This window comes from Actinomadura sp. NPDC000929 (assembly GCF_040492065.1).
GTDB lineage: Bacteria > Actinomycetota > Actinomycetes > Streptosporangiales > Streptosporangiaceae > Spirillospora > Spirillospora verrucosospora.
In genome coordinates this window covers 1-55,334 of sequence record NZ_JBEUPA010000020.1, presented here as the reverse complement: position 1 = coordinate 55,334, position 55,334 = coordinate 1, and the positions used below count along the sequence as shown (strand labels likewise).

At 73.2% G+C, this 55,334-nt stretch carries 52 protein-coding genes; 26 read left to right on the top strand and 26 right to left on the bottom strand.

What is annotated here, in order from left to right; genetic code table 11:
• Positions 1 to 29: 29 nt before the first annotated feature.
• A complete protein-coding gene (locus ABWI04_RS10645; RefSeq protein WP_353832245.1) occupies positions 30 to 1,451 on the bottom strand; it encodes an AAA family ATPase in 1,422 nt (473 codons plus the stop codon).
• A gap of 113 nt (positions 1,452 to 1,564) precedes the next feature.
• On the opposite strand from ABWI04_RS10645, the gene ABWI04_RS10640 reads away from it, so the two are divergent.
• Complete coding sequence (locus ABWI04_RS10640; RefSeq protein WP_353832244.1) at positions 1,565 to 2,071, top strand: DUF4240 domain-containing protein; 507 nt, start codon at positions 1,565 to 1,567, stop codon at positions 2,069 to 2,071.
• Between the two features lie 9 nt (positions 2,072 to 2,080).
• On the opposite strand, the gene ABWI04_RS10635 is transcribed toward ABWI04_RS10640, so the two are convergent.
• A complete protein-coding gene (locus ABWI04_RS10635; protein ID WP_345179303.1) occupies positions 2,081 to 3,085 on the bottom strand; it encodes an SDR family NAD(P)-dependent oxidoreductase in 1,005 nt (334 codons plus the stop codon).
• 123 nt (positions 3,086 to 3,208) lie between these two features.
• Between ABWI04_RS10635 and ABWI04_RS10630 the strand changes: the two genes are divergently transcribed.
• Positions 3,209 to 3,952: a hypothetical protein gene (locus tag ABWI04_RS10630; RefSeq protein WP_353832243.1), complete on the top strand. Its 744-nt coding sequence runs from the start codon at positions 3,209 to 3,211 to the stop codon at positions 3,950 to 3,952.
• Positions 3,953 to 4,109: 157 nt separating this feature from the next.
• Here ABWI04_RS10630 and ABWI04_RS10625 read toward each other — a convergent pair whose 3' ends face one another.
• Together ABWI04_RS10625 and ABWI04_RS10620 are read right to left on the bottom strand one after the other, a co-directional pair.
• Positions 4,110 to 4,718, bottom strand: a complete 609-nt coding sequence (locus ABWI04_RS10625; protein ID WP_353832241.1) for a hypothetical protein — start codon at positions 4,716 to 4,718, stop codon at positions 4,110 to 4,112.
• A gap of 137 nt (positions 4,719 to 4,855) precedes the next feature.
• Positions 4,856 to 5,221 (bottom strand): Type 1 glutamine amidotransferase-like domain-containing protein, encoded by a 366-nt coding sequence (locus ABWI04_RS10620; RefSeq protein WP_353832267.1) that lies wholly within the window; start codon positions 5,219 to 5,221, stop codon positions 4,856 to 4,858.
• On the opposite strand from ABWI04_RS10620, the gene ABWI04_RS10615 reads away from it, so the two are divergent.
• From ABWI04_RS10615 to ABWI04_RS10605, 3 genes are read left to right on the top strand one after another with little or no spacing between them, the layout of a single operon-like run.
• Positions 5,180 to 5,362, top strand: coding sequence for a hypothetical protein (locus tag ABWI04_RS10615; protein ID WP_353832268.1), 183 nt, complete (start codon positions 5,180 to 5,182; stop codon positions 5,360 to 5,362). The genes ABWI04_RS10620 and ABWI04_RS10615 overlap by 42 nt on opposite strands.
• A gap of 34 nt (positions 5,363 to 5,396) precedes the next feature.
• A complete protein-coding gene (locus tag ABWI04_RS10610; RefSeq protein ID WP_353832240.1) occupies positions 5,397 to 6,005 on the top strand; it encodes a TetR/AcrR family transcriptional regulator in 609 nt (202 codons plus the stop codon).
• On the top strand, positions 6,002 to 6,595 hold the full coding sequence (locus tag ABWI04_RS10605) for a GNAT family N-acetyltransferase (RefSeq protein WP_353832238.1): 594 nt from the start codon (positions 6,002 to 6,004) through the stop codon (positions 6,593 to 6,595). The genes ABWI04_RS10610 and ABWI04_RS10605 overlap by 4 nt, the downstream gene beginning before the upstream one ends.
• 3 nt (positions 6,596 to 6,598) lie before the next feature.
• Here the strand turns inward: ABWI04_RS10605 and ABWI04_RS10600 are convergent, their stop codons facing one another.
• The 4 genes from ABWI04_RS10600 to ABWI04_RS10585 all read right to left on the bottom strand — a co-directional run bounded on the left by ABWI04_RS10600 (position 6,599) and on the right by ABWI04_RS10585 (position 12,222).
• Complete coding sequence (locus tag ABWI04_RS10600) at positions 6,599 to 7,210, bottom strand: PaaI family thioesterase (protein ID WP_353832236.1); 612 nt, start codon at positions 7,208 to 7,210, stop codon at positions 6,599 to 6,601.
• Positions 7,207 to 9,384, bottom strand: a complete 2,178-nt coding sequence (locus tag ABWI04_RS10595) for an acyl-CoA dehydrogenase family protein (RefSeq protein ID WP_353832235.1) — start codon at positions 9,382 to 9,384, stop codon at positions 7,207 to 7,209. The genes ABWI04_RS10600 and ABWI04_RS10595 overlap by 4 nt, the downstream gene beginning before the upstream one ends.
• 7 nt (positions 9,385 to 9,391) lie before the next feature.
• Positions 9,392 to 10,552 (bottom strand): steroid 3-ketoacyl-CoA thiolase, encoded by a 1,161-nt coding sequence (locus tag ABWI04_RS10590; RefSeq protein WP_353832233.1) that lies wholly within the window; start codon positions 10,550 to 10,552, stop codon positions 9,392 to 9,394.
• Between the two features lie 77 nt (positions 10,553 to 10,629).
• Positions 10,630 to 12,222, bottom strand: coding sequence for an acyl-CoA synthetase (locus ABWI04_RS10585; protein ID WP_353832232.1), 1,593 nt, complete (start codon positions 12,220 to 12,222; stop codon positions 10,630 to 10,632).
• Positions 12,223 to 12,392: 170 nt separating this feature from the next.
• Here ABWI04_RS10585 and ABWI04_RS10580 point away from each other — a divergent pair, with 170 nt between their 5' ends.
• Entirely contained in the window at positions 12,393 to 13,313 is a 921-nt protein-coding gene (locus tag ABWI04_RS10580) for a 3-oxoacyl-ACP reductase (protein ID WP_345179288.1), read from the top strand.
• Between the two features lie 51 nt (positions 13,314 to 13,364).
• Here ABWI04_RS10580 and ABWI04_RS10575 read toward each other — a convergent pair whose 3' ends face one another.
• The 3 genes from ABWI04_RS10575 to ABWI04_RS10565 are packed head-to-tail and all read right to left on the bottom strand — an operon-like array spanning position 13,365 to position 15,600.
• A complete protein-coding gene (locus ABWI04_RS10575; protein WP_353832231.1) occupies positions 13,365 to 14,141 on the bottom strand; it encodes an SDR family oxidoreductase in 777 nt (258 codons plus the stop codon).
• 11 nt (positions 14,142 to 14,152) lie between these two features.
• The gene (locus ABWI04_RS10570) at positions 14,153 to 14,902 is read right to left on the bottom strand and encodes an SDR family NAD(P)-dependent oxidoreductase (protein ID WP_353832230.1); all 750 of its coding nucleotides are present in this window, start codon (positions 14,900 to 14,902) and stop codon (positions 14,153 to 14,155) included.
• Positions 14,903 to 14,949: 47 nt separating this feature from the next.
• Entirely contained in the window at positions 14,950 to 15,600 is a 651-nt protein-coding gene (locus ABWI04_RS10565; RefSeq protein WP_353832229.1) for a TetR/AcrR family transcriptional regulator, read from the bottom strand.
• Positions 15,601 to 15,780: 180 nt separating this feature from the next.
• On the opposite strand from ABWI04_RS10565, the gene ABWI04_RS10560 reads away from it, so the two are divergent.
• The 4 genes from ABWI04_RS10560 (at position 15,781) to ABWI04_RS42800 (ending at position 20,494) form a co-directional block, all read left to right on the top strand.
• Positions 15,781 to 17,301 carry an FAD-dependent oxidoreductase gene (locus ABWI04_RS10560; protein ID WP_353832228.1) on the top strand — a complete coding sequence of 507 codons (1,521 nt, stop codon included), beginning with the start codon at positions 15,781 to 15,783 and terminating at the stop codon, positions 17,299 to 17,301.
• On the top strand, positions 17,298 to 18,458 hold the full coding sequence (locus ABWI04_RS10555) for an alpha/beta hydrolase family protein (RefSeq protein WP_353832227.1): 1,161 nt from the start codon (positions 17,298 to 17,300) through the stop codon (positions 18,456 to 18,458). Before ABWI04_RS10560 ends, ABWI04_RS10555 begins: the two co-directional genes overlap by 4 nt.
• 160 nt (positions 18,459 to 18,618) lie before the next feature.
• Positions 18,619 to 19,581: a ferritin family protein gene (locus tag ABWI04_RS10550; protein ID WP_353832226.1), complete on the top strand. Its 963-nt coding sequence runs from the start codon at positions 18,619 to 18,621 to the stop codon at positions 19,579 to 19,581.
• Positions 19,582 to 20,395: 814 nt separating this feature from the next.
• Entirely contained in the window at positions 20,396 to 20,494 is a 99-nt protein-coding gene (locus ABWI04_RS42800) for a TFIIB-type zinc ribbon-containing protein (protein ID WP_486303766.1), read from the top strand.
• A gap of 146 nt (positions 20,495 to 20,640) precedes the next feature.
• On the opposite strand, the gene hsaA is transcribed toward ABWI04_RS42800, so the two are convergent.
• A complete protein-coding gene (gene hsaA, locus ABWI04_RS10545; protein ID WP_345179275.1) occupies positions 20,641 to 21,807 on the bottom strand; it encodes a 3-hydroxy-9,10-secoandrosta-1,3,5(10)-triene-9,17-dione monooxygenase oxygenase subunit in 1,167 nt (388 codons plus the stop codon).
• A gap of 143 nt (positions 21,808 to 21,950) precedes the next feature.
• On the opposite strand from hsaA, the gene ABWI04_RS10540 reads away from it, so the two are divergent.
• The 4 genes from ABWI04_RS10540 to ABWI04_RS10525 are packed head-to-tail and all read left to right on the top strand — an operon-like array spanning position 21,951 to position 24,914.
• Positions 21,951 to 23,108 carry a 3-ketosteroid-9-alpha-monooxygenase, oxygenase component gene (locus ABWI04_RS10540; RefSeq protein WP_345179273.1) on the top strand — a complete coding sequence of 386 codons (1,158 nt, stop codon included), beginning with the start codon at positions 21,951 to 21,953 and terminating at the stop codon, positions 23,106 to 23,108.
• Positions 23,105 to 23,341, top strand: coding sequence for a ferredoxin (locus ABWI04_RS10535; protein ID WP_345179272.1), 237 nt, complete (start codon positions 23,105 to 23,107; stop codon positions 23,339 to 23,341). The genes ABWI04_RS10540 and ABWI04_RS10535 overlap by 4 nt, the downstream gene beginning before the upstream one ends.
• Positions 23,338 to 24,129 (top strand): SDR family NAD(P)-dependent oxidoreductase, encoded by a 792-nt coding sequence (locus ABWI04_RS10530; protein ID WP_345179269.1) that lies wholly within the window; start codon positions 23,338 to 23,340, stop codon positions 24,127 to 24,129. The genes ABWI04_RS10535 and ABWI04_RS10530 overlap by 4 nt, the downstream gene beginning before the upstream one ends.
• Entirely contained in the window at positions 24,126 to 24,914 is a 789-nt protein-coding gene (locus tag ABWI04_RS10525; protein WP_345179267.1) for an SDR family NAD(P)-dependent oxidoreductase, read from the top strand. Before ABWI04_RS10530 ends, ABWI04_RS10525 begins: the two co-directional genes overlap by 4 nt.
• Before the next feature lie 36 nt (positions 24,915 to 24,950).
• Here ABWI04_RS10525 and ABWI04_RS10520 read toward each other — a convergent pair whose 3' ends face one another.
• Genes ABWI04_RS10520 through ABWI04_RS10495 form a run of 6 tightly spaced genes read right to left on the bottom strand, consistent with a single transcriptional unit; the run spans position 24,951 to position 31,159 of the window.
• Entirely contained in the window at positions 24,951 to 26,573 is a 1,623-nt protein-coding gene (locus tag ABWI04_RS10520; protein ID WP_345179265.1) for an AMP-binding protein, read from the bottom strand.
• Positions 26,574 to 26,604: 31 nt separating this feature from the next.
• Complete coding sequence (locus tag ABWI04_RS10515) at positions 26,605 to 27,417, bottom strand: SDR family NAD(P)-dependent oxidoreductase (protein WP_345179263.1); 813 nt, start codon at positions 27,415 to 27,417, stop codon at positions 26,605 to 26,607.
• The gene (locus ABWI04_RS10510; RefSeq protein WP_345179261.1) at positions 27,410 to 27,874 is read right to left on the bottom strand and encodes a nuclear transport factor 2 family protein; all 465 of its coding nucleotides are present in this window, start codon (positions 27,872 to 27,874) and stop codon (positions 27,410 to 27,412) included. The genes ABWI04_RS10515 and ABWI04_RS10510 overlap by 8 nt, the downstream gene beginning before the upstream one ends.
• The gene (locus ABWI04_RS10505) at positions 27,871 to 28,758 is read right to left on the bottom strand and encodes an LLM class F420-dependent oxidoreductase (protein ID WP_345179260.1); all 888 of its coding nucleotides are present in this window, start codon (positions 28,756 to 28,758) and stop codon (positions 27,871 to 27,873) included. Before ABWI04_RS10505 ends, ABWI04_RS10510 begins: the two co-directional genes overlap by 4 nt.
• Before the next feature lie 11 nt (positions 28,759 to 28,769).
• The gene (locus ABWI04_RS10500; RefSeq protein ID WP_353832224.1) at positions 28,770 to 30,242 is read right to left on the bottom strand and encodes an FAD-dependent oxidoreductase; all 1,473 of its coding nucleotides are present in this window, start codon (positions 30,240 to 30,242) and stop codon (positions 28,770 to 28,772) included.
• Between the two features lie 5 nt (positions 30,243 to 30,247).
• A complete protein-coding gene (locus ABWI04_RS10495; RefSeq protein ID WP_345179257.1) occupies positions 30,248 to 31,159 on the bottom strand; it encodes a VOC family protein in 912 nt (303 codons plus the stop codon).
• A gap of 153 nt (positions 31,160 to 31,312) precedes the next feature.
• Between ABWI04_RS10495 and ABWI04_RS10490 the strand changes: the two genes are divergently transcribed.
• Complete coding sequence (locus ABWI04_RS10490; protein ID WP_353832222.1) at positions 31,313 to 32,152, top strand: SDR family NAD(P)-dependent oxidoreductase; 840 nt, start codon at positions 31,313 to 31,315, stop codon at positions 32,150 to 32,152.
• Between the two features lie 70 nt (positions 32,153 to 32,222).
• On the opposite strand, the gene ABWI04_RS10485 is transcribed toward ABWI04_RS10490, so the two are convergent.
• The 4 genes from ABWI04_RS10485 to ABWI04_RS10470 are packed head-to-tail and all read right to left on the bottom strand — an operon-like array spanning position 32,223 to position 37,013.
• Positions 32,223 to 33,407: an acyl-CoA dehydrogenase family protein gene (locus ABWI04_RS10485; RefSeq protein WP_353832221.1), complete on the bottom strand. Its 1,185-nt coding sequence runs from the start codon at positions 33,405 to 33,407 to the stop codon at positions 32,223 to 32,225.
• A 23-nt stretch (positions 33,408 to 33,430) separates the two neighbouring features.
• The gene (locus ABWI04_RS10480) at positions 33,431 to 34,456 is read right to left on the bottom strand and encodes a 2Fe-2S iron-sulfur cluster-binding protein (RefSeq protein WP_353832220.1); all 1,026 of its coding nucleotides are present in this window, start codon (positions 34,454 to 34,456) and stop codon (positions 33,431 to 33,433) included.
• On the bottom strand, positions 34,453 to 36,147 hold the full coding sequence (locus ABWI04_RS10475) for an FAD-binding protein (protein ID WP_353832219.1): 1,695 nt from the start codon (positions 36,145 to 36,147) through the stop codon (positions 34,453 to 34,455). Before ABWI04_RS10475 ends, ABWI04_RS10480 begins: the two co-directional genes overlap by 4 nt.
• A complete protein-coding gene (locus ABWI04_RS10470; protein WP_345179247.1) occupies positions 36,144 to 37,013 on the bottom strand; it encodes an alpha/beta fold hydrolase in 870 nt (289 codons plus the stop codon). Before ABWI04_RS10470 ends, ABWI04_RS10475 begins: the two co-directional genes overlap by 4 nt.
• Positions 37,014 to 37,297: 284 nt before the next feature.
• On the opposite strand from ABWI04_RS10470, the gene ABWI04_RS10465 reads away from it, so the two are divergent.
• Positions 37,298 to 37,888, top strand: coding sequence for a flavin reductase family protein (locus tag ABWI04_RS10465; protein ID WP_345179246.1), 591 nt, complete (start codon positions 37,298 to 37,300; stop codon positions 37,886 to 37,888).
• Positions 37,889 to 37,907: 19 nt separating this feature from the next.
• Here the strand turns inward: ABWI04_RS10465 and ABWI04_RS10460 are convergent, their stop codons facing one another.
• Positions 37,908 to 38,870, bottom strand: a complete 963-nt coding sequence (locus tag ABWI04_RS10460) for an IclR family transcriptional regulator (RefSeq protein WP_345179244.1) — start codon at positions 38,868 to 38,870, stop codon at positions 37,908 to 37,910.
• Between the two features lie 179 nt (positions 38,871 to 39,049).
• On the opposite strand from ABWI04_RS10460, the gene ABWI04_RS10455 reads away from it, so the two are divergent.
• Entirely contained in the window at positions 39,050 to 39,922 is an 873-nt protein-coding gene (locus ABWI04_RS10455; protein WP_345179243.1) for a TIGR03619 family F420-dependent LLM class oxidoreductase, read from the top strand.
• Positions 39,919 to 40,413 (top strand): nuclear transport factor 2 family protein, encoded by a 495-nt coding sequence (locus tag ABWI04_RS10450; RefSeq protein WP_345179241.1) that lies wholly within the window; start codon positions 39,919 to 39,921, stop codon positions 40,411 to 40,413. The genes ABWI04_RS10455 and ABWI04_RS10450 overlap by 4 nt, the downstream gene beginning before the upstream one ends.
• A 25-nt stretch (positions 40,414 to 40,438) precedes the next feature.
• Here ABWI04_RS10450 and ABWI04_RS10445 read toward each other — a convergent pair whose 3' ends face one another.
• Positions 40,439 to 41,239, bottom strand: coding sequence for a maleylpyruvate isomerase family mycothiol-dependent enzyme (locus ABWI04_RS10445; RefSeq protein WP_353832218.1), 801 nt, complete (start codon positions 41,237 to 41,239; stop codon positions 40,439 to 40,441).
• Positions 41,240 to 41,318: 79 nt separating this feature from the next.
• Positions 41,319 to 42,215 (bottom strand): SGNH/GDSL hydrolase family protein, encoded by an 897-nt coding sequence (locus tag ABWI04_RS10440; RefSeq protein WP_353832217.1) that lies wholly within the window; start codon positions 42,213 to 42,215, stop codon positions 41,319 to 41,321.
• Positions 42,216 to 42,313: 98 nt separating this feature from the next.
• On the opposite strand from ABWI04_RS10440, the gene ABWI04_RS10435 reads away from it, so the two are divergent.
• From ABWI04_RS10435 to ABWI04_RS10425, 3 genes are all read left to right on the top strand, one after another.
• Entirely contained in the window at positions 42,314 to 43,510 is a 1,197-nt protein-coding gene (locus tag ABWI04_RS10435; RefSeq protein WP_353832216.1) for a PucR family transcriptional regulator, read from the top strand.
• 86 nt (positions 43,511 to 43,596) lie between these two features.
• Positions 43,597 to 44,883, top strand: a complete 1,287-nt coding sequence (locus tag ABWI04_RS10430; RefSeq protein ID WP_353832215.1) for an FxsB family cyclophane-forming radical SAM/SPASM peptide maturase — start codon at positions 43,597 to 43,599, stop codon at positions 44,881 to 44,883.
• Positions 44,880 to 46,190: an HEXXH motif domain-containing protein gene (locus ABWI04_RS10425; protein WP_353832214.1), complete on the top strand. Its 1,311-nt coding sequence runs from the start codon at positions 44,880 to 44,882 to the stop codon at positions 46,188 to 46,190. Before ABWI04_RS10430 ends, ABWI04_RS10425 begins: the two co-directional genes overlap by 4 nt.
• Here the strand turns inward: ABWI04_RS10425 and fxsT are convergent.
• Positions 46,187 to 48,697: an FxSxx-COOH system tetratricopeptide repeat protein gene (gene fxsT / locus ABWI04_RS10420; RefSeq protein ID WP_345179229.1), complete on the bottom strand. Its 2,511-nt coding sequence runs from the start codon at positions 48,695 to 48,697 to the stop codon at positions 46,187 to 46,189. The two genes, ABWI04_RS10425 and fxsT, sit on opposite strands and share 4 nt — an antisense overlap.
• Before the next feature lie 329 nt (positions 48,698 to 49,026).
• Between fxsT and ABWI04_RS10415 the strand changes: the two genes are divergently transcribed.
• The 5 genes from ABWI04_RS10415 to ABWI04_RS10395 form a co-directional block, all read left to right on the top strand.
• Complete coding sequence (locus ABWI04_RS10415; RefSeq protein WP_345179226.1) at positions 49,027 to 49,197, top strand: FxSxx-COOH-like cyclophane-containing RiPP peptide; 171 nt, start codon at positions 49,027 to 49,029, stop codon at positions 49,195 to 49,197.
• 517 nt (positions 49,198 to 49,714) lie between these two features.
• Positions 49,715 to 51,109 (top strand): MFS transporter, encoded by a 1,395-nt coding sequence (locus ABWI04_RS10410; protein WP_353832213.1) that lies wholly within the window; start codon positions 49,715 to 49,717, stop codon positions 51,107 to 51,109.
• A gap of 61 nt (positions 51,110 to 51,170) precedes the next feature.
• Entirely contained in the window at positions 51,171 to 52,670 is a 1,500-nt protein-coding gene (locus ABWI04_RS10405) for a VMAP-C domain-containing protein (RefSeq protein ID WP_353832212.1), read from the top strand.
• Between the two features lie 18 nt (positions 52,671 to 52,688).
• Positions 52,689 to 53,726 carry an AAA family ATPase gene (locus tag ABWI04_RS10400; protein WP_353832211.1) on the top strand — a complete coding sequence of 346 codons (1,038 nt, stop codon included), beginning with the start codon at positions 52,689 to 52,691 and terminating at the stop codon, positions 53,724 to 53,726.
• A partial coding sequence (locus ABWI04_RS10395) for an SAV_2336 N-terminal domain-related protein (RefSeq protein ID WP_353832210.1) occupies positions 53,723 to 55,334 on the top strand: 1,612 nt, incomplete at its 3' end. The genes ABWI04_RS10400 and ABWI04_RS10395, both read left to right, overlap by 4 nt.

The following is a 55,334-nucleotide window of genomic DNA, read 5'->3' as shown; positions in this document are numbered from 1 at the left end:
GGCGCCGAAAACGTGACATCGGCGCTCGTCTACTGGCGCCAGGCGCCGACCACATCGTCGGGACCCCAGCTCAGGGCGACGTCTCCGGTGATGTCCGCGCCGGAGAGCGACACCACGACGAGCCCCGCGACCGGCGGGTCCAGGCCGGGGACCTCGTTCGCGGCTCGGCGGAGGTCCGCCAGGTCGCGGTCGTCGAACGGGCCGTTCAGCCATTTGATCGAGCCGGCGAAGTGGATCCGGTTCGCCACGGGAGCGCGGTCGGCGCCGACGAGGTCGACCTCCGGATCGAAGCGGCGGTTCCACCAGCCGCCGACGGCACCGAGGTCCGCCCAGGGCAGATCCGACAGCTCTAGGGCCTGCCGGACGAGCGGTTCCACGGCCCGGCCCCGCCAGGACGTCCAGCGGCGCTCGATCAGGCGGAAGCCCGCGTCCGGCCGTCCCCGGCGGGCCTGCTCGTGGGCCGACCGGAGGACCGCCAGGTAGAGGCGCATGTTGCTGTCGGCGATCCGGTACAGGGCGGGCCTGCCCGGCTTCGTGGAGAGGGGGTGCTCCTCGGCGAGGACGCGCTTCTCCCGGGTCAGCCGGCGCAGGAGGGGCGACAGGGTCCCGGACGGGAGCGCCTCGCCGCGCCCACCGGCCGCCGCGGCGATGTTGGCGTGCGTCCGGTCGCCCGAGCCGATGGCCTCCAGCACGCGCCGCGCCGTGTCGGGATTGGGGAACTCCGCCAGAAGGGACGCCTCCGGCACGCCGAACAGGGCCGCCGCCGGGTCGGCGCACTCGTCCCGCATGAAGTCCAGCGCGGGCGTGGCATGAGGCCAGGTCCGGACGATGCCCGGAAGCCCTCCGGAGACCAGGTGCGCGTCGATGGCGTCGGCGGCGCCGAGCCCGAGTGCCCGGCCCAGGTCGGCCGGGTTCAGCGGACCGAGCACCAGGTTGTCGGCCCGCCCGTAGAACGGCCGGTCGTACGCGGTGAGGCGCTCCATCATGTGCAGGTCGCTTCCCAGGAGCAGGAGCAGGACGGGCTTGGACGAAAGAAGCCGATCCCACGCGGTCTGCAACGCGCCGTCGAACACGGGGTCCTGCTCGGCGAGCCACGGCAGCTCGTCCAGCACGACGATGGACGGCGTGTCCGGAAGCGTCGCCGCCAGGACCCTGAACGCGTCGGGCCAGTTGCCGCCGTCCAACCGGGGGACGAGGTCGGGTTCGCTCGGCAGGGCCGATTCCCTGAGGTCGCGCGTGAACGCGGCCACCGCCTCGACGGGCGACGCCCCCTTCGTGGCGGCCGAGAACAGGTACGGCACACCGGCCCGGTCGCAGAACTCCTGGACGAGCCGCGACTTGCCCACCTGGCGACGACCGCGCAGGGCGACCGCCGTCCCGGCCCCGGTGGTCGCGACCCGCTCCAGCCGCTTCCCCAACAGCGCCAGCTCAGCCCTCCGACCGATGAACATCGGGCCCCCCAAGTATGTAGCACGAATCTACGTAGATTCAGTCTATGTAGATTGCGGCCACTGAACCAGTCCCACACCGGTGAACTGTCGGCGGCTCCTGGTTGGCTTCGGCCATGACCGACGAGCGTTTCTGGGACGTGATCGAGGCCGCGTGGGCGCCCCTGGGCGCCGAGGTCGCCGCCGCACGACGGGCCCTCACCACCCGCGACCTGTCCGCGGACGTCTGGGAGATGACCGAGATCTCCGTGGTCGACAAGGCCCTGGACGCGTTCCTCGGCAACCTCGCCGAAGCCGCCCGCGACCTGTCCGCGAGCGAGCTGACCGACCTCGACCGGGCGTGCGAGCGACTCCTCTACGACATCGACCGGGCCGACGTCCACGAGGTGACGGACGGCTCCGACGACGGCTTCCTCTACGCGCGCGGCTTCGTCGTGGCCATGGGCCGCGACTTCTACACGGCCGTCGCCGCGGACCCCCGCGTCGCCGTCCCGGACGCCGAATGCGAGTCGATGTGCTACTTCTTCGCCCACCGGCACAACGAACGCTTCGGGGACTTCCCGGACACCGGCTCGGGCATCTCCCGCGAGTCCTGCCGCAACTCCGACGGCTGGCCTGACTGAGGCCGGTCGTCAGCCGGCGGCGTGATACTGGCGGATGAGCCATGCGTCGTCGTGCTGCTCGGCGACGACGGACAGCCGCACGGAGCGGTCCTCACCGGTGGGGGCGGTGAAGGTCACTTCGGCGAACCCGCTCACCAGGCGTTCGCCGAGGCGGGTCTCGCCGAGCACGTCGACCCGGGCCGTCGTGCCTTCGGGGACGTCGGCGTAGTAGCCGAGGATCTCCTCCCTGCCCCGGCGCAGGGAGGGGGTGATGCCCTGGAAGAGCGCGTCCGGGCTGAAGAGCGAGGCCAGGTCGGCGGGCCGGCGCCGGTCGAAGGCGCGCCGCCAGGCGTCCAGCAGCCCCGGGAGGACGCCCGGCGCCGACCGCACGGTGTGCAGGACCTCGTGCTCCCACTGGTGCCGCGGCTGGCCGTGCAGGCGCCAGTAGTGCTCGGCGATGTCGTCGGGATCGAAGTCGGTGCCCGGCGCGACGGCTCCGTCGACGGTGACGCTGGCGGCGTGCACTCCGGCGTCCCCGTACCGCTGGTCGAGGACCCGGACCAGGGTCCGGACCCCTGCCTTGCCGAGGGAGAGGCTGGTGTACTGCCATTTCGGCTCGGGCATGCCTCCGGTGATGAGGATCGATCCGCTTCCGCGGCGCGCCATCTCCGGAGCCAGATGGGCGGCGGCGGTGTGCGCGCCGACGACGTTGACCGCCCAGGCCTCCAGGTGTGCGCGCGCCGACAGCTCCCCCGGCGCATCGGCCTGGACGATCGCGGCGTTGTAGACCACGACGTCGGGCAGGCCGTGTGCTGCGACGGCCCGGTCGAGGGCGGCCCGCAGGGCGTCCTCGTCGGCGCAGTCGGCCGCGAGGGTGACGACCGGCACCCCGCTGGGCTCGACGGCGCGAGCCGCGGCCCGCAGCGTCTCGTCTCCGCGAGCCACGAGGGCGATCAGATATCCCTCCCTGGCGAATCTGCGCGCGACCGCCTGCCCGATCCCCGGACCTGCTCCGATGACCACCGCTCCGGACACTCTCCGCCTCCTCGAAACCATCGGTCGGCAACACCTCGCACGCTAAAGCGTCACATCCATGTGAGGGTCAAGGCCGAAAGGGGGGAAGGACACGGATCAGTGCTCGTGTGGTTGGGTCGACCCGTGCGACCCACCATGATCGCGGCCCTCGCCGTCACCGCCCTCACCGCCGCCGGCTGCGCGGACGCCGCAGCCGAGCGGAACGCCGCGGGTGACGCGCGGGCCAGCGCCCGGACGGTCGGCAACGCCATGTACGGCACCCGGCTGGTCGAGGCGGACGACATCGGCCATCACATCGCGGACCTCAAGGGCGTCAGGGTCCTGAAGGTGACGGGTGCCCGAACCGGTGACCCCGGCGGCGTCCGTGTGATCATGCGGGTCTCCGGCAGGGCACAACGAAGCGAGGGCCTGTTCCGGGGCCCCGGACAGATCACCGTGGACCGCTGCTTCGAGCTGACCTTCGACGGCGGGCCCGGCGAGTGGAACCCCGCCCCGCCGCCCGCCCCCTGCCCGGACGGCGCTCCCCCGACGTTCGCCCCATGGCCCGAGACACCGCCGATCTCCGTCACGCGGATCGAGCGAGCCCTGCCCAAGGTGAACGCGCTTCCCTCGGGACGCGGCGTGGAGGAGAGGGACGTCCGCGCCGCGCTGGCGAAACTCGGCCTGCACCCCGCGATCAGAATCGAAACCGAGCCCCAGTCCGACTTCGCCGTGGGCGTGGCTCTGGTCTCCGGCGCCACGACGACGGGTAAGGGGCGCTGCGTCCTCGCCAGGGTCAGCCCAGGCAAGACGAAGGCATGGGCCCCGTCCCGAACCGAGGCCACGCGGGGCTGCAACCCCCACACCGCCCTGGGCACCGGCCGCTAGTGCAGTGACCCGTCCGAGGTACCTGTCGGGCGTCCGGTCGCGAACCAACGATGGGCGAACAGAAGGGCCCGGCTAGCGCCGGGCCCTTCTGGGGGGCTTCGGCTGGCGCCGAAGCCTTTGTGGCAGGTGACGGCCAGTGGCCGTTACCCGTGAAGGGTCAGATGCCCCTCCGATAGGTCACGCGCCCCCTGTCGCCGAAGATCTTCAGGGCTTCGTCGTCCCAGAGGCCGCGGAGATCGATGTCGCCTCCGATGGTGCTGATGCGGAGGCTCTGGGGGTGGTCCGCCACGATCTGCACGGATCCTCCCTTGGTCCACGCCGTGAGGTCACCGCTGGTCCTCCCGACCGTGATGGGCTGGCCGAAGCGGCGCGTGGTCCTCACCTGGAACGAGGAGTCCAAGGGAATCTCCTCGACCTCGATGCGCTTGGCGGAGTGCAGGTGTGCGACCCGGAGCGGGCCGGTCATGGTGATACGGCCCCACGTGTCCACGCGGATGTAGTCGGAGCCGCGCGGGACACGCACGATGACCGCCGTGAGGTACCCGCCCCTCTTCCACAGGCGCTCACACCTGATGATCACGTGCCTGTCGTCGACGGGCTCCAGGATGGCCCGCTCGGCGATCCTCTTGAGGTTGACGCCCTCCAGGACGACCTGGATGTCCTGACGGTCCTCGGCGACGACGGTCACCGGAGCCGAACCGCCCACGATCATGGGACGGCGGTCGGACGGCATGGTCAGAAGGCGCTGGCTGAGAAGACGACGCATGTCGTGCTCCTTGAGTGGTGTAGACGTTTCGGTTGCGTGACACACGCGCCTCGTGCGCGGGTGTCACCCACCACCGTCCATGGCGACAGCACCGCCGCAGCAGGAAGCCGTCAGCCGAACGCGCCTCCCTGCGCTCCCTACCGAGAATCCAGAACCTCGAAGATGTCGCCGACGACGCTGACGGCCTGGTCGTCGTTGATCGAGATCACGGGCCACGTCCGGGCGGGGTCGCCGGTCAGCCGGTCGTGCCGCGCGGCCCGCCCCCGGTTCCGGTGCGGCAGCACGACGAACGGGACCAGGCCGAGCCCGGCGGTGGAGTCGACGGCCCCAGGATCGTCCGCACCTTGGAGCGGCCGCAGATCCGGCCCGGCGAGAGCCGCCCCGGCCGAGATCCCCACGTAGGCCAGGGACCCGTCGGCGACGGCGGGCGCAGCAAGGCGATCGAACCCGCTACGACGAACATGCTCAAGCAGGAAAATGGGGTACCCGCCGGCGACGAACACGACCTGGGCTCCGTCCAGAACGCGCCCGACGTCGTCACCCGAGGCCCCTTCGAGATCGGGGCACTCGAAGCGGGGCACGACGCCGGGACGCGGGGGCGGGGCCTGCCGATCGTGCAGGCGGTGGTCGCCGCGTTGCCGTAGAGTGAACGAAAGTTCATTTTATTTCGGGGGTTCCATGCCGCGCACTGCCGAGCAGAACGCCGCGCTGCGCGCGGCAACGCTCGAGGTCATCCAGACGGCCGCCGTCCGGGTCTTCGCCCGCCGAGGGTTCGCGGCGTCGACCGTCCGCGACATCGCGCGAGAAGCGGACGTGAGCATCGGGTCGATCTACCGCCACTACGCCACGAAGGACGAGCTGTACCTGGCCCTGCTCGACCAGGCTGTCGCCGGCCTCGTCGCGCTCACGGCCGAGATTTCGGGAGAGGGGCGGCCGGTGGACCTGATCCGCGCGTTCACCGCCCGCTTTCTGGCCGACGTCACGGCCGACGACGGCGCCGCCGAGTTCGTCGTCGTCGTCAACCACGGGGTCACCACCGACACACCACCCGGCACGGTCGAGCGAATCGTCGGGGCGCAGCGCTCGATGTGGCACGCCTTCGCGGAGTGCGTGCGGCGCGGCCAGGCCGCCGGCGAGTTCGGCGGCGGCGATCCGGAACAGATCACGGCGTGCTACTTCGCCACCCTCGGCGGGCTGACGACCATGCGGCTCGCCCTCGGTGCCGAGCTCGCCGTCCCGGACGTCCACATCGTGCTGAGGGTACTCACGGAAGGAGCGTCCGGATGATCGAGGTCAGGCGCGGCGATGACCTGGGCGAGGACTACCGGCGGCGGATCACCGCGGTGCTGGTCCACGGCTTCGCCGAGGACTTCGCGTTCTTCTCCTCCGATCCGGAGAAGCTCGCCGATGCGTTCCAGCACATGATCCTGCTGAACCGGTTCTACGTCGCCCTCCTGGAGGGCGAACCCGCGGCCGTCGCCTCTGTCACCACAGGTGCGCAGGAGTGCTTCGCGCCCCGCTGGTCCGAGATCCGCCGCCACCTGGGCGCGGTGCACGGCACGATCAGCCACCTCGTCCTTCGCTCCCAGTTTCTCGGCGCGGCGGACGAGACCCGGGCGGGCCTGGCAGAGATCGGCTTCGTCACGACCGAGCCCGGCAGCCAGGGACGCGGGGTCGCGACCGCGCTCATGCGGCACATCCTCGCCCTTCCCGAGTACGACGAGTTCGTGCTCCGCGACATCAAGGACACCAACGCCCCGGCGCTCGGCCTCTACGCCAAGCTCGGGTTCACCGAGTACCGGCGGCGCCCCGTCAGGTTCGCCCGGCGTGCGGGGTTCACCGACTACGTCTCCATGCGGCTCGATCAGACGGGGTGACGGTCAGCGGGGGCGGGGCGGGTACTTGGCGATGAAGAGGCCCTCGGCGGTCACGCAGTCCTCGCCGCCGGCCTGGATCGCTCCCACCGTGCGGATCTTGCGGCCGTCCACGGAGACCTGGCGGGCGCTGATCGTCAGGGGCTCGAAGAGGGGGGTCAGGCGGTGGTAGCGGAGGGTGAGTTCCGCCGTCATGCCCGACTTGCCCGCCCATCCGTTCGCCACGCCGAGGGTGTGGTCGAGGAGGAGGGCGGAGATCCCGCCGTGGACGCTGGACGGCGGGCCCTGGTAGGGCAGGCCCAAGGTCGTGGCGGCCTCGATGGTGCGGGAGTCCGCGGCGGTGTATGCGAGCGGCGGGGCGATCGGGTTCTCGGGGCCGGTGACCGGGTCGTGGCGGGTGTTGCCGTCGCCGCGCCACATGTCGACCAGGCGGTCGCGCAGCGGCGGGGCCGCCGCCTCCAGGTCGTCGGCCACGGCGTTCAGGCGGTCGGCCACGTCGGACATGTCGGCGCCCGAGAGGTCGCCGGAGCGGACCAGCGCGTCGACGACGCGGCGGGCCGCGGCGGCCGCCGCGTCCACGCCGGTCGCCTGGTGCTCGGCCTGGAGGTCGAGGCTCACGACGCCGCCTGCGGGTCGCGCGGAAGGCCGAGCAGGCGCTCGCCGATGATGTTCAGCTGGACGTCGGTGGTGCCACCGGCGATCGACATGTTGCGGGAGTTCAGGAACATCCAGGTCGGGTCGCCCATCCCGCCCTCTCCCTCGCCGGAGAGGGCTTCGGGGCCGATCCACTCCACGGCCGTCTCCCACACCTGCTGGATGTGCTCGACGCCGATCAGCTTGCCGATGCTCGACTCGGCGCCGGGCTGGCCGCCCGCGAGCGAGCGCAGCGTCGTGCGCAGGCCGAACAGGCTGCTCGACTGCGCGTCGCAGAGGATGCCGCCGAGCGTGGTCAGGCGCTCGTCGTCCGCGTCCGTCGCCAGTTTGAGGAGGGCCTCGCCTCCGCTGCCGAGGGACGAGTCGTTCGAGAGCGAGACGCGTTCGTTGGCGAGGGTCGTGCGGGCGAGCTTCCAGCCGTCGCCCGGCGCGGCGACGAGGAGGTCGTCGGGGATGAAGACGCCGTCCAGGAACACCTCGTTGAACAGGGTGTCGCCGGTCAGCTCGCGCAGCGGCCGGATGTCGATGCCGGGCGACCTCATGTCGAGCAGGAAGTACGACAGGCCCTTGTGCTTCGGGACGGACGGGTCGGTGCGCGCGAGCAGGATGCCCCAGTCGGCCTCGCGGGCCATGGACGTCCACACCTTCTGCCCGGTGATCTTCCAGCCGCCCTCGACCTTCTCCGCGCGGGTGCCGAGGGCGGCGAGGTCGGAGCCGGCCCCGGGCTCGGAGAACAGCTGGCACCAGCGGATGTCGCCGTGCAGCGAGGCGGGCAGGAAGCGCTCGTGCTGGGCGGCCGAACCGTGCGCGATCAGCGTCGGCACCACCCAGTTGCCGATGATCATGTCGTGGGCGCGCAGGCCGGCGGCGCGCATCTCCTCGGCGATGACGAGCTGGGACACCGCGTCGGCGCCCTTGCCCCAGGGCCGGGGCAGGTGGGGCGAGGTGTAGCCGCGGGCGGCGAGGTAGGCGAGGCGATCCTTGCCGTCCAGGGCCTTCGCGGGCTCCAGCTCGGCGCGGACCTCGGCGCGGATCCGCTCGGCCTCCGGGGGGAGCTCGACGCGGAGTTCGCGGCGGACGCCGTCGAGGGTGAGGCGGGCGACGCGGCGGCGCCAGGACGCGGCGGAGCCGAGCAGGACGCGGAGGGTCTGGGCGCGGCGCAGGTAGAGACTCGCGTCGTGCTCCCAGGTGAAGCCGATGCCGCCGAGGGTCTGCACGCAGTCCTTCGCCGTCTGGAACGCGGCCTGGACGCTGGTGGCCCCGGCGACCGCCGCCGCCAGCGACGCCTCCCGCTCGCGCCCCTCGTCGTGGGCGCGGGCGGCGTCCCAGGCGCAGGCGCGGGCCTGTTCGGCGTGCGCGAGCATCCGCGCGCAGCGGTGCTTGACCCCCTGGAACTGCCCGATGGGACGGCCGAACTGCTCGCGGACCTTGGCGTACTCGGCGGCGGTGGTCGTCGCGCGGTCCGCCAGGCCGGACGCCTCGGCGGCGAACAGCACCGCCGCGAGGTCCCGCACGGCCTGCGAGCCGATCTCCAGGACCGCCCCGTCGGGGACGGTCCGGTTCTCCGGTCCGACCCTGCCCAGTCGCCGGGTCAGGTCGTGGCTGGGCAGTTCGTCCACCCTCACGGCGTCCCGGGGCAGCAGGATCCAGGCCGTCGCGTCGCCGTCCTTCGCCGGGAGGACGAGAAGATCAGCCAGGGGGGCGCCCAGGACGGGCCCTGACGTGCCGGTCACCGTGATCTCGCCGCCCGAGCGGGAGATCGCCAGGCTTCCCGCGTCGAGCCCGACGGCGCCGACCGCGCTCCCGTCGGCGAGGGACGGCAGGTGCTCGGCATGTCCCGCGCGGTGCAGCACGGCGCTCGCGAGCACCGTCGGAAGGAAGGGGCCGGGGGTGACGGCCCGTCCGAGTTCCTCCAGGACGACGGCCAGTTCGACCATCCCGTAGCCCGCGCCGCCCGCGTCCTCGGGGAGGTGCAGGCCGAGCAGGCCCTGCGCGGCGAGGTCGTCCCAGAACGCGGGAGCCTTCTCCCGCTCGGCGTCCACGGCGGCGCGGACGGCCGCGGGGGTCACCTGCCGGGAGGTGAACGCGCGCACGGCGTCGCGGAGGTCGCGGTGCTCCTCGGTCAGCCCGATGGTCATGTGCTCCTCAGATCCGTTCGATGATGGTGGCCGTGGAGTGCGCGCCGCCCGCGCACATCGTGACGAGGGCGGTCGACCTGTCGGACCGCTCCAGCTCGTTCACGGCCTGGGTGATGAGGCGGGCGCCGGTGGAGCCGACCGCGTGGCCGAGGGCGATGGCGCCGCCGTTGACGTTGACGCGGTCCATGTCCGCGCCGTGCACAGAGGCCCACGACAGCACGACCGACGCGAACGCCTCGTTGATCTCCACGAGGTCGATGTCGGACAGCGTCATCCGGGCCCGGTCCAGCACGTGCCGCGTCGCCTCGATCGGCCCGTCCAGGTGGTAGTACGGGTCGGAGCCCACCATCCCGGACGCGATGATCCGGGCCCGGGGGCGCATCCCCAGCTCGGCGGCCCGGTCCGCCGCCATCAGCAGCACCGCGGCGGCGCCGTCGCTGATCTGCGACGAGTTGCCCGCGGTGTGGACGCCGTCCGGGAGGACCGGCTTCAGCCCGGCGAGCGCCTCGGCGGTCGTGTCGCGCAGACCCTGGTCGCGGGTCACGACGGCGGTCTCCCCCGTGGGGCCCTCCCTGGTCATGACCGGCGCCTCGATCTCCAGGATCTGGCCCGCGAAGCGGTCCCGCGCCCACGCCGCGTTCGCCTTGACCTGCGACGCCAGCCCGAACGCGTCCGCGTCCTCCCGGGTGATGCCGCGCTTCTTCGCGATGCGCTCGGCCGCGGTGAACTGGTCGGGCATGTCCAGGTCCCAGCCGTCCGGCGCCGGGCTGCCGGTCTCCGGCGTGAGCGCCTGGCCGAGGAAGACCCGGCTCATCGCCTCGACGCCGCAGCCGATCCCGGTGTGCACCGCCCCGGACGCGATCAGCCCCGCCACGAGGTGCACGGCCTGCTGGGACGACCCGCACGCGCAGTCGATCGTCGTGCACGCCGTCTGGTACGGCAGGCCCGCGTACAGCCAGGCGTTGCGTGTGACGTTGTTGGACTGCTCGCCCGCCTGCGTCACGCAGCCGCCGACGACCTGCCCGACGGTCGCGGCGTCGACGCCGGCGCGTTCGAGCAGCCCGCGCTGCACCGCCCCGAGCAACTGCGCCGGGTGGAGCCCCGACAGGACCCCGTACCGCTTGCCGACCGGGGTTCGGACGGCATCGACGATGACGGCCTCGGGCATGACGGACACTCCTTCACTACGAACAAGCGGATCGGTACGCCGCCCCGAACACGCGGCGGCGTTCATCGGGCGGCAGGTCAGGCCGTGGGCTCGCCGGTGAGGACGCGTCTGGCCCAGCGGTAGTCGGCCTTGCCGCTCGGGGAGCGGACGACGGGGGTGAAGGCGACGACGGCCGGGATCTTGTAGCCCGCCAGGTGCGCGCGGCAGTGGATGCGCAGGTCCTCGGCCGTGGCGGACGCGCCGGTGCGCAGCTCGACGACGGCGGCGACGCGCTCGCCGAAGCGTTCGTCGGGGACGCCCGCGACCAGGGCGTCCATCACCGCCGGGTGCGCCTTGAGTGCCTGCTCGACCTCTTCGGGGAAGACCTTCTCGCCGCCGGTGTTGATGCAGCCGGAGCCGCGCCCGAGGACGACGATGGTGCCGTCAACCTCGACGCGGGCCATGTCGCCGAGGATCGACCAGCGCGTCCCGCCGATGACGGGGAAGGTCCGGGCGGTCCTCACCGGGTCGTTGTGGTAGCCGAGCGGGACGTGGCCGGAGCGGGCGACGTGGCCGACCTCGTCCGAACCGGGCGGGACCGGCTTCATGTCCGCGTCGACGACGGTGACGTGCGGGCCGGCGGCGAGCCGCATCAGGCCGTCCTCGCCCACGCTGATGCTGCCGTCCACGCCGGACTCGGAGGCGCCGAAGCCGTTGTTGACGTGCAGGCCGGGGATCAGCTCGGCGAACTCCTCCTGGACGCTGCGCGACAGGATCGCGCCGCCGGAGCCGAGCACCCTGAACGAGGACAGGTCGTGGCGGGCGCCGTGCGCGCGGATCGCGTCGGCGAGCGGGCGCGCGATCGCGTCCCCGACCACCGTGACGATCACGGGCTTCTCGCGCTCGATCAGGGCGAGGGCCTCGACCGGGTCGAAGCGCCGCATCAGGACCGCGGTGGAGCCGGTGAACAGCGACATCAGCAGCGTGTAGGTCGCGGCGCCGTGCATCAGCGGCATCGTGAGCATGTAGCTGAGCGCGAACCCGTCGCGCGCGGCGGCGGCGAGGGACTCGGCGGTGAGGTGCGGGCCGCCGTAGGGGTTCCCGCCCTTCACCGCGGCCATGTAGAAGTCCTCGTGGCGCCAGACGACGCCCTTGGGCAGCCCGGTGGTCCCGCCCGTGTAGAGGATGTAGCGGTCGTCTGCGCTGCGGCCCTCCCGGAGGGACGGGTCGGGCTCGGTCTCGTCCGCGTCGTAGGCGGCGACGTCGATCCGGGGCGGCCATGCCGCGTCGCCGCCGGTCCCGACGACCGCCACGTGGCGGAGCGCGGGGCAGTCGCCGGCCACCCGGGCGGCGGCGGGGGCGAACTCCGCGTCCACGACCAGGCCCGCCAGCTCGGCGTCGGTGTAGATGTGCCGCAGTTCGCGGTCGGTGTACCGGTAGTTGACGTTGACCGGGACGGCGCGGGCCTTCAGGCAGCCGAGCAGCGTCTCGACGTACTCGGCGCTGTTCGGCATGTGGACGCCGACGTGCTCTCCGGGGGCGACGCCCGCCGCGCGCAGCCGGTGCGCCACCGCGTCCGCCCGCCGGTCCAGTTCGGCGAAGGTCGCCCTGCGGTCGCCGCAGACGAGGGCGGGACGGCCGGGCACGGCCGCGGCCACCGCCTCGAAGAGGGTCGCCAGGTTCAGCGTCATGGCGCGAGACTAGAATTCATTCTCATTCGCGGGCAACGGCTGTCCCACTCAGCGGTCCGCGCCGGTCGAACGGCCGCCGCGGGCCCGCTCAGCGGGACGTCTCCGGTGGCGGAACTAGAATACGTACTAGCCTCCCGGCGGACGTTCCCCACACCGACCCGGAGGCTCAGATGAACGCCGACCTCTCCCTGGCGGGCCGCACCGCCGTCGTCACCGGCGCGGGCGCGGGGCTGGGCCGCTGCGAGGCCCTCGCCCTGGCCGCGCGGGGCGCCAACGTCGTCGTCAACGACATGGGACCGGCCGCCGAGGAGGTCGTCGCCGAGATCGAGCAGGCGGGCGGCCAGGCCGTCGCGGTGACGGGGGACGTCGGCGACTGGTCGATGGGCGACACGCTGGTGTCGGCCGCCGTCGACACGTTCGGCTCGCTGGACGTCCTGGTCAACAACGCGGGCGTGCTGCGCGACAAGATGCTGTTCAACCTGTCGGAGTCGGACTGGGACGACGTCGTCCGCGTCCACCTGAAGGGGCACGCGGCGGTGTCGCGGGCCGCCGCCGTGCACTGGCGGGCCGCCAGCAAGGCCGCGGGCGGCCCGGTCTACGGGCGGGTGGTCAACACCGCGTCGGAGGCGTTCCTGTTCGGGTCGGCGGGCCAGCCGAACTACTCGGCGGCGAAGGCCGGCATCGTCGCGCTGACGCTGTCGACAGCGGCGGGCCTCGGCCGGTACGGGGTGCGCGCCAACGCGATCTGCCCCCGCGCCCGGACGGCGATGACCGAGGCGACGTTCGCCGAGGGCACCTCCCCCGGCGGGCTGGACTCCATGGCGCCCGAGCGGGTCGGGACGTTCGTCGGCTACCTCGCGTCCCCGGCGGCGGAGAAGATCAGCGGGCAGGTGTTCGTTGTGTACGGCGACATGGTCGCGCTGATGGCCGCGCCGACCGTGGAGCACAAGTTCACCGCCGCGGACGGCGTCTTCTCCGTCGAGGAGCTCGGCGAGCAGATCACCCCGTACTTCGAGGGGCGCGAGCCGCACCGGACCTACGCCGCCTACAGCGTCGCCGCGCTCGACGACACCGGCACCAGCAGGCACTGAGGCGCGACGCCGGCCCGCCCCGCGCGACGCGCGGGGCGGGCCGGCGGCCGTTCAGAAGACGTCCGGGCCGCGCAGGGTCGCCTCGGCGCCGCCGTCCACGTAGATGACCTGGCCGGTCATGTGGGTGTTGGCGGGCGACACCAGCCAGCGCAGGGCCTCCGCGATCACCTCGGGACCGGCGTAGCCGTTCAGCGGCATGGGGACGGCCTCGTTCATCACCTTGAGCATCGCCTCGTCCTCGAACAGCGGTGCGCTCATCGGCGTCCTGACCACGCCCGGCGCGATCGCGTTGAGGGGGATGCCCTCGCCGGCCCACTCGGGGGTGACGCTCGCGCGGCGCATCCACCGCGCCAGCGCCGCCTTCGACGACGGGTACGTCCGGTTGCCCGCGCCGGCCGCGACGACCTTCGCCGCCGCCTCCAGCGCGGCGGGCTCGTCCCCGGCCAGGCAGGCCCGCACGGTCTCCTCGTCCACCGGGTGCGTGCCGGCGATCGACCCGACGACGGCCGCGCGCGGGGCCTCCGCCCTGGCCAGCGCGGGGCGCAGGCCCTCCATCAGCGCGACGACGCCGAAGTAGTTGACCTTGACGGGCAGCTCGGTGAAGTCGGAGACGCCGGCGCAGGCGACGACGGCGTCCAGGGTGCCGCCGCACAGGCCCAGCACCTCGGCGACCGCCCGCGACCGTCCCTCGGCGCCGCCGAGGTCGGCGCACACGTCGGCGTCGCGCAGGTCGACCCCGACGACCGTGTCCCCCTGCTCGCGCAGCAGCCCGGCGAGCGTCTTCCCGATGCCGGACGCCGTCCCGCTGACGGCGATGGTGCGTGCCATGGTGGTCCCTCTCAGGTGTGGGCGCCGCCGTCCACGCGGAGGTCGGCGCCGGTGAAGTAGACGGCGTCGGACGAGGCGGCGAACGCGATCGCGGCCGCGATGTGCTCGGGCTCGGCCGCGCCGTAGTAGGAGCGGATCTTGGAGAAGTAGGTGAGGTCCAGGCCGTCCGGGAACATGCCCGGCGCCCGGGTCAGCGGGGTGTCGACGGCCCCCGGGGAGATCGGCACGACGCGGATGCGGCGGGCGGCCAGCTCGGCGGCGAGGCTCAGCGAGAACGCCAGCACGGCGCCCTTGGACGCCGAGTACGCCGTCATGAACGGGTTCCCCTGCGTCGCCGACAGCGAGGCGGTGTTGACGATCACGCCGGTGCGGTCGGGGAGGTGCCTGAGCGCCTCGCGGCAGAACAGGGCGGTGCCGACGAGGTTGACGGAGAACATCCGGTGGAGGTCGTCCACCGTGAGGGTCTCGATCGGGGTGGTCTTGTGGACGCCCGCGACGTTGACGAGCACGTCGATGCCGCCGAGCGCCGCCGCCGCGTCCGCCACGGTCGCGATCACGGCGGCCTCGTCGGTGACGTCCGCCACCCGGGTGGCGACGGTGCCGGGACCGCCCGCCGCGGCCGCCGTCCCGGCGAGGCCCTCCTCCGAGAGGTCCACGGCGTACACCGCGGCGCCCTCGGCGGCCAGGCGGATCGCGGTGGCCCGTCCGATGCCCGACGCCGCCCCGGTGAGCAGCACTTTCACGCCGTCAAAGCGATTCATGGCGGCACGCTAGCCCGGCCGCGGGACGTCCGCCGGGGCCGTCCCGATCACTGGGAGGCGTTCGGCGCGGGGCCCGCGGCGCCGCTTCCCGGAGCGTTCGAGCGGGGCGCGAGCAGCAGCCGGCAGGCGAGGCGGATGTCGCTCTCGACATCGGCCATCGACGCGCGGCCGTTCAGGCTCGACTGGAGGACGCCGTACCAGCACTGCATCAGCAGCCGGACGAGGGTGACGTCCTGCGCGGTCGGCACCTCGATCCCCACCGCCCGCAGCAGGATCTCCCGGAACGTGCTGTCGATGTGGACGGTGTCGGCGACGGTCGCGACGTGGGCGGTGTTGGACGCGTGCAGCATCGACGTCGACAGGACCGGCTGCGCCATGAGGTGCCGGCTGGCCTGCACCAGCAGGTCGGCGACCGCGTCCTCGGGGCTCGTGCCGGGCGCGGGCTCGGTGACCTGGTCGCGGAGCCGGTCGACCTGCTTGGCCATGACCGCGGTGAACAGGTGGACCTTGGACGGGAAGTACCGGTACAGGGTGCCGATCGCGACCCCGGCGGCCTTCGCGACCTCGTGCATCTGGACGCGTTCGAGGGACTTCTCGGCGCCGATGCGCGACGCGGCGCGCAGGATGCGCTCGCGCCGGTCGTGCTGCTCCGGCGAGCTCGGCTCGGCGGACAGCCTGCCCGCTGCGATCCTCGCCACGGTCCTCCCCCGGTCCTTTCCGTCCTGCGATCCTTCCCGTCCTGCCAGGGAACAATATCCGGGCTCCGGACCGTCCCCGCGAACGTCCGTACCGGTCAGTGGGACGGGCCGCCCCTCCCCGCCCGGACCGCGCCCTACGGTGTGCCCGCGCTGAGAACCCGAGGTCGGAGGGCATGCCACATGGGACGAGCCGGGTGGGACGACGAGTACGACGTGGTGGTCGCCGGCTCCGGGGCCGGGGCGATGGCGGGCGCGCTCGCCGCCGCCTCGGGCGGCCTGCGGACCGCCGTCCTGGAGAAGACGGGCCTGCTCGGCGGGACGTCCGCGTACTCGGGTGCGGCGATCTGGCTGCCGGGGACGCGGGTCCAGGAGCGCGCCGGGCTCGGCGACTCGACCGAGGGCGCGCGGACCTACCTGCGGGCGCTGCTCGGCGACGCCGAGGCCGAGCGCCGCGAGGCGTTCCTGGAGACAGCCCCTGAGCTGGTGGAGTTCCTGGAGAGGGACCCGGCGATCGAGTTCCGTTTCCAGGCGTTCCCCGACTACTTCGACGCGCCCGGGCGCCTGGACATGGGGCGGTCGTTCGTCCCGGTCGAGCTTCCGGCCGAGCGGCTCGGGGATCTCGCCGCGCTCGTCCGCCCGCCGGTCGACCGGGACCGGGCGGGCCGGGGGCACTCGGCGTCCAAGCCGCTGGCGCAGGGGCGGGCGCTGATCGGCCGGCTGCTGCTGGCGGTCACCGCGACCGGGTCCGGGGAGATCCGCACGCGGACCGCGCTGACCGACCTGGTCGTCGAGGACGGCCGGGTGACCGGGGTCGCGGCGATGACCGCGGACGGCCCGGTGCGGCTGCGGGCCCGGCGCGGCGTCCTGCTGGCGGCGGGCGGTTTCGAGTCGTCCGCCGCGCTGCGGGCCGAGCGCGGCGTGCCGGGCGGCGCCGGCCTGACGATGGCCCCCGGCGGCGCGAACACCGGCGACGCGATCGAGGCCGCCGTCCGGATCGGCACGTCCACCGGACTGCTGGACCAGGCGTGGTTCTGCCCCGGCCTGCTCGCCCCCGACGGACGGCCCGCGTTCACCCTCGGGTTCCGCGGCGGACTGATCGTGGACGGCTCGGGCCGCCGGTTCGCCAACGAGTCCCTCCCCTACGACCGGATGGGACGCCGGATGGCCGCCGCGGAGGGACCGTTCCATCTGATCTGGGACGCGCGGGCGGGCGGCCTGCCCGCGATCTCCGTCCCGCCGCTGCGGGCGGACGAGCAGCTCGCCTCGGGCGCCTGGGTCCAGGCGGGCACCCTGCCGGAGCTGGCCGGGATGATCGGGCTCCCCGCGGACGCGCTCGCCGCCACGGTCGAGCGGTTCAACGGCTTCGCCGCCAAGGGCTCGGACGAGGACTTCCACCGCGGCGAGGACCCCTACGACCTGTACTTCTCCGGCGGCGGGCCGTGCGTCGTGCCCGTCGACCGGCCGCCCTACCTCGCCGCGCGGGTCGTCCTGAGCGACCTCGGGACGAAGGGCGGGCTGCGCACCGACGCCGACGCCCGCGTCCTGGACGGCTCGGGCCGTCCCGTCCCCGGGCTCTACGCCGCCGGCAACACCAGCGCCTCGTTCACGGGCCCCGTCTACCCGGGGCCCGGCGTGCCGATCGGGTCGGCCATGGCCTTCGCCTACCGCGCCGTCCAGGACATCAGGAGGAACCACACGTGAGATCGACGGGAAGGGTCGCCGTCGCGGCGGCCGCATGCGCCGTGCTGGCCGGGATCGGCGCGGCCCCCGCGCAGGCCGCCCCGGCGCAGCGCGGGAAGCTGCTCGACAGCCGGCCGCTGACGAACCTGGCGGCGCTGCCGAGCGCGGCGAAGAACCGGTTCGTCACCTACGCCTCCGAGGGCGTGGGCGGGAAGCGGATCACGGTCACGGGCACCGTCGCCGTCCCGAAGGGCACCCCGCCGCCCGGCGGCTGGCCGGTGCTGAGCTGGGCGCACGGCACCACCGGGACCGCCGACGCCTGCGCTCCGTCCGCCGACGCCCCGGGCGGCCCGGTGCGCGACTACCTGTCGCTCACCGAGGCGTACCTGGACAAGTGGGTCGCGAACGGCTTCGCGGTCGTGCAGACCGACTACGAGGGACTCGGCACGCCCGGCGGGCACCCGTACATGAACGGGGCCAGCGAGGCCAACACCGTCACCGACATCGTCCGGGCCGCCCGCAGGACGGACCCCCGCATCGGGCGCGACTGGTTCGTCGCCGGCCACAGCCAGGGCGGCCAGGCGACGCTCTACACGGCGGCGGCGAAGCAGAAGCCCCGCGACATCCGCCTCAGGGGCGCCGTGGCGATCGCGCCCGGCTCGAACATGAGCCAGACCGCGCAGTACGTGAAGGCACAGTACCCGGGCGCCGAGGTGGCGCTGCCGTTCCTGTTCGTGCTGCTCAACGGCGCGCAGGCGGCCGACCCGGCGTTCGTCCCGGAGGACCTGCTGACCGACGACGCCGCCGCCGTCGCCAGGGCGGGCCGGACGAACGCGTGCCTTCTCCAGCTCAAGCAGCTCAGCAAGGACCTGCCGCTGGACAAGGTGTTCCGCCCGGACGCCGACCTGACGCGGTTCGAGGCCTACTACGACTCGCAGGAGGCGCTCGGGCTGACCCTGCAGGTCCCGACGCTGGTCGCCCAGGGCACCGCCGACCGCGAGGTCTCCCCCGCCGCGACGCAGAACATCGTCAACGACTTGTGCAAGCGCTACGGAACCATCGCGTACCGGACGTTCGAGGGCGCCGACCACCGGGGCGGCATCGGCGCGTCCTTCGAGACGGCGCTGGCGTTCGCCCAGGCCGTCCGCCGAGGCGAGACCCCGGCCGCGAGCTGCTGACCCGGCCCGTGTGGTCCCGTCCGCGGGTGGACGGGACCACACCCGTGGTATCGATTTGACCCTTTCCGTGCCCCTTTCGGGTGGTGCCGACGGCCCACCGGTCGCTACATATAGTAACTGATCAGCTACGCAAAGCGACCGATCATCCGAAAGGGAAGAAATGACCACGTCAGGGCTCACCCGGACCTGCGCCGCCCTCGCCGGAGCGGCGATGGTGGTCGGGACCGCGCTCCCCGCGCAGGCCGCCACCCCGGCGGTAGTGCACCACAAGACCTACGAGAACACCCTCACCGCGATGCACGGTGAGGCCTTGGCGCACGCGAGCTACCACTTCTACGGCGAGCAGGCCGGGTACGAGCATCTGCCCAAGGTGCGCGCCCTGTTCATGAAGACCGCGGACACCGAGCTCCACGACCACTTCACCAAGGAGGCGCAGCTCATCCACTTCGTCCGCGACGACGCGTCCAACCTGCGCGAGAGCATCAAGGGCGAGATCGAGGAGGGCACGCGGATGTACCCGCGGTTCGCCAGGGAGGCGCGGGAGGACAAGGACGACAACGCCGCCCGCCTCTTCACCGAGATCGCGGCGGACGAGCTGACGCACGCCCGCTACTTCGCGAAGGCGCTGTACGCCATCGAGCACCACCGCGGGGAGATCCCCGAGGGGCCCACCCCCGACCCCGTCAAGGTCGTCGCGGGCAAGCCCAAGGTGCACTCGGCGAGGACGCTCCGCAACCTGGAGACCGCGATGCACGGCGAGGCGTTCGCGAACGCCAAGTACACGCTCTACGGCGAGCACGCCAAGGCCCGCAGCCCGAAGCTGGCCCGGCTGTTCGAGCGCACCGCCGCGGTCGAGCTGACCGAGCACTTCGCCGGAGAGGCCGACCTCGCCGGCTTCGTCCACCGCACCAAGGAGAACCTGCGCAAGAGCATCGCCGGTGAGACCTACGAGGCCACGCGGATGTACCCGAGCTTCGCCCGCACCGCCCGGGCCGAGCACGCCTACAAGGCCGCGCGCCTCTTCACCGAGATCGCCGGCGACGAGGCCGCCCACGCCCGCGCCTTCGAGCACGCACTCAAGCGCCTTTGCCACCACCACCACATGGCACGCGCCGATTCCTGACCCCACGCCATCAGGCGCTCCTTGCCCGGAGCCGCCGCGAACGGCCCGGCTCTCACCGAGAGCCGGGCCGGACGTTTACGGGGCCCCGCCTCCGACGCCGACCGCGCTCAGGCGCGGCCAGGGCATGCGCCATTCATTATGCGACCGCCCCCAGCACTCGTACAAAGGCATGCCGAAATGGCGTGAAGGCCACGCCTTTGTTTACCGCGCACCCCGAGACCGCCCCCGGGCCCGATCGTTTGTCGGGCACTCCGAAGAAACCGACGTACGCGAAGGTACGCGGTAAAGGCCGGGCTCCGTGCGCCGCAGGAAGCACTACTTCAGTCGGCACTCACATTCGAACCACTTCGCCACCATCCCTGCCATCCCCGTGCGGCGGCCTTCGACACGGCGAATCCCCATTCGCCACTGGCCGCCTGGCGGCAGAGTACCGGCCCGCGGACGACCGACGGGCCGGATTCGCGGCAGGACGATGATCTTGTGGCGCAGATCATGACACCCGCGGTGTCGCCCTCATCGCCCTGCGTGCAGGGGCTGTAGCACCGGACGGCGGCGCCCCCCGGCCCTGACTGCGCATTTACGGCCCACGACAAATATGTGATCGAGTGATCACTGATCGCCATCATTATTTAATGATCAACTACTTATGTGCCGTAGAACACATTGAGTTGTCAAGCGCTCGAAATGGCGTACAGTTCCTGTCCGTCGGCAGGAGTAATTGCTGCCGAACGTTGGGAGGGAAGCCTTCCCGACGGCCACCAAACAACACGTCGAGGTCTCGGACCTCGGCGGAAAGCAAAGGGAGTTGGTTTCCATGAACTGCCCCAAGTGCGGTGCCCAGATGCAGAAGCCGGGCGACCAGGGCGGATCCATGTGGGTCTGCTACAGCTGCGGAACCGTCGTGCAGAGCTGAACCAACAAGGTCAGCCCACTGAGTAGTGGGCTGGCACCCGCATAAAGCGGCCGCTCCCCGACCAGTTCGGGGGGCGGCCGCCACCTCTCCGTCCGGTGTCCTTCGTCGACGTGTCACCCATCGAGCCGGACGAGCCGGTCCGGTGGTCAGACGAGGTTGTCCTCCACCTTGAGACCGAACTCGCCCCGGCCGTACATGGACAGGGCGTGCTCGACGTCGTTGGCGACGTGGACGCTGCCGGCGTGGGCGTCGCGCCAGGCGCGTTCGATGACGTTGCCGCGGTGCAGGGAGTTGCCGCCGGCCGTCTTGAAGAGGATGTCGATGGCCTCGATGGCGCGTTCGGTGCCGCGCACCTGGTCGCGGCGGGCGCGCAGGCGCAGCTCCATCGGGATCTTCTCGTTGCGGACGGCGTACTCGTGGATCTCGCGGACGTTGCGGTCGGTCTGCAGGACCGCGGCGTCGATCTCGGAGGCGGCACGGGCGACGGCGACCTGGGCGAACTGGTCCTCGACGAAGCGGCCGCCGCCGAGGCTGAGGCGGATCCGGTCGCGCATGCGGGTCACGTAGAGGTCGTGGCAGCCGGCCGCCATGCCGATCACGCTGGCGGCGACGGTGCTGGTGAAGATCGTCCCGAAGGGCATGCGGTAGAGCGGGCCCGTGTTGACCTTGCGGCCGGGATTGCGGAGCTGGGCCTGCTCGAAGTTGCGCATCGCGCGGTGGGCCGGGACGAACGCCTTCTCCACGACGATGTCGTCGCTGGCGGTGCCGCGCAGGCCCATCGAGTCCCAGACCTCGGCGATCTCGTAGTCGCGCCGGGGCACGAGGACGGTCATGAAGTCGACCGGGCGGCCCTCGGCGCCGACGACGAGCGCGCCGAGCAGCGCCCAGGAGGCGAACTCGCAGCCGGACGAGAACGACCAGCGCCCCGTCACCTCGTAGCCGCCGTCGACGGGGGTGAGGCGGCCGATCGGGGCGTAGGAGGAGGCGATGAGGGTGTCCGGGCCCGCGCCCCACACCTCGCGCTGCGCCTCGTCGGCGAACAGGCCGAGGTGCCAGGAGTGGACGCCGAGGACCGCGGCGACCCAGCCGGTCGAGCCGCAGGCGCCGGAGACCGCGCGGATCACCTCGTAGAAGGCGACGGGGTCGTCCTCGGCGCCGCCGTACCGGGTGGGCTGGAGCATCCGGAACACCCCGGCGGCGGTCAGCTCCCGGATCGTCTCCGCGGGGATGCGTCCCTTCTCGTCCACGGACCGGGCCCGCTCGGCGATGCCGGGCAGCAGTCCGCGCACCGCGTCCAGGACCTCGTTGCTCATCCCCGCTCCTTCCCTAGTACGGCCATTGCAGGAGACCATGGTCCCGTGCCGGCGCGGGACCGGGCGTCCCGGCCAATGGGACTCGGCGGTCGGGACGGTGACCTGCGACCTAACGTTCGAATCACCCGTCCATCGCCGAAGGGATGATCCACGTGACCGCAACCGAGTCGGACGCCGTCCGCGCCATCGAGGCGGAGGCGATCACCCGCCGTTTCGCCCGGGGATGGCACTGCCTCGGGCTGGCCGAGAAGTTCCGGGACGGCAAGCCCCACACCGTGACCGCGTTCGGGCAGAAGCTCGTCGTCTTCACCGGTGAGGACGGCACGACGAACGTCCTGGACGCCTACTGCCGCCACATGGGCGGCGACCTGTCCCAGGGCACCGTCAAGGGCAACGCGATCGCGTGCCCGTTCCACGACTGGCGCTGGGGCGGCGACGGCCGCTGCAAGCAGATCCCCTACGCGCGCCGCGTCCCGCTGCGGGCCCGGACGGCCGCGTGGCCGACGATGGAGCAGGACGGGCTGCTGTTCGTCTGGAACGACCCGGAGGGCAAGAAGCCGCCGGAGGACGTGACGATCCCGGTGATCGAGGGCGCCACCCGCGACGACTGGACCGACTGGCGCTGGACGGAGACGGTCGTCCACACCAACGCGCGCGAGGTCATCGACAACGTCGTGGACATGGCGCACTTCTTCTACATCCACAAGTCGTTCCCGACGTACTTCAAGAACATCTTCGAGGGCCAGGTGGCCACGCAGATCATGAAGGGCCGGACGCGGGAGGACGCGCGCCGGGAGGGCGGGAGCGGCGGGCCGAAGATGCTCGGCAACACCTCCGTGGCGTCCTACCACGGCCCCTCCTTCATGATCGACGAGCTGACGTACCACTACGAGGGGTACGACCTGCACTCCGTCCTGATCAACTGCCACTACCCGATCGACGAGAACTCGTTCTCGCTGCACTCGGGCATCATCGTCCAGCACAGCGACGCGCTGCCGGCCGATGCCGCGGAGGCGACCGCGCAGAAGCTGTCGGACTTCATCCTGACGGGCTTCGAGCAGGACATCGAGATCTGGCGGAACAAGACCCGCATCGACAACCCGCTGCTGTGCGAGGAGGACGGGCCCGTCTACCAGCTGCGCCGCTGGTACGAGCAGTTCTACGTGGACGTCGCCGACGTCACGCCGGAGATGACCGACCGGTTCGAGTACGAGATCGACACGACCCGGCCGGTGGAGTCCTGGCAGAAGGAGGTCGACGCGAACATGGCCCGCCGGGAGTCCGAAGGGGCGTCGGCGTGACGACCCGCCAGGACGAGCGCCTCCTGGACGGGCCGCTGCTGCCGGTCCGCTGCCGCCGCTGTGCCGCCGAGGTGATGGTGCGCAAGTCGAGCTGGGAGCAGACGAGCATCCAGTGGAACGCCGAGGCCAGGGAGGCGTGCGTGGGCCTGGACGACCCGCACGCGACCTGCCCGGCGCTCCGCTCGGCCATCCAGGAGGCCGCGCTGAACGGCGCGATCACGGTGGTCGAGTGACGGGCGGACGGCTCGCCGGGCGGGTCGCGGTCGTGACCGGCGCGGGCGACGGGATCGGGCGCGGGATCGCCCTCCGCTTCGCCGCGGAAGGGGCCCGCGTGCTGGTCGCGGAGCTCGACCCGGAGTCCGGCGAGCGGGTCGCCGCGGAGATCGGGGCGGCCGCCCGGTTCGTCCGGACGGACGTCACCGACAAGGCGCAGGTCCGCGCGATGGTGGACGCGGCGGTCGAGACGTGGGGCTCGGTGGACGTGCTGGTCAACAACGCCTGGGGCGCCGGGACGGTGAGCCGGGTGGAGGCCAAGACCGACGAGCAGATCGCCCGCGGGTTCGCGATGGGCTACTACGGCCCGCTGTGGGCGATGCAGGCCGCCTTCCCGCACATGAAGGCCCGCGGGTGGGGGCGCGTCGTCAACATGTGCTCGCTGAACGGCGTCAACGCCCACATGGGGACCCTGGAGTACAACTCGGCCAAGGAGGCCCTGCGGACGCTGACCCGCACGGCCGCCCGCGAGTGGGCGCCCACCGGCGTCGTCGTCAACGCGGTCTGCCCGGGCGCCAAGAGCGCGGCGTTCCGCCGGATGGCGGCCGCGCACCCGGAGATCGAGGCGGCCGCCGACCGCGCCAACCCGATGGGCCGCCTCGGCGACCCGGAGACCGACATCGCCCCCGTGGCGGTGTTCCTGGCGTCCGAGGACGCCCGCTACCTGACCGGGAACACCCTGTTCGCGGACGGCGGCTCGCACATCAACGGCGTCGCGTGGACGCCGGACCTGGACGGAGAGCAATGATCGACCGATACGGCCCGTGGGCCGTGATCGCGGGCGGCTCGGAGGGCGTCGGCTCGGCCTTCGCGCACCGCCTCGCCGACGCGGGCCTGAACCTCGTGCTGATCGCCCGCAAGCCGGGGCCGCTGGCGGAGACGGCCGAGGCCGTTCGCGCGAAGGGCGTCGAGGTGCGCACCCTCGAACTGGACCTGGTCGCCCCGGACCCGCTCAAGGCGGTCCGCGAGGTGACCGACGGCCTGGACGTCGGGCTGCTCGTCTTCAACGCGGGCGCCAACAGCTACGGCCACGAGTTCGTCACCGGCGACCTGGACCGCTTTCAGGGCGTCATCGACCTGAACATCACCGCCCAGCTCGCGCTCACGCACCACTTCGGCGCGCTGATGAAGGAGCGGGGACGCGGCGGCATCCTGCTGGTCGGCTCCCTCGCCGGCTACATGGGCCAGCCGCAGATCAGCATCTACTCGGCGGTGAAGGCGTTCGGCCGCGTCTTCGCCGAGGGGCTGTGGCTGGAGATGCGCGAGCACGGGGTGGACGTCCTGGAACTCGTGCTCGGCGTGACCCGCACCCCGGCGATGGAACGCGCCGGCCTCAACATGGACATGCCGGGCCTGAACGTCGCCGAGCCCGACGACGTCGCCCGCGAGGGCCTCGAACACCTGGCGGACGGCCCGGTCTGGGTCGCGGGCGGCAACTACGACATGGCCCGCAAACGCGCCGGCTTCCCCCGCGAGAAGCTCGTCGCCGGGGCGCACGCCGCGATGAAGCGCATGCTTCCGGAGCCGTCCTGACCCGCTCCGGGCGTCAGGTGTTTCGCCGAGGGGACCTCAGGCTGAGCCGCGCAGGACGTAGGCGCCGTCGCGGTGCTCGTAGACGGGGTCGGCGGTGTCGCGGCCTTCGGTGCGGAGGACGCGCTTGACGACCTTGTTGGTCGGGGTGCGGGGCAGGGCCTCGACCAGGCGGACGTAGCGCGGGGTCCACTTGGTGCCGAGGTCCGGCTGGGCGGCCAGGAAGGCCGTGAAGGCGGACGGGTCGAAGGCGTGCCCCGGGGCCAGGGTGACGGCGGCCATCACCTGGTCGCCCACCCGGTCGTCCGGGACGGCGTAGACGGCGACGTCGGTGAAGGGCTCGAAGCGGGCCAGGAGGCGTTCGACGGGGGCGGCGGCGAAGTTCTCGCCGTCCACGCGCAGCCAGTCGTCGTCGCGGCCGGCGAAGTACCAGTAGCCGTCGGCGTCGCGGTAGGCGAGGTCGCCCGACCAGGTCCAGCCGTTGCGGACGCGCCGCGCCGTCGCCTCGGGGTTGTTGTAGTAGCCCTCGAACTTGGCGGCGCCCATCGTGTCGACGATCTCGCCGATGGCCTCCTCGGCGTTGAGGAGCACCCCGTTCGCGTCGAACTCGGCGCGCGGGCATTCCCGCAGGGTCGCGGGGTCCATCACGACGGTGCCCGCCTCGGCGACGCCCAGCGAGCCGGGCGGCGTGCCGGGGACGCGGGTGAGGCGGATCTCGCCCTCGCTCGACCCGTAGGAGTCGATGACGGCGCAGCCGAACCGGCGGGCGAACGCGTCGATGTCGCGCTGCGCCGCCTCGTTGCCGAACGCGATGCGGAGCGTGTTGTCGGCGTCGTCCGGCTTCTCCGGGACGGCCAGGATGTAGCTGAGGGGCTTGCCGACGTAGTTGAAGAACGTGACGCCGTGGCGGCGCACGTCCGGGAGGAAGCCCGAGGCCGAGAATCTGCGGCGCAGGACGATGCGGCCTCCCGCGGCGACGGCGGGCGCGATCCCGGCCATCAGCGCGTTGGAGTGGAACATCGGCATGACCACGTAGAACACGTCGTCGCCGGTGAGGCCGCGCCGGTCGCGCTGCTGCACGGCGATCCGGCCCAGCCGGCGCTGCGTGCAGATCACCGCCTTGGGCGCGGACGTCGTCCCGGACGTGAACACCAGCGAGAAGATCGCGTCGGGGTCCACCGGGGCGGGGGCGGCGAGGCGGGCGGAGGCCAGCCGTTCGGCGTACGCGGGCGTGTCGACCGTCAGGGCCGGGACCCGCGTGAGCCCGTCGAGCAGCGGCGCGCGGGACGTCTCGGTGACCAGCAGCGCGCAGTCGGTGTGGGTGATGTCGCGGGCCAGCTCGGCGCCCCGCCGCGTCGGGTTCAGCTCCACGACCGGGACACCGGCGAGCGCCGCGCCGAGCAGCCAGAACAGGTGCTCGGGCCCGTTCTCCAGGAACAGGCCGACGTGGCCGGGCACGTCCCGGGCGAGCGAGGCCCGCCGCAGGGACTCCGCGACGACCTCCCGCCAGGTCCAGGAGCGGTCCTCGAAGCACAGGCCCGTCCGGTCGTCGCCGCCGCGGGCCGCGACCAGGTCGGCGAACGCGGTCTCGCGGGCGGGACGGTCGTCCCCCAGCACCGCGCTCTCCTTCGGCACCGCGCTCCGGGTCTTCCCGTCCTGCATGCGACACGGCTCCTCTCGTCTCGATGCGCCCCTAGGCGCGGTGCGGGCGGTTCGTCCAGCCCTGGTCGTCGGCGCGGACGAACCAACCGGACGCGGCGAGCGTGCCGCCGTCGACCGGGATGGTGTGGCCGGTGACGAACCGGGCGTCGTCGGAGGCGAGGAACGCGACGACGGCGGCGTAGTCGTCGGGGTCGCCGAAGCGGGCGAGCGGGACCCAGGTGTGCTCCAGGCCCTCGTCGTAGCCGCGCCGCATCCAGGCCGCCGGGGTCTGCTCGGTGTCGGCGAGGTCGGGGGCGATCGCGTTGACGCGGACGCCGTGCCGGCCGACCGCGACCGCGAGGCTGCGCGTGAACGCCGACACGCCCGCGTTGAACGCCGAGTACACCGGGTGCTGCGGGATGCCGCGGAACGCCTCGACCGTCGAGTTGTTGACGATGCTCCCCGCGCCCCGGTCGATCATCGCGGGCAGCAGCGCGTGGGTCAGCGCGAAGACGTGCAGGAGGTTCAGCTCGTAGAGGCGCTGCCACTGGCCGGGCGTGCTGTCCTGGAACGACGCGGCGGCCGGGCGGAAGTCGCCGACGTTGTTGACCAGGACGTCGGCGCCGCCGTGGTCGAGCGCGGCCGCCGCGACGTCCGCGACGGTCGCGTCCTCGGTGATGTCGCCGACGACCGTGACGCAGCGGCCCCCGGCGGCCTCGACGGCGGCGCGGGCCCGTCCGGCGGCGTCCGCGTCGATGTCGTTGAGGACCACCAGGTCGCCGCCCGCGGCGAGGCGCCGGGTGATCGCTCCCCCGATGCCGAGCGCGCCGCCGGTCACGACGCTGACCCGCGCCCGCTCAGCCATGGCGCCGCCTCCGGACGGGACGGGTCTCGATCGAGTCGATCCGCTGCTCGCGCCGCGCGAACCGCCAGGCGCCGCCGTCGAGCCGGTAGGCGTCGGTGTAGCGGCAGTGCCAGACGAGGTCCCGCACGGCGCCGTCCTCGCGGTCGCTCAGGTGGTGGGCGACGCAGGCGACCTCGCCAGTGGCGGTGCCGGGCTCGGGCCCCGCGCCGAACACCTCTCCGGCGAGCGCGTGGAACGTGACCGGGACGCCGTGCAGCGCCGACAGCGTCGCGGCGATCTCGGCGCGCCCGGTGAAGGTCCGCACCGGGTCCAGCTCGCCGGGGGCGTCGGGCAGGACGAGGACGGCGTCCTCGGCGAACAGGCCGGCCATGGCGTCGACCTCGCGGCGGTCGGCGTGCAGCGCGTACCGGGCGACGAGGTCGCCGAGCGCGATCCGGTCGGCGGTGTCGAGCGTCATGATCCCGACAGGCCCAGCCGCTCGGCGCAGGCGGACAGCTCGTCCTCGGCCTCGCCGAGGTCCGTCGTCACGGCCCCGCGCAGGACGAGCCGGTCCGCGCCGAGGGCGGCCAGCCTCTCCGCCTTCTCCGGCGTCACGGCCGCCAGCGAGTGGCCGAGGGTGAGTTCGAGGGCGTCCGGGTCGCGACCGTTCTTCTCGGCCTCCTCCCGCATCAGCGCCACGAGCCCGCGCAGCTCGTCCCCCGCGACGCCGAGCGGCTGGAGGCCGTCGCCGTAGCGGCCCGCGCGGCGCGCGGCGGCCTTGGAGTGGCCGCCGATGTGGATGGGGATCCCGCCCTCCTGGACCGGCTTCGGGTAGCTCATCGCGCCCTCGAAGCGGAAGAACTCCCCGTCGTGGGAGGCGCCCCCGGGCGCGGTGTCGGCCCACAGCTCGCGCAGCACCCGGAGCTGCTCGTCGCCCCGCCGGCCCCGGGTCTCGAAGTCGGCGCCGCAGGCCTCGATCTCCTCGCGCATCCAGCCCATGCCGACGACGAGCCGCAGCCGCCCGCCCGACAGCGCGTCGACCGTGGCGAGCCGCTTGGCCAGCACCACCGGGTGGTGGTTCGGCAGGACGAGCACGCCGGTGGCGAGCCCGATCCGCGACGTCCGCCCCGCCAGGAACGCCAGGAGGTCCAGCGGATCGGGGATGTCCAGGTCGTCGGCCAGCTCCATCCGCCCCGAGCTGTCGTAGGGGTAGACGCTGGAGTAGCCGCTCGCCACCACCGCGTGCTCGACCGCGCCGACCGACTCGAAGCCGCAGGCCTCCGCGTGCCGGGCGTACTGGCCGATCCACGCGGGATCGGCGGTCACGCCCGCCGCCACGGGGAGAAGGACGGCGTACTTCATGCACAGACCTCTCAGTTCTCGGATGCGGCGGCGGCGCGCCCGGCGCGGCGGCCGAAGAACGTGCCGTCGCCCAGGGACGTCCCGCTGATGTAGCCCTCGCCGTGAATGCCGGAGGCGGTGCGCCCGGCGGCGTACAGGCCGGGGATCGGCTCACCGGAGTTGTTGCGGACCTCGCCGTCCACGGTGGTGTCGAGACCGCCGAGGGTGAACCCGCCGGCGCCCGTCCCGGCGCCGTGCTTACCGGCGCCGAAGAACCCGTCGGCCGGGTCGATCGCCGCGAACGGCCCCTTCAGGGGGCGCAGCCACTTGGGGTCCTTGTGGAAGTAGGGGTCCTCGCCCCGCTCCGCGAACCGGTTGTAGGTCTCGACGGTCGCCTCCAGCGAACCGGGCGGCAGGCCGAGCGACTCCTCCAGCTCCGCGACCGTCTCCGCCGCGTGCTTGGGGCGGACGCCCCACATGTCGGCCTCGGGGATCTCGTCGTGCCCGGCCTCGTCGATGATCGCCCAGTAGGGGGCGGGCTGGTGCTGGACGGCCCGGTGGCTGAACAGGCCCGGGTAGACGTCCTCGTTGATGAACCGGCGGCCGAGGCCGTCGACGAGCATGCCCCGGCAGATGACGGCGGGGTTGGCGGTGAGCGCGATCTCCACCGACGCCATGCGGCGGGTCGCGGCGCCGAGCGCGGTCGCCATCCGGATGCCGGACCCGTCGCTGGTGCCGTCGCTGACCTTGTCGTGCCCGAGCAGCACCGGGGCGTGGTCGGCGAGCATCTCCTCGTTGTCGACGAACCCGCCGGAGGTCAGAATGACGCCTCTGCGCGCCCGGTAGACCACCCGGTCGGCGAACCGGCGCGCCACGACGCCGGCGACGCGGCCGGCGCCGTCGACGACGAGGTTCGTCGCGTAGGTGTCCTGGTGGGCGACGGCGCCCGCCTCGGCGGCGGCCGCGATCAGCTTCTCCATGAGGACGCCGCCGGCGAACATCGGCGTCTCCGGGCGGTGGCCGCGCGGCGCGGGCCGGGCGATCTCGTTGTACGGCCAGGCGTTCTCGCCGAGCCACATCAGGCCGTCCTCGGTGTACGGCATCCAGCCCGGCGCGTCGAAGAGGCTCTCCTTGAACGGGACGCCGCGCGCGCGGAACCACTCGAAGTGCTCCACGCTCCCGTCGCAGTACAGCCGCAGCTTCTCCCCGTCGGCGTGCGGGCCGAGCGCCGCCGTGAGGAAGGCGAACATGGCGTCGGGCGTGTCGTCGAAGCCGCACGCCTTCTGCACCCGCGTGCCGCCGCCGAGGTACAGCTCCCCGCCCGACTGGGCGGACGTCCCGCCGGGGCCGCTCGACCGTTCCAGGACGAGCACGTCCGCGCCCGCCGCCGCGGCCTCGTACGCGGCGGCGGCGCCCGCGGCGCCGAACCCGACCACCAGCACGTCGCACTCGTGGTCGAACTCCACCTCCGCGGCGCCGACCGGTTCCACCGAGGGCTTCGGCATCGGCGTCAGCCCTTCCGCGGCGGGACGAAGGCGGCCAGCGGCTCGGACCCGGACCAGTCGTGGCCCCAGTAGCTGTCCCTGGTGATCTCCTCGGCGGTGTAGTACGCCTCGTCCACGAGCATGCCCTCGCAGCCGTACTCGACGTCCCAGCCGCCGGGGGCGCGCACGTAGAACGACACCATCTTGTCGTTGGTGTGGCGGCCCAGCGTGGAGGAGATCGAGAAGCCCTTCTCCGTGATGGCGTCGAGCGCGATGCCGACCGCGTCGAGCGTGTCGACCTCCACCATGAGGTGGACGAGGCCCGGGTCGCCGTCGAACGGCGCCGGGCAGATCGCGATGCTGTGGTGGCGCTGGTTGACGCCCATGAACCTGACCTTCGCGGCGCCGCCGCCGACCCTCATCGCGCCGCGCGGCAGGAACCCGAGGACCTCGGCGTAGAACGCGACGGTCTCGACGAACCTGGGGGTGGGCAGCACGACGTGGCCCATGCCCATGGGGCCGGTCACGAACTTCTGCGCGAAGCCGGTGCGCAGGGGGCTGTGGTCCAGGACCGGGCCCCAGAACACCTCGACGGGGGTCCCGCCCGGGTCGGTGAACGCGATGGCCTCCTCCGCGTCGCGCTCCGCCGCCTCCTTCGACGTCAGCGTCGTCACGGCCGTCCCGGACTTCTCCACGGCCTCGCGGACGGCGGCCAGCGCGTACTGGTCGCGGACCTCCCAGCCGACGGCCAGCACCCGGTCGGTGTCGCCGGGCAGCACCCGGAGGCGCGAGCGGCGCTCGTCCATGCGCAGGTAGAGGCCGTCAGGGTCCGGTCCGCTCCCCTCGGCGAAGCCGAGCCCTTCCAGGGCGAACTCGCGCCAGCGGTCGATGTGCCGGGTCTGGACCTTCAGATATCCCAGCCCTCGGATCTGCGTCACTGTCCTCGGTCCCTTCTGGATAGCGGCCCGCGCGGCGGCCGTCGAGCCTCAACCTCCCAAATCCGGGGGCGGGCCGCCGGGCCCTTCCCGCTGAGTGAGAGTCTTCGTGCGCCGGGCGGACGGCGGCGGCTCTCATCTGGAGGGGGAGGTCTCATGACGACGACGGGCAGGCCGGTCGCGATGGTGACCGGGGCGAGCCGGGGCATCGGCAGGCGGACGGCGCTCGCGCTGGCCGCCGCCGGGTACGACGTCGCGTTCACCGCGCGCACGGTGGAGGAGGGCCGCGGCCGGATACCGCCGCGCCACGGGCGCGCGGAGCCGATCCCCGTCCCGGGGAGCCTGGAACGCACCACGGCGGAGATCGAGGCGCTCGGCGCGCGGGCCCTGCCGGTGCGGATGGACCTGCTCGACCGGGCGAGCGTGACGGCCGCCGCCGCGACGGTCCTCGACGCGTGGGGCCGCGTGGACGTCCTGGTCAACAACGCGGTCGCGCACGTCGCCGGGACCCACGAGCGGTTCCTCGACCTCGACCCGGAGGTGGCGGCGCGGACCGTCACGGGCAACTACCTGAACCAGATCGTCCTGCTCCAGGCCGTCCTGCCCGCGATGCTGGCGCGCGGCGGCGGGACGATCGTCGACCTGTGCTCGGGGGCGGCGACCACCGACCCGCCGGGACCGCCCGGCGAGGGCGGCTGGGGCGTGGCGTACTCGGCGTCCAAGGCGGCGTTCGGGCGCCTCGCCGGCGCGATCAACGCCGAGTACCGGGGCGCCGGCGTCCGCGCGTTCAACCTCGACCCCGGGTTCGTCGTCACCGAGGCGGGCGCGGCGCGCGGCGGCCTCGACCACCTGAAGGACGAGGGCTTCGAGCCGACGCCGGAGGAGGCGCCGGCGGCGGCCGTGGTCTGGCTGGTCACCGACCCGGCCGCGGACGAGTACCTCGGCCGGGTCGTCTGGACCCCCAGGCTCGTCGCCGACCGCGGCCTGCTCGGCTAGGGCCCCGTGTGGCGCGGCGTGCCGGGCGGTGGAGGCGCCCACGCTCCCGGCACGCCGCGAGTCGGCGGGCTCAGATCATCGACCGCATCGGGCCCTGGGGCGGCTCGATGTCCAGGTCCGTCAGGGCGGAGACGTGGTAGACCGAGCCGGGGACGTGGATGGCGTGGGCGAGGCCGACGTGCGCGTCCCGCCAGAACCGCTGGATCGGGTTGTCGTTCCGCATCGCGTTGCCGCCCGACCGGACGACGATCTCGTTCATCGCCTGCACCGCCCGCCACGCCGCCCGGACCTGGGTGCGGCGCCCGGCGGCGCGCTCGGCGAACGTCGGCACGTGCCCGGCGGCGACCATGTCGTACATGCGCGAGCAGTTGTCCAGCAGCGCCGTGCGGGACGTCCTGATCTCCTCGGCCGCCTCGCTGATCGCGTACAGCACGTACGGGTCGTCCTTGATCTTCGTGCCGGTGATCTGGACGCGGTTGCGCTGGTAGGCCAGGTGGTGGTGCAGCGCGCCCTCGGCGATGCCGATGACCGCGGAGGAGATGCCGAGCGGGAACACGCAGGAGAACGGCATCAGGTAGGAGGGGTTGGTCAGCCCCGCCTCGCGCGGCGCCGAACCGTCCACGACCTTGGAGTACTCCAGCGTCCGGTACGCCGGGACGAACGCGTCCCTGACGATGACGTCCTTGCTGCCGGTGCCCTTCAGCCCGGCGACGTCCCACGAGTCCTCGACGATCTCGTAGTCCGCGCGCGGCAGGATCATGTGCAGGGACCGCGGCGGCTGCGCCAGCTTGCCGTCCTCGTCGCCCAGCATCGCGCCGAGGAAGATCCAGTCGCAGTGGTCGGTGCCGGAGGAGAACTGCCAGCGGCCGTTGAACACGTAGCCGCCGTCCACGGGCCGGGCGATGCCCATCGGTGCGTACGGGGACGCGATCCAGGTGTCGGGGTCCTCGCCCCAGATCTCCTCGCGCACCTTCGGGTCGGCGTAGGCCATCTCCCACGGGTGGACGCCGACGATGCCGGCGACCCAGCCGGTGGAGCCGTCCAGGGAGGCGATCCCCATCACCGTCTCGGCGAACTCGCGCGGGTGGACCTCCAGGCCGCCGTGCTCCTTCGGCTGGAGCAGCCGGATCGCGCCCGCGTCCTTGAGGATCTGCGCCGCCTTGTCGTCGAGCCTGCCGAGCGCCTCGTTGGCCGGGCCGAGCTCGCGGATCTGCTCCGCCCTCTCCATGATCGTGTCAAGCACGCGGTCAGCCATCGCCTGTCTCCCAGTATGTTTCGTCAGCCGTCGTAGGTGATCTTCAGCCGGTCGGTGACCGGCCTCGCCTGGCAGGCGAGGATGAGGCCGTCGGCGAGATCCTGCTCGTCGAGGACCGTGTTGGCGTCCAGGGTGACCTCGCCCTCCAGCGCCACGCAGGCGCAGGCCGAGCAGGACCCCTCCCGGCAGGAGAACGGGGCGTCGACGCCGGCGCGCAGCAGCGCGTCGAGAAGCCGCTCGGACGCGCGCCACGGCACCGTGCGGGTCTCGCCGTCCATCTCGACCTCGATCTCCCCGGCGTCGCCGTCCTCCGCCTCCGCCTGCTCCGGCGCGTCGTCGGGCCTCTCGAACGGGTCGCCCTCCAGCGAGAAGAACCGCTCGGCGTGCACCTTCGCGCCGAGGCCGGTGAGCGTCTCGGAGACCAGGTCCATGAAGATCTCGGGGCCGCACACGTACGCGGGACGGCCCGCGTAGGGGCCCGCCAGGGAGCGGACGGCGGCGGCCGTCGGCAGGCCCTGCACCGACTCCAGCAGGTGGACGACGGTGAGCCGGTCCGGGTGCCGCTCGGTCAGCTCCCTCAGCTCGTCGGCGAAGATGACCGACCGCTCGTCCCGGTTGGCGTACAGCAGCGCCACTCTCGCCGAGCCGGCCGCCAGGCACGACTTGAGGATCGACATGACCGGGGTGATGCCGCTGCCGCCCGCGACGAGCAGCAGGTCCTCGTCCAGCGACGGCGGTGTGAACGTGCCCGCCGGGCGCAGCACCTCCAGGACGTCGCCCGCCGTGACGTTGTCGCAGATCCAGTTGGACCCGAGACCGCCCGCGACCCGCTTCACCGTCACCTTCGGGCGGTCGCCGGTGAGCGGCGAGCTGCACAGCGAGTAGCAGCGCGCGGCCCAGCCGCCCTCCGCCGGGACCCGGACGGTGAGGAACTGCCCGGGCCGGTAGGCGAACCGCTCCCGGTCGCCCTCGACGGGTTCGAGGACGAGCGAGTGCGCGTCGGCCGTCTCCCGGACGACCTCCACCACCCGCGCCTTCAGTGCCGTCATGAGCGTCCCGCGGCCTTCCCGGCGGACCCTCCGCTCCCGGCGGCGTGCCGGGCGGCGATGTAGCCGAACACGATGGCCGGGCCGATGGTGGCGCCCGGGCCCGCGTACTCGTTGCCCATCACCGACGCCGAGGAGTTGCCCGTCACGTACAGGCCCTCGATGACCGACCCGTCCTCGCGCAGGACGCGGGCGTGCTCGTCGGAGACGAGGCCGCCCTTGGTGCCGAGGTCGCCGACCTCCATCCGGAACGCGTGGTACGGGCCGCCCTCGATGACGTCCAGGTTGGGGTTCTTCAGGTTCGGGTCGCCGTAGTAGCGGTCGTAGGCGGAGTCGCCGCGGCCGAACTCGGGGTCCTTGCCCTCGCGCGCGTACCGGTTGAACGCCTCGACGGTCTCGCCCAGCGCGTCCGCCGGGACGCCGATCTCGCCGGCCAGCTCGGCGAGCGTGTCCGCCTTGAACGCGATGCCCGCCTCGTAGAACGCCTTGGGGATCGGCGCGCCCGGCAGGATCTGCGCGAACGGGTACCGGGCGCGGGCCTTGGCGTCCATCACGAACCAGCAGGGGACGTGCCCGCCTTCCAGCTGGTCGTGGACGAAGTTGACGTACGGGGCCGACTCGTTGGTGAACCGCTTGCCGTCCTGCCCCACGATCACCGACCGGGGGATGCACCGCTCCGACAGCAGCGGGATCGTCGCCCCCGCCGGGTGCCGGACGGCGGGCATCCACCACGCGTCGTCCATCAGGTCGAGCGCGGCGCCGACGCTCTCGCCGGCGCGGATGCCGTCGCCGGTGTTCTCGCGGGCGCCCATCGCGAAGTCCTCCTGGCCGCCCTTCGGGAGGTACTTGTCGCGCATCTGCTGGTTGTGGTCGAAGCCGCCCGTCGCGAGCAGGACGCCCCGGCGCCCGCGGACGCGCAGCGCCGCGCCGTCGCGCTCGACGACGACGCCGGTGACGCGGCCGTCCTCGACGACGAGCTCGGTCATGGGGGTCTTCAGCCAGAGCGGGATCCCGGCGTCCTTCAGCGCCATCCGCATCCGCGCGGCGAGCGCCCGGCCGCCGGTCGCCATGTGGCGGCGGCGGACCATGTTGGACGACACGCGCCACGCCGCGACCAGGGACGCGCGCCGGCCCGTCCAGGTGCGCTTGGCCATCGCGAGGTCGTGGTAGTCCTTCGCGGTGATCCACAGGCCGAGGGGGCCCTTCATGCTGTTCGGCCGCTGGTACCGCTCGTCGTCGCCGAGCTTGCGGGTGTCGAACGGCTTGGCCTCGATGGACCGGCCGAGCGGGCGCCCGCCCTCGTACTCGGGGTGGTAGTCGGCGTAGCCCTTCGTCCAGAAGAACCGCATCCACCTGCTCCGGCAGAGCAGCTCCATGGCGGCGGGCCCGTGGTCGACGAACGCGTCCAGCCGCGCCGCCGGGACGCGGCCCTCGGTGAGGCGGTCCAGGTAGCGCCGGATCGACTCGCGGCTGTCGTCGTGGCCGCGCGCCTTCAGCGTCGGGTTGTTGGGGATCCAGATGCCGCCGCCGGAGATCGCGGTGGAGCCGCCGAACTTCTTGCCCTTCTCCACGATCAGCGCGGAGATCCCGGCGTCGTGCGCGGTCAGCGCCGCGGCCATCCCCCCGCCGCCGCTGCCGACGATGACGAGGTCGTACTCGTGGTCCCAGCCGCTCGGACGCTCCCGCTCGCTCACCGCTCGTCCTTCCGGGTCAGGAACGCCAGCACGGCGCTCTCCCAGGCGGACTTCTGCTCGATCATCACCCAGTGCCCGCAGTTCGGGAAGATGTTCACCTGCACGTTCGGGATCGTGCGCATCGGCACGAGCACCATGTCGACGGGGCTGACCCGGTCGTCCCGGCCCCAGGTGATCAGGGTCTCGGCCTTGAGCCTGTGGAGCATCGCCCAGTACGGCGGCTCGTCGGAGGCCGCCATCGCCTTCGCGCGGGCCGCCATCGCCTTCGACCCGTACATGCGGCGCGCGCTGGCGAGGGTGTCGGGGTCGGTGGCCTGCTTCCAGCGCTCCTCGATCATCTCCTCGGTGACGATCCGCGGGTCGTACACCATCGAGTTCAGCCACCGGACGAGGCCCTCGCGGGTCGGGTCGTCGGTGAACTCGGCCAGCAGCCTGATCCCCTCGCCGGGCGCGGGGCTGAAGACGTTGCGGCCGATCCCGCCGATGGTGACCAGCCGCCGGACGCGCTCGGGGTGCCGCAGCGCCACCTGCGTCGCCACGATGCCACCCATGGAGTTGCCGATGACGTCGACCTGGCCGAGGCCGAGGCCGTCCAGGAAGCGGACGACGGCGCCGCCGGCGGCCATCATCGGGTGCTCGTCGGTCGGGTCGCTGACGCCGAAGCCGGGGAACTCCAGGACCAGGCAGCGGAAGTGCTCGGCGAACCGGGCGAGGTTGCCGCGGTAGTTGCGCCAGCCGGTGACGCCGGGACCGGAGCCGTGCAGCAGCAGCAGCGGCGGGCCCTCACCGGCCTCGTGGTAGCGCAGGACGCCCTGGTCGGTGGCGAGCTCGCGCAACGTCGACTCGTAGGTCAGCTCCGCAGGCATGATCTCCCAGTCCTTCGACGGTGGCTTGTCCGGAACGTAATCGGCGGGACGGCGGGGTCCGGCGGTGGATCCCGATCAGCGGGACGCGGGTCCCAGGGCGGCTCGGCGGGCCCGTCCCGCGGCCCGCTTCCACTCATCGGGATCGGGGCGGGTGGGCGCGCAGGGGCGTGCCTACCTTCGGGCTCACCGGCGGCCCCTTGACCGGTGCCGGGTGAGTACCCGTTAGTAGAAATGTCGCATAGTGGATTCGAACGCCCGCCCGCTCGCAGCCCCGAGGTGAACACATGCCAGCCGAGCCAGCGCTCACGCCCCTGCACGACGCCGACGCGGCCGCGCCGGAGCCGGCGGACTTCCGCAAGGCCATGGCGGAGTTCGCGACGGGCGTCACCGTGGTCACCGCCCTCGACGGCGGCGAGCCCGTCGGCTTCGCCTGCCAGTCGTTCGCGTCCGTGTCGCTGGACCCGCCGCTCATCCTGTTCTGCGCGGACAAGCGCGGGCGGTCGTGGCCCCGGATCCGCTCGGCGGGACGGTTCTGCGTGAACGTCCTCGGCGAGGAGCAGCGCGAGCTGTGCGAGCGCTTCGGGTCGAGCCGGGGCGCCAAGTTCGAGGGGCTGGACTGGGAGGAGTCGCGGTGGGGCGCCCCCGCCCTGCCGGACGTCCTGCTCGCGGTCCACTGCGTCGTGCACGACGTGCACGAGGCCGGCGACCACGAGGTGGTGATCGGGCGGGTCCTGGCGGTGGACCGGCACGAGGTGGTGGACGGCGCGTGGCGGCGCCCGATGGTGTTCTTCCGCAGCCGGTTCGGCGTCGGGGAGCCCGACGCGCCGATCGCGCCCGACCCGTGGGGCGTCGGCGACCGGTGGGGCTGGGGTTGACGTCACCTCGGGCCGCCCGTCACATCCAGTCGCCGCGCCCGTCGACGGCGAGCAGCCGGTTCATCGTCTCCGGCGACCAGCTGGTCTCCTCGCCGGTCCGCACGGCGCGCCGGGTGCGCCCGCCGGGGCGTCCCGCGCGGGCGCCGGGGGCCGAGCCGGGGAACAGGATCTGCGACGCCTCGCGGGCGGCGGTGACCACCAGCGGCGCGACGTTCTCCAGCGGGGCGCGGATGTCGCCGACCAGGGAGATCCCCGCGACCGGCCCCTCCGCGCCGCGGATCGCCGCGGCGACGCAGGCGATGCCGGGGTAGGACTCGCCGCGCTCGAACGCCAGGCCGCGGCGCTGCCGGATGCGGTGCAGCTCCTGGTGGAGCGTGCCGAGCTCGCCGATCGTGCGGCTGGTGAAGCGGCTGATGCCCGAGCCGAGCAGCGCGTCCACCTGCTCGGGCTCCAGCCACGCCAGCATCGCCTTGCCGAGGGCGGTGCAGTGCGCCGGGGCGCGGCCGCCGACCCGTGACGGGACGGAGGTGGCGAGCCGCCCGCCGAGCTTGTCCAGGTAGAAGATCTCGGCGCCGTCCAGGACGGCCAGGTGCGCGACGAGCCCGGTGGTGACCTGCAGCTCGTGCAGCAGCGGCGCGGCGGCCTCGCGGATCTTGCCGTGCCCGCCGTCCTGCCCGCCGAGGCCGAGGGCGCGCTGGCCGAGCCCGTAGCCGAACGAGTGGTGCGCGAGCCAGCGCTGCCGGACGAGCTGGTCCAGGATGCGGTGCGCGGTGGAGCGTGGCAGCCGGGTGCGGCGGGCGACGTCCTCCAGGGTCAGCCGGGCGGTCGGCCCGTTGAACGCGTCGAGGATCAGCGTCATCCGCTCGATCATCGACGGCGGCGACTCCCGGCGCGCGGTCGACATGACCTCCGGCGCGGTCAGGGCCCCCGGCCTGGTCATGGCCTCCGGCGTGGCTGCCTCCGGCATCGTGGCCTCGGTCATCGCACCTCCCAGAACATGACTGAAATGAATTCTTGTTACCTGGAATGTAGCAACCGCTTGCTGGCAGCGGAAGAGGGCAAGTAAGAGCAGGTCAGCCGGAGGCTTCGGCACTGGGACCGCGCCCCAGGTCGGACCGGCCACCGTGATAGAACGTTTTTCCACCAACGAGGGGAGCAGCGATGCGTGTCGGGATCGTCACGCCGGTGGTGGCGCAGCCGCCCGGCCATGCCGCCTGGGAGCGCGGCGCGGGCATCGAGGAGATCGCCCTGATCGCCGGGGCCGCCGACCGGCTCGGCTACCACCACCTGACGTGCAGCGAGCACGTCGCCGTCCCGGCCGAGGCCGCCGAGCAGCGCGGCGGCGTCTACTGGGACCCGCTCGCGACCTTCGGGCACCTCGCCGCCCGCACGTCCCGGATCCGGCTCGCCACGCAGGTGCTCGTGCTCGGCTACCACCACCCGCTCGCCATCGCCAAGCGGTACGGCACGCTCGACCGGGTCAGCGGCGGGCGGCTCACGCTCGGCCTCGGCGTCGGCAGCCTGGAGGAGGAGTTCGACCTGCTCGGCGCGCCGTTCGCCGGCCGCGGCTCCCGCGCCGACGACGCGCTGGCGGCGCTGCGCGCCTCCCTGTCGCGGCGCACGCCGGAGTACCGCGGCGAGCACTACGCCTACTCCGGGCTCGTCGTGGAGCCGCACGCCGTCCAGGACCGCGTCCCGCTGTGGATCGGCGGCCGCTCGGGCCGCTCGCTGCGCCGCGCGCTGGACGCCGACGGCTGGGTGCCGTTCGGCCTGCCGCTGCGCACGCTCGCGGAGATGCTCGCGGACGCCGACGTGCCGCCCGGCTTCGACGTGGTCCTCGCGCCGTCCCGCCCGCTGGACCCGATCGGCGCCCCGGAGGCGGCCGGGACGGCGCTCGCCCGGCTGCGCGAGGCGGGCGCCACGATCGCCGGCGTCCGGATGGAGTCGGAGTCGGCGGAGCACTACTGCGAGCAGCTCGCCGCCCTGCGCGGGCTGGCCGCCGGCTACGGCCTGGTCTTCGGGGAGGAGCGGTGAGCGTCGAAGCCCGGCTGGCCGCCCTCGAGGAGCGGCTGCGCGCCCTGGAGGACGAGCGGGAGATCACCCGGCTGATCCTGTCCTACGGGCCGCTGGTCGACAGCGGCTCCGCGGCCGAGGTCGCCGGGCTCTGGGAGCCGGACGGCGTCTACGACGTGGACGAGCTGATGATGACCGGGCACCCGGAGATCGAGGCGATGGTCCGCTCGGCGAACCACCAGCGGTGGATCTCCGGCGGCTGCGCGCACGTCGTCGGCCCGCCGCACGTCACGCTCTCCGGCGACGAGGCCACCGCCGTCGGCTACACCCTCATGATCGTCAAGCGGCCGGACGGCTTCGTGCTGCGCCGCGCCACCGCCAACCACTGGCGGCTGCGCCGCACCCCGTCCGGCTGGCGCGCCGTGACCCGCGTCAACCGCGTCCTCGACGGCCGCGAGGAGTCCCCCGACCTGCTCGCCTCCCACTTCCCGGACGCCGTCCGGCACCGCTGAGAGCCCGCGGACCGGGGGCGGCGGCTCAGGGGGTGACGCCCATGGTGGCGAGGATCCCGCCGGCCAGCTCCCCGTCGCCCTCGGCGCGGACGGCGACGTCGCCCGCCGCGCAGCGTCCGGCGGTCAGCCGGACGTAGGTCTCCCAGTCCATGGCGATCCTCGCCGACGGGGACGCCGGGACGTCGGACCACGCGCCGCGGCCGTCGTCGCCGACCGTGACGGCGACCTCGAAGTCGGGCGGGCCGGAGATCGTGAGGACGGCGCTGCGACCGGGCGCGCCCTTCGCCGCCCGCGCCACGATGCGGGGCAGGGGGCGGCTCAGCAGTTCCCAGAAGCACCGCGCCGCGGGGGCGTCGAGGTTGCCGGGGCGGCCGACCGCCCGGCGGACGTCCTGCTCGTGGGTCCAGCAGTCCATGGCGCGGAACTTGATGAACCGCGTGTAGGGGCCCTCCCTGCCGTCCGGGCACATCAGGACGCGGTCGGGGTCCTCGCCGGCCAGCTGCACCAGGCGGCGTTCGAGCGCGTCCGCCAGTTCCGCCGCGACCTGCGGGCCGGGGACCGGCCGCCGCGCGTGCACCGCCAGCTCGGTGTAGCGGGCGAAGTCGTTGCGGAGGTGCTCGAACTCGGGCAGCTCGACGGGCGGGGCGGGATCGCCGAGCAGGTCGCGCTCCACGCCGGCGAGGTGGGAGAACTGGTCCTTGACCGTCCAGCCGGGACACTCGGTCGGCCGGTCCCAGTCGTCGTCGCCCAGCGTCCCGGCGAGCGCGAGCGTCGAGCGGATCGTCTGCTCGTACGCGGCGGTGTTGGCGCGCATCTGCTCGTTCATGATCACCCCTCCGTCGGCGCCACGAAGCTTACGGCCCGTCCCGGCCCGGGGGTCTGGCCGGGACGGGCCATCAGCGGGCTCAGGCGCCGAGGACGCCGCCGATGACGGCGGCGTACGCGGCCTCGCCCGCCGCGTTCGGGTGCAGGGGCGCGGCGGAGTGGACGGGGACGTAGCCCTCGACCCAGCGCTGGGACGCCGACTGGCACGCGTCGTGGCCGGCGCTGGGCGTGACCAGGTCGATGTAGGTCCCGCCGTGCGCGGTCGTCTGCTGGCGGATCACGTCGTTCAGGGCGTTCACGGAGCCCTGGAGGAAGTTGGCGTCCGTGGGCAGCACGGGCTGGACGGGCCAGCAGCCGTTCCGCCTGACGTAGAGGCCGTAGCCGGTGACGACGATCCGGGCCTTCGGGGAGCGGGCGCGGATCCCGTCCAGGACGGCGGACAGCTTCGGGCCGAAGTCGCGGGTGCGCTGGGCCACCTGGTCCTCGAACTCGCCCTTGCACGGGGTGGCGGTGGGGTCGAGGGTGGCGCAGTCCTGGGCGATGCCGACCAGGCCGACGTCGTTGCCGCCGATGGTGAGGGTCACGAGCGCGGTGGACGCGGTGAGCGCGTCGAGCTGCGGCGGGACGGTCCCGGTGTCGACGCCGCCGACGCTGGTGCTCTGCGACTGGGTCATGTGGGTGGTCTTGGCGCCGCTGCAGGTGACGTCCCGGAGGGCGGCGCCCGTGCGGGAGGCCAGCACGTGCGCGTAGTTGCGGGTGGAGCGCCCGCAGCCGACCGGGCCGGTGATGTCCGGGATGAGCGGGCCGGACGCCATCGAGTCGCCGAGCGCGACGTACTCCACCGCGGCGGCCGCCGCGGGAACGGCCGTCCCGCCGAGCGCCGCGCCCGCCAGAACGAGCGCGCCGACCGCGCCTCCGGCGACTCGGCTCCTGACGGCCCGGGGGGTGGACGGGCGGCCGTTGAACAGACGCTTCATGAGCTGACTCCCGGCGTCATGGACGATGTCGCCGTGATCGTCCAGAATCTGGACACGCCGTTCAATTGGCGCGAAAACAGACTCTTCCGGGAGCCGTTGTGACGCGGGACAAGACGCCGGCGCTGCGCGTGGCGGGCCGGCCGGTGGCGGCCCATCTGCGGGTCCGCGCGCCGCTGCTGACCCGCCGCGTCGTGGCGCGGCTGCTCGCCGAGCTGCCCGTCTACGCCGAGCTGCCGCAGGAGGAGGTCGCCGGGGACGTCGCCGGGATCGTCCAGCACAGCCTGCGGCAGTTCGCGGACGTCCTGGAGCGGCGCCGGCCCGCCCGCGCGGCCGACTTCGCCCGGCAGCGCGACTCGGCGGCGCTGCGGGCCGAGGAGGGCGTGCCGCTGGACGCGATCCTCGCCGCCTACCAGATCGGGGCGGCCATGGCCTGGGAGGACCTGACCGCCGGGGCCGAGCCGGACGACCTGCCCGCCTTCCAGGAGGCGCTCGGCTACTTCCTCGACTTCCAGCGGCTGCTGACCTCCGCCGTCAGCGCCGCCTACCTGGAGGTGCGGCAGATCCTCGACAGCCAGGAGCACGGCGGCCGGCACGCCCTGATGACCGCGCTGCTGGCGGGGGACACCGCGGGGCACCGCCCGGCGCCCCGCTACGCCGTCCTGGCGCTGGCGTTCGGCCCGCATCCGGACGAGGCCGGGTCGGGCCAGCGCGCCCGGATCGCGGCCCGCCGCAAGATCCGCCGCGTCCGGACCGCGCTGGACGCCGTCGCCGACGAGCCCGCCCTCACCGCCCTGGACGCCTCGGGAGGGACGGCCCTGCTCCCCTTCTCCGCCGGGTGGGAGACCCTGCACGACCTGGTCGCGGGCGCGGCGAAGGCGGCCGACATCGAGGTGACGGCCGCCGCGGAGATCACCGGGCCGGCGGGCGTCCCGGGCGCCGTCGCCCAGACCGGCGAGATCATGGACCTGGTCCGCCGGGCGGGCCGCCCGCCCGGCCTGTACCGGCTCGCCGACGTCCTGCTGGACTACCAGCTGAGCCGTCCGAGCGGCGCGCTCGCCGCGCTCGCCGAACTGCTGGCGCCCCTGGACCTCAGGCCCGACCTGCTGCGCACGCTGGAGCGCTACCTGGCGCTCGACCTGGACCGCCGCGCGACCGGCGCGGCCCTGCACGTCCACCCGAACACGGTCGCCTACCGGATTCGCCGCATCAGCGCCCTCACCGGCCTGGACCCGGCCCGCCCCGGCGACCTCCAGCTCCTGAACGCCGCCCTGATAGCCCGCCGCTCCCTGCGCTGACCCCCTGCGCCGATCCGCCGCCGGGACCAATCCCGGACCGCGATTCCGTGATCATGATAATGCGTATATAAATGTATAAAGGGAACTTGATCCACTTGCGCGAACCCCGCTGGGAGTTGATCGGTGTGACCGTGGGGGCCGCCCGGACGTCCACCGAAGACGAATGGCCGGCCACCCTGAGCGTCCAGAGCCTGCTGGAGCAGGGGTGGCGGCCGACTCCGTTCCGCGAGTTCGTCCTGAAAGTCCACAGCAGATGCAACCTGGCCTGCGACTACTGCTACATGTACGAGATGGCGGACCAGAGCTGGCGGCGCCAGCCGCGCCGCATGTCGCGCGCCACCCTGGACCGCACGGCCGCCCGCATCGCCGAGCACGCGCGCTCCAATGACCTGTCCCGGATCGGCGTCGTCCTGCACGGCGGAGAACCGTTGCTCGCCGGTCCCGAGCACATCCGCTACGCGGTCGAGGCGGTCAATTCGGCCGTGGATTCCCGGACGTCGGTGAGTTTCCACTTGCAGACCAATGGCGTCCTCCTCGATTCGGTCTACCTGAAACTCTTCGACGAACTCGACATATACGCGAGCGTCAGCCTGGACGGCGACGAGGACGGCCACGACCGCCACCGCCGCCGCGCCAACGGCAGGGGAAGCCACGAGGAGGTCACGACCGGGCTGCACCGGCTGACGACGCCCGCGTACCGCCGGCTGTTCAGCGGCCTGCTGAGCACAATCGACCTGCGCAACGACCCCGTCGCCACCTACGAGGCGCTCCTCGCCCACCGCCCCCCGGCCGTCGACTTCCTGCTCCCGCACGGCAACTGGGACACCCCGCCTCCGGGCCGCGGCGACGACGACGCGACGCCGTACGGCGACTGGCTCGTCGCGATCTTCGAACGCTGGTACCGCACCCCGGTGCGGGAGACCCGCGTCCGGCTGTTCGACGAGATCATCCGGCTGCTGCTCGGCCGCCCCTCGCGCAGCGAGACGATCGGGCTGTCGCCGGTCGCGGTCGCCGTGGTGGAGACCGACGGCTCCATCGAGCAGGTCGACACGCTCAAGTCCGCCTACGAGGGCGCCGCGCACACCGAACTGCACGTGGGCCGGGACACCTTCGACGCAGCCCTGATGCTCCCCGCGATGGCCGCGCGCCAGATCGGCCGCCGGGCGCTCGCCGACGCGTGCGCGGCCTGCCCCGTCCACCGCGTGTGCGGCGGCGGCCTCTACACCCACCGGTACCGCTCCGGCACCGGCTTCGCCAACCCGTCCGTCTACTGCCGCGACCTCTTCCGCCTGGTCACCCACGTGCGGGACGCGGTCTCGCAGGACATCGAGGCGTACACGAGGAAGGTGTCGTCCCAGGAGGGAACCGGATGAGCCCGGGCGTCCACCGGATCCCCGAGAAGGTCTTCCTGGCGCTCGCCGCGGGCGAGGGCGGCCCGGCCGCGGTCGAACTCCTCCACAGAGCCCAGTACAGCAAGCGCCTCCTGCTGCTGCGGGGCGTGCGCGACGCGGGCGGGCCCCAGGCCGCGGAGGCCTACGACCTGCTCGGGCGCATCCAGCAGAGGGCCCCGCAGGCGGCGGAGGCCGTGCTGCGGCATCCGACCGTCGGCGAATGGGCCAGGCGCGCTCTCGCCGGCCCGTCCGGCGCGGAAGGCGGCGCCGCCCCGGGCGGCCTCGCCGCCCTCGCCGCCGGGGCGGCGGTCAAGGCGGGCCTTCCCTGCGAGATCGAGGTGCCGGCGCGCTCGGGGGCGATCGTCCTTCCCGGGCTGGGACGCGCCCTCGTCCCCGGCCGGAGGAGCGCGCTCGTCCGGTCAGGACCGGGCGGGGCGGAGGTCGTCGCCGGGAACCTGCGGATCGGGCTGCCGGCCGACGTCCACCGGGACGCGCCCGGCTGGGAGGCCCTGCGGAGGCTGACCGCCGAACACCGCGGCGCGCACGCCGGCTTCCTGCTCGACGACCACGACCCGGACCGCATGCCCGGAGCCGAGCGGCTCCAGCACCGCCTGAGCGGCGCCGAACTCGACCACTGGCAGACGGTCCTGGACGGCGCCTGGCGCATCCTGGTCGACCACCATCCGGGCGTCGCGGAGGACGTCGCGGCCTTCGTGTCCGTCCTGACCCCGCTCGTCGCCCCGGCACAGGGGCAGTCCAGCGCGACGCCCAGGCACGCTTTCGGCAGCATCGGCCTGTCCAGCCCGCCCGACGCCCGCTTCCTCGCGGTCACGCTGGCCCACGAGGTCCAGCACACCAAGCTCACCGGGCTTCTGGACGCCGTCCACCTCACCCGCCCCGACGACGGCACCACCTACTACGCGCCCTGGCGGGAGGATCCGAGGCCCGTCGCGGGGCTGCTCCAGGGCGCCTACGCCCACCTCGGCATCGCCAGGTTCTGGCGGGACCAGCGCCGGCACGAGACGGGCGAGGCCGCCCTTGAGGCCGAGAGCGACTTCGCGCGCTGGCGCGCCGCCACGGACCTCGTCATCCGCACCCTCGCCTCCAGCGGAGGGCTCACCGCCGAGGGCGAGGTGTTCGTCGGCGAGATGGGCCGGACCGTCCGGGCCTGGCTGGACGAGCCCGTCCCCTCCGAGGCCCTGCGCCGCGGCGGCGAGGCCGCGGGACGGCACCTGACGGCCTGGCGCCGCCGCAACCCCGGGCACCCCTCGCCCTCCGGCGCCGCCTAGATCGGCGGCGGGTCGAAGTCGCAGTCGAGGTTGCGCCACTCCCCCGCGACGACGGCGTCCGGGTGCTCCAGGCCTAGCGTCCTGGCGTAGGCGCTCATCGTCTCCTCGTGCAGCCGGTCCGCCTCGTCCGCGTCGCCGGACTCCCGCAGCGAGACCGCGAGGTTCGCGGCGCAGGCCAGGGTCATCGGGTGCTCGTCCCCGATCGCCGCGCGCAGCCGCCGCAGCGTCCCCCGGCCGAGCCTGCACGCCGACTCCACCTCGCCGAGCGCCAGCAGGTCGCTGGCCAGGTTGGTGGCCACGGTGAGCGAGTAGTGGTGGTCGCGTCCGAGCTTGACCTCCAGCCCCGCCAGCGCCTTCTCGTTGGACGCCCGCGCGGACGCCGCGTCGCCGCACACCCGGTGCAGCAGCGCCAGGTTCCCGCCGCAGCCGTGGTTGTAGGGGTGCTCGGGCCCGTAGGCCTTCGGATAGCGGACGACCGTGTCGGCCGCGAGTTCCAGGGCCGACTTCAGGTCCCCGGTGCAGCGCTGCCCGTTGGCCAGGCACATCGCCGCGGCCAGGGTGTCGGGGTGGTCCAGCCCGAACAGCCGCACGGAGCGCGCGTTGACCTCCTGCGCCACCTCCAGGGCCCTGTCCAGCTCGCCCGCGCGGCGCAGCGCGATCGAGAGGTCCTTGGCCACGCGCAGCGTCAGCGGGTGCTCGGCGCCGAGTTCGTCGACGCACTTGGCGTAGGCGTCCTCGCCCAGATCGCAGGCCTCGGAGTACTCGCCGCAGAGGCGCACCGCGCGCGCCAGGCCCCCGAGCGCGTTGCTGACGTTGACCGCGGTGCCCAGGGCGACGTCCCCGAACCTCAGGCAGACGGTCTCGTGGAGCTCCTTCGACTTGACGTAGTCGCTGTTCAGCCCGTGGTCGAGCGCCAGGTTGTGCATCACCCGCAGCGTGTCGGGCGCCGACTCGCCGAACGCCTCCGTGTGCCGTTCCAGGGAGCGCATGTCGTGGTCGCGGGCGTCCGAGAAGTCCCCGCGCGCCCGCAGGTCGGCGCCGAGCGAGTTCAGCAGTTGCAGGGTCATCCGGTGCTTGGGGCCGACCAGCGCCTCCGTCCGCTCCATGGCCTTCAGGTTCGACTCGTAGGCGGCGCCGTACTCCCCGAGGTCCCGCAGGATGTTGCCGAACTGGCGCTTGCCCTCCAGGAGGTCGATGTCGTCCTCCCCGGAGTCGGCCGCCCACTGGTCGAGGAGGCGTTCGATCAGGTGCTGCGCGAACGCGTAGTCGCCGGACAGCCGCAGGTAGCGGACGATGTTGAGGGCGAACTTGCGGACCTCGGGGTCGGTGCTCTCGGCGACGGCGGCGGGCTCCACGTGGCCGATCAGCTCCGAGTAGCGCCGCCAGCTCGCCGGCGACTCCGCGTCCTCGGGGGGCGTCGCGGCCACGAGGAGCATGTGCACCTCGCCGCGGAAGCGCGCCTGCTCCGCCGGGCTCAGCTCGTCGCGCAGCAGCGCCTGGATCAGCCGGTGCACCTGGACGGTCCGGCTCGGCGCGTCGATCTTCGCCAGCGCGTACCGGTTGACCTCCCCGAAGGCCCGCGCGAGGCGGATCGGGTTGCGCAGCAGCCCGGCCAGCGGCTGGCTGATCCCGGGCGGGGTCCGGGAGAACACCTCGCGCGGGATCGGCTCGGGGCCGAAGAACGCGCAGCAGCGCAGGAGCTCGACGGCTTCGGGCACCTTCTCGGCCAGGCTGTTCACCGACAGCCGCCACGCCGCCGTCATCGACACCGGGTACTCGGTCGGCTTGCCCTCGGCCAGCAGCTGGCTGGTGCACTCGTCGAGCAGCCGCAGGTACTCCGTGACGGACATGCCCGTCTCGGCCTGCAACGCCCCGGCCTGCTCCAGGGCGAGCGGCAGGTCCCCGAGCTCGTGGGCGAGGCGGTTCGCGTCCTCCTCGCCGATCGCGCGCGGGACGCGCTTGTTGAGGAACGCGACGCTCTCGTCGCGGCTGAACACGTTGACCTGGACGGTGTGGCCGACGCCCTCCCACCGCGGGTTGCGCGAGGTGACGAGGACGTGCCCCTGCCCCTGGCCCTGGGGCAGCAGGTCCTGGAGGTCCTCGGGCTGGTCGGCGTTGTCGAAGATGAGGAGCCAGCGGCGGTACGGCTCCCCGCGGCGCAGCGCTTCGAGGACGTCGTTGGCCGCGTCCTCGACGCCCCGGGCCGTGGCGGAGGTCAGGCCGAGCTTGGGCGCCAGCGATGCCAGCGCCGGCCGCACCAGGGACGGCTGGTCGGCCGGAACCCACCACACCACGTCGTAGTCCACGGCGAACCGGTGCGCGAACTCCACCGCCATCTGGGTCTTGCCCACGCCGCCGAGCCCGTGCAGGGCGTGCGGCAGCACGGCGGTGACCTGGCCGGAGATGCCTGCCTTCAGCTTGGTGAGCAGCTCCTCGCGTCCGGTGAAGTTCTTGTTCCGCGGCGGGATCTTGCCCCAGACCGCCGGGGCCGTCTCCGGGAACGACACGCGTCCACCTCGCATTCCGCCGATCACCACATGGCCAGATCGCTGCGCCGGCATGCGCACTTAGCTACCGTATTATCCCAATTCAGTCAGGGGGGGAATAGGTCACGCGTCACAGATCCGAACCACGCCCGTTTCTGCGGGCCCTCTTTTCGGTCTGGCTAATTCGCCTGTTTCGACTGCACTATAAAAGCGTCGACCGGCGGCCGGAACGGCAATGGTCAAAGCAGGATTCTTCTGTAATCATTGGAGTCAGCCGCCCATGCACGGACAATCCTGTACTGTGCGCCCGCCCACCCGCCAGGCGGCGTGACCCCGCCCGAGGAGAATCCATGCAGCAGGAACCCGCTCTCCACGGCGACCTGATCGACGTGTCCGGACTCTCGCTCCGCGAACTCGACGACGTGCTCGGCGAGTCGGCCATCGAACTGGCCCTGCGCGAGATCCTCGACCCCAGCCGCGGAGAGATCGCCTCCGCCGGCTTCGAGAGCAAGCTCGGCTGACCCCGCGGCCGCCGGCCCCCCGCGTCTCCCGGCGCGGGGCCGACCGGCGCACCCCCTGGTCCGGCATCCGCCGGTGCGGAGCACCGCGCGGGCCGCGGGCGGCCCGTCCTGTGCCGCCCCTCTGGCGGCGGAAGCGGGAAGCGCGTCCCGCACCGATCCCCACGATCGGCATACCGTCGTTCAAGAGTCGTACGAGACTCGCCCGCGGGAAGTCGTTTTTCGACAATCGACCCGTTTCTCGCCGCGATCTCCACTAGAGTCTGCCTGCGACCCCGGCACTACGGGGCCGCAGGCTTTCTTCTCGGTATGAACGCGCCCGGAGCTTTTCGACCGTTTTCCTTTCGCCGCTCATGCCGTCGGACGGAAAGCCATTCGGGCCGGCGCACCCATTGCCGCCGCCCGCTGGTCGGCGCCCGGTCGCACCTCGACCGAACCGGCCACCATCGGTTCCGGGAAGGATGCAACAGGTGGCCGCTTTCGACGGCGCGAGCGGGTCCACGTGAAACCACGAGCGTCCATGCCACGGGATTTCACCTTCCTGTGGAGCGGATCGGCCGCCTCCCAGCTCGGCACCATGAACGCGGCCATCGCGATCCCGCTGCTGGCGCTGTCGCTGACCCGCTCGCCGGTCTTCGCGGGCTGGGTCGCCGCGGCCGGGACGTTCCCCCGGCTCCTCCTCTACGTGCCCGCGGGCATGCTCGCGGACCGCTTCGACCGCCGGCGCATCATGCTGACCTGCCAGTACACGCGGTTCGGCGTGTCGGTGCTGCTGGCCGTCGGCCTCGCCCTGCACTACCACCCCGGCCTGCTCCTGGTCGGCGCGGCCGCGGCGGACGGCGCGCTCGCGGGCCTGTACAGCCTGGCCGAGGTCGCCGTCGTCAAGCGCGTCGTCCGCCCCGACCAGCTTCCCGAGGCGATGGCGAGAAACGAGGCAAGGGGCCATATCGCGCTGCTTCTCGGCCGCCCGCTCGGCGGTTTCCTGTATGGCCTGGACAGGGCGCTGCCCTTCGCCGCCGACGCTCTCTCCTCCCTTTTCTCCGCCCTCACGCTGCACTGCGTGCGGGAGAAGAATTTCGCACCGGAGGAACAACGGGCCCCCGAACCCACCGATTTCGGAAAGTGCATTCGTTTCATCCTGGGCCACCCATTCCTGTGCATGGTGATCGCCGTGTGCGCGGTGACGAACTTCGCCTTCCAGATCATCTTTCTGAGGCTCGTGGTGCAGGCGGACCAGGAGTTCACCTCCACTTCGATGATCGGCATTCTCTTCGCGGCGTCCGGGCTCGGGGGCACGCTCGGCGCCGTCGCGGCGTCCCACCTTTCCCGGCGCTACCGCCTGGCCCAGGGCAACCGGCCGATGCGGCTGCTGTTCTGCTGCGTCTGGGGATGGTTCGCGATGACCGCGATCGTGACGGCCTACGACAGCCCGCTGGCCGGGCTCGCCGCCTGGGGCGGGATCAGCTTCATCGGCGCGCACATGAACGTGGCGCTCACCGTCTACCAGGCGACGTGGATCCCCGACGACATGCTGGCGCGGGTGGCCAGCATCAACAGCCTCGTCACGCAGAGCGCCGTCCCCCTGGGGTCGCTGTTCTCCGGCTACCTGCTCTCGCTGGTGGCGAGCACGAGGATCGCGACCGGGGTCGTCACCGCGATCACCCTGTGCGTCGCCGTGGTCAGCAGCTGCTGCCTCTGGTCGCTGCGGAAACGGCGGAACATCGGCTCCCAGCAGACGCTCAGGGGCGCGCTCGCCGAGGTGGTCGGGCCGCCGCTCCGCCGGTGCGCGGCGGCGGCCCGCGCGGTCCCGGGACGGGTCCGCTCCACGGCCCGGCCCGCGGACTCCGGTTCCGACACAGACCTTTATGACAATTCCACACCGCCGGAAATGCCCCAGGGGATCATTTCTCGCTGAACGCGTACGATATGCCCCACCGATGGGGGTCCCGGTGCGGTTTGGGTGTCGGAGGGGATGAGTGTCGGACGTGGCATGGTCGCTGCCTTTCGAAGACCAGTCCCGCCTCGTGCGGGCGCTGTGGGAACTGGAGACCGTGCGCAAGCGCACCTCCCGTGACCTCTGCGTCTCCCTTCTGGAACGGCGGCTGGGCCATCCCCTCCCGATCAGCCGGGACGACAAGGACATCACCGATGTCTGGCATCTCGTGGACGCGTGCCTGCCCTATCCCGGGGCGTTCCACGCGCTGGTCGAGATCGTCGAGGAGTTCCACCGCGGGAGCACGCCGATGGGGGAGCTCCGCGACCTCGTCGAGGAGCTGCTTCCCGAACCGCTGCTCAGCCCGAAGGAGCGCCGGGAACTCGACGGCCTCCTGCGGAGCCTGGGCGACCGCGTCTCCGAGGCCGTCGAGCCGGCCGCGATCCGCGCGCTCTACTGGGAGGTCGCCGGCCCCTCCGGCCCCGCCCTCGCCGCCGACCCGGGCGACCTGTGGAGCGTTCTGGCCAGGCTGGAGGACCTGACCTTCAGCGCCGAGGGCGTCCCGCCGCTCCTGGCCTTCGTCGAGGGGCTCGCCGCGCACGCGGCCGGACCCGCGGCCGCCGGCCTGCGCGCCTGGGCCGACCGGCTCGCGCACCGGCTGGGGGCGGCGCGCGGCCTCCCCCCGGCGCGGCGGCGCGAGGTGCCCGCGGCGCGCGACGCCGGGGCGCGGGAGGCCGCGGCGCGGAGCTACCTGGTCATCGAGCTGCGCGGGGACGGAGCCGTCCCGGACCGCTACCTGGCCTCCGCGTGGCTCCAGGTGGACGGCGGGCACGGGCTCATGCTGCGCTGCGACGACGAACCCGTCCCCCTCGACCGGCTGCCCGGACTCGTCAAGGGGCTGCTGTGCGAGGACCAGCACGTCGTCAACCGGCCGACGCCGGAGCTGACGCTGGAGTTCGTGCTGCCGGTCGACCTGCTCGGCACGCCGGTCGACCAGCTGCGGATCACCGTGGACGGGCTGGAGCGGCGCCTCGGCATCGAGCATCCGGTGGTCGTCCGCAGCCTCGACCGGATGCGCAGGCGGGCGTACCACCACCACTGGCGCCGCAAGTGGCGGTGGCTGCGCGACAACCCCCACGGCGCCGAGGTGTGCTGGGTGACACAGCCCGGGCAGTACGGCGGTGAAAGCCTCTACAGCATGCTGCTGTCCGAACCGTCGTCGGTGTGCATGGCCATGGCCTTCCCCCCGCGCACGGACGGGCCGGACTCCGCGGAGCTGCGCGCCGCGCTCCAGGCGGGGGCGCCGATCGTCACCTGGTGCCGCCGCGGCCGCGATCCGGAGCGGTTCGCCCGGGAGTTCCGGGAACTGCTGGGCGCGGGGGCGATGGACCTGCCCGACGCCGTGCTGGCGCTGCGCCGGCAGGCGCTCCGGGCCCTCGACGGAGACGGCGGCGGCGTCCATCTCGGTCTCGACCTGACGCTGGTGTTCGACGACGCGGACCGGCTGCCCGAACCCTACGTGCGGCTGAACGCCCCGGCCTGAGCCCCCTGGGAGGTACCTGTGGCGAAGACGGAGACGACCGCGGGCGAAGAGTCCGAGGGCTGGGAGATCTACCGGGGTGACGCCCGGCCGCACGACGGCCTGGCGCGGCTGCCCGATCCGCCGCCCTGGAGGCGGTTCGACGCGGCCGGCGACACGGCCGACGGCGCCGCCCGGCTGCCGGGCGGCGGTCTGGAGCGCGCCCTGGCGTACCGTCCGAAACCGAACGTCGTCACCATGGTGAACGTGGCCCTGCGCCTGCGGCGGCCCCTGCTGGTCACCGGCAAGCCCGGGACGGGCAAGTCGACGCTCGCCTACAACGTGGCGCACGAGCTGGGCCTCGGTCCCGTGCTGGACTGGCCGATCACCAGCCGGGTCACGCTCCAGGAAGGGCTGTACCGCTACGACGCCATCGGCCGCCTGCACGAGACGAGCCTGCGCCGGGCCGTGGCCCCCGGGGCCGACACCGAGGCCCCCGACATCGGCCGCTACATCCGGCTCGGGCCGCTCGGGACGGCGCTGCTGCCGCAGCCGCGCCCCCGCGTGCTGCTCATCGACGAGCTGGACAAGAGCGACATCGACCTGCCCAACGACCTGCTCAACGTGTTCGAGGAGGGCGGCTTCACGATCCCGGAGCTCGAACGCCTCCCGGAGGACCAGCCGGTCGTGCACGTCATGCCGGCCAAGGGACCGGACCGGGTGCCGGTCGGCCGCGGCCGGGTCCAGTGCACCGCGTTCCCGCTGGTCGTCATCACCAGCAACGGCGAGCGGGAGTTCCCCCCGGCGTTCCTGCGCCGCTGCGTCCGGCTGGTGATCGAGCCGCCGAGCCCCGAGGAGCTCGCCGAGATCGTCGAGGCGCACCTCGGCCCCGCGGCGAGCGCGGCGAGCGCGGACCTCATCCGGGAGTTCCTGGACCGCCGCGAGCAGGGCGACCTGGCCACCGACCAGCTCCTCAACGCGGTCTACCTGAGCACGACCGGCTCCCGGCCCTCGGAGGCCACGCTCCAGGACATGGTCAGGGCGATCCTGCGCCCGCTGGGCGCCGCCGGCCCGGGATGATCCCCCGGCTGATCGGGGCGCTGGAGGCGCTCTCCCCCCGGCCCACCGCGGAGGAGGTCGCCGACGCCCTGTGGCTGGCGCTCTCCCTGCCGGGGGCCGCGGCGCCCGGCGGTCAGGACCCGCCGGCGCCCGGCCCTGAGGCGGAGCCGGAACCGCCCGCGGAGCCCGTCGCGGCCGAGCCCGCGGTCGCCGAACCGTCCGCGCCCCGCCGCCCGGTCCGTCCCGCGCCGTCGGCCGCGCAGGCGGGACTGCACCTCCCCGCGCCGGGGTCCGCGCCGGGCGACGCCGTGCGCGCCCCGGCGGCGCCCGCGCTCCCGCACGCGCTGAGCCTCGCCCGCGCGCTGCGGCCGCTGCGGGGCAGGGTCTCGTCCCGGACGGTGGAGAACCTCGTCGAGGAGGCGACGGCGCAGCGGATCGCGGAGACCGGCATCTGGGAGCCGGTCATGGAGCCCGCGCCGGAACGGCGGCTCGACCTCGCCCTCGTGGTGGACGGCGGCCCCTCCATGGTCGTCTGGACCCGGCTCGCCGCCGAGCTGCGGTCCCTGATGGAACGGCTGGGCGCCTTCCGCGACGTGCGGGTGTGGCGGCTCGACGCCGACGGCGGCGCGCTCGTCCTGCGCACCGGCAGCTCGCCGGCCGGGCCGGGCCGCAGCCCGGACGAGCTGATCGACCCGACGCACCGCCGCGTGGTCCTGGTCTTCAGCGACTGCATCGGGCCGGCCTGGGGCGACGGGCGCGCCGCCGCGGTCGTCGAACGCTGGGCGCGGTCCGCCCCGGTCGCGATCCTCCAGCCGCTCCCCCAGCGGCTGTGGTGGCGGTGCGCGACGGCGGTCGAGCCGGTGTGGCTCGGGGCGCAGCGGGCCGGGGCGCCGAACGCCCGGCTCGCGGTGCGGCCGCGCGAGGAGTCCGCCGTGCCGCCCGGCGTCGCCGTTCCCGTGATGGAGCTGGAGCCCCGCTGGCTGCGCCCCTGGGCCGAACTCGTCGGCTGCGGGGCGGAGCGGATCGCGGCGATGGCCGTGTTCACCGGCGCGCCGGCCGCCGAGGCCCCCCGGGACGCCCGGGAGGAGGACGGCGGCGACCCGTCGCCCGCCGAGCGGGTGACGCGCTTCCGGGCGGTCTCCTCGCCGACGGCGTTCCGGCTGGCGGCCTACCTCGCGGCGGCCCCGCTGCGGCTGGAGGTCATGTCGCTCGTCCAGAGGGCCATGCTCCCGGAGGCCACGTCGGCGCACCTGGCCGAGGTGTTCCTGGGCGGCCTGCTGCGGCGCGCCCGCCGCGCCTCGGACCCGGCGGGCGTCGAGTACGAGTTCCACGACGGGGTCCGCGACGTCCTGCTCGGCGGTCTCGGCCGCACGGAGGCGATGGGCGTCCTGCGCAACGTCTGGGACGTCGTGCGCGGGCGGTGGGGGTCCACGCAGGACTTCCCCGCGCTGCTGCGGGCCATCCAGCAGGGCGCCGAGGACCTGCGGCAGGATCCGCCGTTCGCGCAGGTCGCGGCGCGCGTGCTCGCCCGGCTCGGCGGACGGTACGCGCAGATCGCGGAGCGCCTGGCGCAGAGCGCCGCGGACGGTCCCGGCGCCGCCGTCCCGGACGACGCCGGGCCCGCGCCCG

Excerpts from the sequence above, each read along its gene's own strand:
- ABWI04_RS10645 (WP_353832245.1), bottom strand. The coding sequence starts at position 1,451 with ATGTTCATCGGTCGGAGGGCTGAGCTGGCGCTGTTGGGGAAGCGGCTG.
- ABWI04_RS10640 (WP_353832244.1), top strand. The coding sequence starts at position 1,565 with ATGACCGACGAGCGTTTCTGGGACGTGATCGAGGCCGCGTGGGCGCCC.
- ABWI04_RS10625 (WP_353832241.1), bottom strand. The coding sequence starts at position 4,718 with ATGCGTCGTCTTCTCAGCCAGCGCCTTCTGACCATGCCGTCCGACCGC.
- ABWI04_RS10615 (WP_353832268.1), top strand. The coding sequence starts at position 5,180 with ATGCTCAAGCAGGAAAATGGGGTACCCGCCGGCGACGAACACGACCTG.
- ABWI04_RS10610 (WP_353832240.1), top strand. The coding sequence starts at position 5,397 with ATGCCGCGCACTGCCGAGCAGAACGCCGCGCTGCGCGCGGCAACGCTC.
- ABWI04_RS10605 (WP_353832238.1), top strand. The coding sequence starts at position 6,002 with ATGATCGAGGTCAGGCGCGGCGATGACCTGGGCGAGGACTACCGGCGG.
- ABWI04_RS10595 (WP_353832235.1), bottom strand. The coding sequence starts at position 9,384 with ATGACCATCGGGCTGACCGAGGAGCACCGCGACCTCCGCGACGCCGTG.
- ABWI04_RS10590 (WP_353832233.1), bottom strand. The coding sequence starts at position 10,552 with ATGCCCGAGGCCGTCATCGTCGATGCCGTCCGAACCCCGGTCGGCAAG.
- ABWI04_RS10585 (WP_353832232.1), bottom strand. The coding sequence starts at position 12,222 with ATGACGCTGAACCTGGCGACCCTCTTCGAGGCGGTGGCCGCGGCCGTG.
- ABWI04_RS10580 (WP_345179288.1), top strand. The coding sequence starts at position 12,393 with ATGAACGCCGACCTCTCCCTGGCGGGCCGCACCGCCGTCGTCACCGGC.
- ABWI04_RS10575 (WP_353832231.1), bottom strand. The coding sequence starts at position 14,141 with ATGGCACGCACCATCGCCGTCAGCGGGACGGCGTCCGGCATCGGGAAG.
- ABWI04_RS10570 (WP_353832230.1), bottom strand. The coding sequence starts at position 14,902 with ATGAATCGCTTTGACGGCGTGAAAGTGCTGCTCACCGGGGCGGCGTCG.
- ABWI04_RS10560 (WP_353832228.1), top strand. The coding sequence starts at position 15,781 with ATGGGACGAGCCGGGTGGGACGACGAGTACGACGTGGTGGTCGCCGGC.
- ABWI04_RS10550 (WP_353832226.1), top strand. The coding sequence starts at position 18,619 with ATGACCACGTCAGGGCTCACCCGGACCTGCGCCGCCCTCGCCGGAGCG.
- ABWI04_RS42800 (WP_486303766.1), top strand. The coding sequence starts at position 20,396 with ATGAACTGCCCCAAGTGCGGTGCCCAGATGCAGAAGCCGGGCGACCAG.
- hsaA (WP_345179275.1), bottom strand. The coding sequence starts at position 21,807 with ATGAGCAACGAGGTCCTGGACGCGGTGCGCGGACTGCTGCCCGGCATC.
- ABWI04_RS10540 (WP_345179273.1), top strand. The coding sequence starts at position 21,951 with ATGATCCACGTGACCGCAACCGAGTCGGACGCCGTCCGCGCCATCGAG.
- ABWI04_RS10525 (WP_345179267.1), top strand. The coding sequence starts at position 24,126 with ATGATCGACCGATACGGCCCGTGGGCCGTGATCGCGGGCGGCTCGGAG.
- ABWI04_RS10520 (WP_345179265.1), bottom strand. The coding sequence starts at position 26,573 with ATGCAGGACGGGAAGACCCGGAGCGCGGTGCCGAAGGAGAGCGCGGTG.
- ABWI04_RS10515 (WP_345179263.1), bottom strand. The coding sequence starts at position 27,417 with ATGGCTGAGCGGGCGCGGGTCAGCGTCGTGACCGGCGGCGCGCTCGGC.
- ABWI04_RS10510 (WP_345179261.1), bottom strand. The coding sequence starts at position 27,874 with ATGACGCTCGACACCGCCGACCGGATCGCGCTCGGCGACCTCGTCGCC.
- ABWI04_RS10505 (WP_345179260.1), bottom strand. The coding sequence starts at position 28,758 with ATGAAGTACGCCGTCCTTCTCCCCGTGGCGGCGGGCGTGACCGCCGAT.
- ABWI04_RS10500 (WP_353832224.1), bottom strand. The coding sequence starts at position 30,242 with ATGCCGAAGCCCTCGGTGGAACCGGTCGGCGCCGCGGAGGTGGAGTTC.
- ABWI04_RS10490 (WP_353832222.1), top strand. The coding sequence starts at position 31,313 with ATGACGACGACGGGCAGGCCGGTCGCGATGGTGACCGGGGCGAGCCGG.
- ABWI04_RS10485 (WP_353832221.1), bottom strand. The coding sequence starts at position 33,407 with ATGGCTGACCGCGTGCTTGACACGATCATGGAGAGGGCGGAGCAGATC.
- ABWI04_RS10480 (WP_353832220.1), bottom strand. The coding sequence starts at position 34,456 with ATGACGGCACTGAAGGCGCGGGTGGTGGAGGTCGTCCGGGAGACGGCC.
- ABWI04_RS10470 (WP_345179247.1), bottom strand. The coding sequence starts at position 37,013 with ATGCCTGCGGAGCTGACCTACGAGTCGACGTTGCGCGAGCTCGCCACC.
- ABWI04_RS10465 (WP_345179246.1), top strand. The coding sequence starts at position 37,298 with ATGCCAGCCGAGCCAGCGCTCACGCCCCTGCACGACGCCGACGCGGCC.
- ABWI04_RS10460 (WP_345179244.1), bottom strand. The coding sequence starts at position 38,870 with ATGACCGAGGCCACGATGCCGGAGGCAGCCACGCCGGAGGCCATGACC.
- ABWI04_RS10455 (WP_345179243.1), top strand. The coding sequence starts at position 39,050 with ATGCGTGTCGGGATCGTCACGCCGGTGGTGGCGCAGCCGCCCGGCCAT.
- ABWI04_RS10445 (WP_353832218.1), bottom strand. The coding sequence starts at position 41,239 with ATGAACGAGCAGATGCGCGCCAACACCGCCGCGTACGAGCAGACGATC.
- ABWI04_RS10440 (WP_353832217.1), bottom strand. The coding sequence starts at position 42,215 with ATGAAGCGTCTGTTCAACGGCCGCCCGTCCACCCCCCGGGCCGTCAGG.
- ABWI04_RS10425 (WP_353832214.1), top strand. The coding sequence starts at position 44,880 with ATGAGCCCGGGCGTCCACCGGATCCCCGAGAAGGTCTTCCTGGCGCTC.
- ABWI04_RS10415 (WP_345179226.1), top strand. The coding sequence starts at position 49,027 with ATGCAGCAGGAACCCGCTCTCCACGGCGACCTGATCGACGTGTCCGGA.
- ABWI04_RS10410 (WP_353832213.1), top strand. The coding sequence starts at position 49,715 with ATGCCACGGGATTTCACCTTCCTGTGGAGCGGATCGGCCGCCTCCCAG.